Raw genomic sequence first — 57,671 nt, forward strand, 5'->3', positions numbered from 1 at the left:
ATTTTAAATAAACTAATATATTGGCGTAATTATTGCTTTGCAATCATTAATAATTGCGTGTACTTTAAGATAACAATTATCGAATTAACTTTATTAAATTAGTAAACGGCTACCTTCCCTTCCGTACTCTTATTCTCTACATAAGGATTCTCGCATGACCATGACATCAGGATCAGCTGGCGCTCGCTTTCGCAGTGCGATTAAACAAAAAAATGATGATAAACAACCGCTACAAATCGTCGGTACGATTAATGCCTATACGGCGATGATGGCAACGCAAGCTGGTCATCAAGCGATATATCTCTCTGGCGCTGGCGTGGCCAATGCCTCATTCGGTCTACCGGATTTAGGTATGACCAGCCTTGATAATGTCTTAGAAGACGCCCGCCGAATTACGGATGCCGTTGATACCCCATTGTTAGTAGACATTGATACCGGCTTTGGCGGCGCGTTTAATATTGCCCAAACCATTAGAAAAATGGAAAAAGCCGGCGTCGCTGCGGTACATATCGAAGACCAAGTGGCACAAAAACGTTGTGGTCATCGTCCTAATAAGGAAATCGTTAGTATTTCTGAGATGGTAGATCGCCTAAAAGCGGCGCTTGATGCCAAAGTTGATAAGGACTTTGTAGTAATGGCGCGTACGGATGCGCTATCTGTCGAAGGTCTTGATGCTGCCGTTGAGCGTGCTGTTGCCTTTCAAGAAGCGGGTGCGGATATGATTTTCGCTGAAGCGTTAACGGATATCGAGATGTATCGCAAATTTACCGATGTACTTGACATTCCGGTACTGGCTAACATGACTGAGTTTGGTCAGACTGACCTTTATAGCACTGAGCAGCTGCATGGCGTTGGCGTCGATATGGTGCTTTATCCATTATCAGCTTTCCGTGCCATGAATCAAGCGGCGCTCAATGTTTATCAGCATATCTTAGCTGATGGTACTCAACAGAAAGTTGTCGATACCATGCAAACCCGTATGGAGCTCTATGACTTCTTAAACTATCATGAGTTTGAGCAGACTTTAGATAAGCTGTTTGCTGATAACAAGTAAAGTATAAATAGTTATTAGTCATAACTTATCATTTAGTTTTAACCGTTAATACTACTAATTAACATCAAGCCACCAAAAAGGAATTTACCATGGCAGCACAAAAGGAACTTTCAGGCGCAGGTCTTCGTGGTCAAGTCGCTGGCAAGACCGCTTTATCTACCGTTGGTAAGTCAGGCTCAGGTCTGACCTATCGCGGCTATGACGTGTCAGAGTTGGCAGATAAGTGCATTTTTGAAGAAGTCGCTTATCTATTACTTTATGGCAATTTGCCTACGCAAAGCGAGCTTGATGCTTATCAAACCAAACTTAAAGGCTTACGCGGGCTACCGCAAGCACTAAAAGAGGTACTTGAGCGTATCCCTGCTGAGGCGCATCCGATGGATGTCCTACGTACCGGTTGTTCAATGTTAGGTAACCTTGAGACCGAAATGGATTTCGCTGAAGAAAACGACCAAGCGGATCGTATGCTAGCGGTATTCCCATCCATCATTAACTACTGGTATCGCTTCACTCATGATAACGTGCGTGTCGAAACAGAGACGGATGATGAGACCATTGGTGGTCATTTCTTGCATCTGCTTAAAGGTGAGAAGCCAAATGAGCTGCATGAAAAGGTCATGAACGTATCACTTATCCTCTATGCTGAGCATGAGTTTAACGCCTCGACCTTCACTGCACGTGTTTGCGCCTCTACTCTATCTGATATCCATTCTTGTATCACTGGCGCAATCGGTTCATTACGTGGTTACCTGCATGGCGGCGCGAATGAGGCGGCAATGGATATGATCGAAGGCTTTAGCTCACCTGATGAAGCTGAAAGAGAAATGATGGCGATGCTGGCACGTAAAGACAAGATCATGGGCTTCGGTCATGCGATCTATAGCGACTCAGATCCACGTAACGTCGTTATTAAAGGTTGGGCTGAAAAACTCGCTGCAGACGTTGGCGACGAGGTGCTATATCCCGTATCAGTACGCGTTGAAGAAGTTATGTGGCGCGAGAAGAAATTATTCTGTAATGCAGATTTCTTTCATGCATCAGCCTATCACTTTATGGGTATTCCAACTAAACTGTTCACGCCTATCTTTGTTTGCTCGCGTCTAACTGGCTGGGCATCTCATGTGTTTGAGCAGCGTGCCAATAACCGCATCATTCGCCCAAGTGCGGAATATATTGGCGAAGAGTTGCGCTCTGTACCGGATATGAGCGCGCGTTAATTTTATATTCATCATAAAGTTTTATGGTAAATATAATTCGTTTAACTGCTAAGTCATATCGATATGACTTAGCAGTTAAATCACCTCCTATCATTTTTCAATAATTCTCACTTTATTTGGTTTCAGTTTTTTTAGCAAAGCCCGCCAGAACTATTAGTGACAATCGCATTAAGGCATAATAATGATTTTGCTAAAAAAATTTCTCCTTCTTACTTATTTAACCCCCATTTAACCAGCCAACCGCTAAAGGTACTCTATGAACAACCTAATTCAGCCAATGAATGAGCAATTCAAAAAGTCACTTCCTGATACCGAACTGTATTACTTTGATACCCGCGAAGCCGTCGAGAATATCGAAGCTGGCGCGTATGACCAACTACCCTTCTCATCAAAAGTACTGTGTGAAAACTTAGTTCGCCGTTGTCCTCCTGAAGACTTAACCGCTGCACTAACTCAGCATATCAAAGGCAAGCAAGACCTTGATTTTCCTTGGTATCCTGCGCGTGTGGTTTGCCATGATATTTTAGGACAAACTGCTTTTGTTGACTTAGCTGGCCTGCGTGATGCGATTGCTGAGCAAGGTGGTGACCCTTCAAAAGTTAACCCTATTGTCCCAACGCAATTGATTGTTGACCACTCGCTTGCTGTTGAACATGCCGGCTTTGAAGAAAACGCCTTTGAGAAAAATCGTGCCATTGAAGAGCGCCGTAATGATGACCGTTTTCACTTTATTAACTGGTGTGAGCATGCCTTTGATAACGTCAACGTCGTACCACCCGGTAACGGCATCATGCATCAAATTAACCTAGAAAAAATGTCTCCGGTTGTGCAAGTAGTAAAAGGTAAAGACGGTCGTGAAGTTGCCTTTGCTGATACTTTAGTCGGTACGGACAGCCATACGCCTATGGTTGATGCGCTTGGCGTCATCTCCATCGGTGTTGGTGGTTTGGAAGCTGAAAGCGTCATGCTAGGTAATCCATCTTATATGCGCTTGCCAGACTTTGTTGGTGTCAAACTAACTGGTAAATTGCAAAAAGGCATTACTGGTACCGATTTAGTATTAGCAATGACCGAGTTCTTACGTGATGCTGGCGTGGTCTCTACCTATATCGAATTCTTCGGTGATGGCGCCCGCCAGCTGACTGTTGGTGATCGTGCGTCTATCTCTAATATGACGCCTGAGTATGGTGCGACTGCGGCGATGTTCTATATCGATGAGCAAACTATCGACTATCTACGCCTAACCGGTCGTAGTGAAGCGCAAATTAAGCTGGTCGAGCAGTATGCCAAACAAACGGGTCTATGGGCTGATGGTATGGAAAACGCCGTCTACGAGCGTGTGCTTGAGTTTGACTTATCGGCAGTGGTACGTAATCTTGCCGGCCCTTCTCGCCCGCATGCTCGTGTTTCAACTACTGATTTGGTTGCCAAAGGCATTGCCCACGGTGCTGATGAAAAACTGCCAGAACCAAAAGACGGTATGATGCCAGATGGCGCGGTTATTATTGCAGCGATTACCAGCTGTACCAATACTTCTAACCCACGCAATATGGTTGCTGCTGGCTTGGTCGCTCGTAACGCCAATGAGAAAGGCTTATTACGTAAGCCTTGGGTGAAAACATCATTAGCCCCTGGTTCTAAAACCGTAAAAATGTACCTAGAAGAAGCAGGGCTGATGTCTGAGATGCAGCAAATAGGCTTTGACGTGGTCGGCTTTGCTTGTACGACCTGTAATGGTATGAGTGGCGCGCTGGATCCTGATATCGAAAAAGAAATCATTGATAATGATTTATTCACCACCGCAGTGCTATCCGGTAACCGTAACTTTGATGGTCGTATCCATCCCTATGCTAAGCAAGCGTTCTTAGCATCACCACCATTGGTTATTGCTTATGCTATCGCTGGTAATATTCGCTTTGATATCGAAAAAGATTCATTAGGCCAAGACCAAGATGGCAATGAGATTTACCTAAAAGACATCTGGTTCGACGATGACGAAGTCGATGCTATTGTGGCAGAAGCCGTGAAGCCTGAACAGTTCAATGCCGTCTATATCCCGATGTTTGATGAAGCTAAAAAAGACACTGGTAAAGCCTTAAGCCCATTATATAACTGGCGTGATCAGACTACTTATATCCGCCGTCCGCCCTATTGGGAAGGTAAAATGGCGAAGAAAAATGCGCTAACTGGTATGCGCCCGTTAGCCGTACTTGGTGATAATATCACTACTGACCATATGTCACCGTCGAATGCTATCTTAGGTGATTCAGCTGCTGGTGAATATCTTGATACCATGGGTTTACCTGCCGAGGACTACAACTCGTATGCCACCCATCGCGGTGATCACTTAACCGCTCAGCGTGCAACTTTTGCCAATCCTAAATTGCTGAATGAAATGGTACGCGATGAAGACGGTGAGATTATCCAAGGCTCACTTGCCAAGGTTGAGCCGGAAGGCCAAGTCATGCGCATGTGGGAAGCGATTGAAACCTACATGAACCGCGAACAGCCGCTTATCATCATCGCTGGTGACGGCTATGGTCAAGGTTCAAGCCGCGACTGGGCTGCCAAAGGCGTACGCTTAGCCGGTGTTGAATGTGTGGTCGCTGAAGACTTTGAGCGCATTCACCGTCAAAACTTAGTCGGCATGGGCGCCCTACCGCTACAGTTTGAAGAAGGCGTCACGCGTCAGACCCTCAATATCGATGGCTCAGAAGTATTTGATGTCACCGGTGAAGTGTCTGCTGGCGGGTTGATGAATCTAGTTATTCATCGTGCCGATGCCAGCATTACCGAAGTTCCTATCATTTGTCGTTTAGATACTGCCGATGAAGTAAAAATGTATCATGCTGGCGGGATGCTACAGCGTTTTGCCAAAGAGTTTATCGATGGTACGTTAGACATTGCTTAGTGTTAATAGTATCGCTAATTAATTTTATAAGAGAGCCGACCTTGTATAATATATTTATATAGCGTTGGCTCTTTTTCTATTACAACTATAAAAAAGGACTTATCACAATGAACCAATCAAACTCTACGCCAAAACAATCTTTCGCCCCGCAAATTTCTGTCCCTGCCATTTATATGCGCGGTGGTACGTCAAAAGGCACTTTCTTTAAATTGGCTGATTTACCGGAACGCTGTCAAGTAGCTGGGAAGGCTCGTGACCATTTCTTATTGCGTGTTGTCGGTAGCCCCGATCCTTACGATAAGCAAATAGATGGCTTAGGAAATGGTAGCTCTAGTACATCGAAGGCTGTCATTTTATCTCCAACAGATAAAGCTGACCATGATGTGAACTATCTATTTGGTCAAGTTAATATTGCCAAGCCGATGATTGATTGGAGTGGTAATTGTGGCAACTTAACGGCAGCCGTTGGCGCTTGTGCCATTAATATGGGACTGGTAGCAGCCGACCGTATCCCAGCTAATGGCATCTGTGCGGTACGTATCTGGCAAGAGAATATCGGTAAGACGATTATCGCTCATGTTCCTGTGTATACAGATGACAATCAAAAAGTACAGGTACAAGAAACCGGAGACTTTGTCCTCGACGGCGTGACCTTCCCTGCTGCTGAAGTAAAAGTTGAGTTTATCGATCCAGTAGATGGCGACAGCGCTATGTTCCCTACCGGCAATTTAGTCGATAAATTTGATGTACCTAATATTGGCAGCTTTGATGCGACCTTTATTAGTGCCGGTATTCCGACTATTTTCCTCAAGGCTGATGATTTAGGCTTGACGGGTACCGAGCTACAAAGTGATGTTAATAGCGATACTAATTTACTGGCTAAGCTTGAAGCTATTCGCGCTCATGGCGGCGAAGCGATGGGCTTGTTTAAAGATATTAGCGAGGCACAAACCCGTCAACATACCCCAAAATTGGCATGGGTTGCACCAGCTGCTAGTTATACCGCATCCAGTGGCAGCAACGTCTCTGCGGACGACATTGATTTGGTTGTACGAGCGATGAGTATGGGACAATTGCATCATGCCATGATGGGCACAGCGGCAGTAGCAATTGCAGCAGCAGCAACCACTCAAGGCACACTGGTCAATCAAGCGGCTGGTGCTGGCAAGTTATCGGAAGTGCGCTTTGGTCATCCATCTGGTACGCTATTAGTCGGTGGCAAAACAGAACAGGTCGATGAACGCTGGCAAGCTAAGAAAGTATCGATGAGTCGTTCAGCACGTCGGATTATGGTTGGTGAAGTGTTTGTTCCAGCAGATGCTTTTTAAAGCTTCTAAAAACGCGACGTTAGCATTAAATTAGCCGTGCTTTGCTGAATACTATAATTATTAAATGACTATAAATGGACTGTTGATATACAGTCCATTTTTACGTTAACCATATTCGTAAGATTAGCTTATTTACTTAGGTTTCACCTATTACCTATATTTTCAGAGAATATTGCAGGATAATACTGCTTATAATATAAGCTAATTACTAAGTAATTGAATCTTTTAACCATCAAAAAACTGCTTCTATCAATTGTTTAAATACTAAGGTCGATAAGTTTAAGATATGACAACAACTCCCCAACTTAGCAAGTCACCCTTAGACAAAAAGCCTCCGCTTAAAAAAAATGAGCGCAGGGCTTTGCTGTGGGATATTCTCAAAAAGCTGGCAGTCTTTGCTGCACCTTATAAAACCTTGATTATCGCCACACTAATTTTGACAGTACTTGGCTCATTTACCGCACAGGTTAATGCTTTTGTACTGCGCTATACCGTAGACACTTTAACCGAGATTACGACTTTATCAGAGCCTTGGGAAGCAGGTTTGCGGATGTTGGGTATTATCAGCGCCGTCTTATTGACCAAAGAGGTGCTGTCTATATTTATCTCTTTTGGACAGCGCTACTTCGGTGAAAAAATCCGTATTAATCTATCTCGTGATTTATCACAGCGGATAATTGAGCGTATCCTCACCTATCGCATGGCCTTTTATACCAGTAGCGAAAACGATAGTGGTAAGTTGCAAACTCGTATTGATTATGGCGTCAGCAGCCTCACTAGTTTAGTACAAAACTTTTTTATCGATATGTTGCCACTGTTTGCCAGCGCCATCGTATCGCTCGTTATTATGTTTTCGACCAACTTTTGGATTGGACTAGTTGGTCTTATCATCATACCGATTTACTTTTTCATCAGTCAAAGACAAGCGCGGCGCTTGCAAGGCTTTCGCCGAGAGATGCGCGGGTTTAGGGAAGCCAAAAGTGGCCTTGTTATTTCTCTGATTAATTCCATTAGTGTGGTTAAATCTTTTGTCCGCGAGTCTATTGAGGCGGATAAGCACTTAAAAATTCAGAAAGAGATGACCGAAAACCAGCTTAGAATCCGCAGTATTGGTTTTATTTATGATGCAGTAAAGACCTTTATAGAGCAAATTGGCGTGGTGGTTATTATTTTGTTGACTGCCTATTTTGTGTTAAAGGGTCAAATGACTATCGGTATGATTTTATTTCATGTGTTACTGTTTCAAAATGTGGCTGCCCCTATTCGTCAATTACATCGTATCTATGACCAAATTAATAATGCCTTAACCTATGCAGAAGGTTTTTTTGAGATTTTAGAAGATAATGAACAAGTGGAAAATATAGACGGAATAAGGGGTAAAGACTTACAAGGACATATCGAACTCAAACACGTTGATTTTACTTATCCCAACGGTACGCAAGCGCTAAAAGATGTCAGCTTTACCATTAAACCCAATCGTATTACCGCGTTAGTTGGTTTAAGCGGCGCGGGTAAAAGCACGATTATAAGTCTACTGGTCAAGTTCTATGAGCCAGACGCTGGCACGATATGCTTAGATGGACATAATTTGGCAGATTGTGATACCCATGAGTTACGCCAGCGCATAGGTTTGGTATTACAAAGTAATCATATTTTCTCAGGGACTATCAGTGAAAACATCCGTTATGGTGATATAGGTGCCAGTGATGATGATATTATTGCCGCTGCCAAAAAAGCTTCGATTAATGAGCAAATAATGAGCCTACCCAATGGGTATGAGAGCACAGCAAAATCTTTATCGGGCGGTCAACAGCAGCGTATTGCCTTGGCAAGGATGTTTTTAAAAAATCCACCAATTGTATTTTTGGATGAACCGACGGCGAGTCTTGATGCGATTGCCAGTCAGCAGATTAAAAAAAGCCTCGATTTGATAAAAAAAGACCGCACAGTAATTATCGTCTCGCATAATATTGCCCAAATTATTGATGCTGACGACTTAGTGGTGATAGAAAACGGCCGCGTGGTCGAGATTGGAACTCACGAAGAGCTATACGCGAGGCATGGTAAGTATTTTGAGATATTCAATGCCATGTCTGATAATTTAAACTTGGATAAAATCAATCAAACCCTTAATAGTTAATAGGCGCTTAAAAGATGTTGAGATACGCAAATATAGTTATAATACCTACTAAGTCGCTAGAAGCTATCTAACTATGAGCTGTAAATTTTCTCTAAAAAATTTTGATGAGCTGACCTCAGTTGATCTCTATTATATTTTAAAAGCGCGCTCACAAGTGTTTGTGGTCGAGCAAAACTGCGCTTATCAAGATATTGATGAGGTAGATTTTGATTGTCTGCATCTGGTCGCTCATAAAAATGAGAAACTTATTGGTTATTGCAGAATCATTGCGCCCGATTTTGACAAGGCTAAGCTTAATATAGCTAAATCTCATAACTCAGCAGCAGATGCTACAGGTACAACGCCTAGCATAGGCAGAGTGTTGGTATTGCCAGAATATCGAGGTGACGGTTTAGCACGCCAGATTATGACGCAGGCCATCAAATACTGCCGTAAAAAATATGGTAAAAAGCCCATTGCAATCTCGGCACAGACCTATTTAATCCGCTTTTACGAATCACTAGGGTTTACGCCTTATAGTGAGTTTTATCTTGAAGATGGCATTGAACATGTCGATATGGTTTTATCTCTTCGCAAGAAAGTTAAAGCAAAAAACCAGCGTTCAAGTTCGACGAAAATTCTAAACTTTCTGCTTTTGGTGCTTGCTCTTTTATTTATCGCAGGTTTGATTTATCTAATGGTTTAAACCGCTTTATGGATGGGATAGAATCAAAGTTGTCAATTGAACTTCTTGACTTCTCATATACAGTAAAATAAATAACCCAATAAAACAGCTAGGGATAATTTAAAGCCATGTCAAGTACTACCACGCAGAACGCAAAAAAACCCTCCTCACCATCAGTCGCATGGCAACTGAGCACCTTTGCTGAACTAAGCGCTTATCAGATCTATAACATCATTCAAGCACGCGAACAGGTTTTTGTGAAAGATCAGCATTGCGTTTATATCGATGCTGACGGTCTTGATTTTGATGCTATACATTTATCAGCTTATAACCATGATATTAATGCCAATGCTCATGACTACAATAAACCGCAGTTACTGGCCTATTGCCGGATACTTGCGCCTATTACCGCGCAAAGCCATTCACATACAAACTATCCACGAATCGGAAGAGTACTGGTATCAGCTGACTATCGCGGTCATGGGCTGGCACGTGAGCTTATGCTACGGGCAATTGATTATTGTCATATCCATTTCCCTAAGCAGCCCATTCATATCTCTGCACAAACCTATCTGATTGAATTCTATCAATCGTTAGGCTTTATATGTGAGGGTGGAGCCTTTGACGAAGAGGGTATTGAGCACATTCATATGATTTTGGCTAATTTCTCCATTTAAACGATTCATTACCTCAGATTGACTCATCCTTGTTTTACACTATCTCACTGTTGTTTTATATTGAGTGTGCTACTTTTAAATAATAATATTTATCAATAGTAATAGAATACCTAACTTAAGGAAGAGGAAATGACTACTGTAGAAAGCAATGTTCGCCCAGAATATGACACCGAGATTCAAAAAATTGCTGATTATGTTCTAAATTACTCTATAGATGACGACTCGCCAAACCGTGAAGTCGCATGGAATACCGCGCGCTACTGTCTGATGGATACTATTGGCTGTGGATTGCTCGCGCTACGCTTCCCTGAATGTACCAAGCATTTGGGGCCAGAGTGTGTCGGTCAAATCACCCCTCACGGTGCGCGCGTCCCTGGCACCTCTCATCGACTTGATCCTATCAAAGCCGCTTTTGATATTGGCTGTATGGTGCGCTGGCTTGATTATAATGATACTTGGCTGGCTGCTGAATGGGGACATCCATCAGACAATTTGGGCGGTATCTTAGCGGTAGCAGATTATATTAGCCAGCAGAACATTAGCCAAGGACGCGCTGGGCTCACCATGAAAGCTGTGCTTGAGGCCATGATTATGGCGCACGAAATCCAAGGGGTAATCGCGCTCGAGAACTCGTTTAACCGCGTTGGACTCGATCATGTGTTCTTAGTCAAGCTGGCCTCAACGGCTGTCGTCTCCAAGCTATATAAGCTACCACGCGAACGCATAATGGCAGCCCTCTCGCAAGCCATTGTCGATGGCCAAGCACTGCGTACCTATCGTCATACCCCCAATGCGGGCAGTCGCAAGTCATGGGCGGCAGGCGACGCAACCAGTCGAGCCGTGCGCTTGGTAGACATCACCAGACGCGGTGAGATGGGAATACCTAGTGCGCTAACCGCGCCGCAGTGGGGGTTTTACGATGTGCTATTTAGCCACACCAATAAAGACTTAGCGATTAAGCCTGAAAGCGAACGACGTTTTACCTTTCAGCGTGACTTTGGCAGCTATGTGATGGAAAATATCTTATTTAAGATAAGCTTTCCGGCCGAGTTCCATGCGCAGACCGCGTGTGAGGCGGCAGTCATTTTACATCCGCGAATCGAAGATAGAATTGACGATATTGAAAAGATTGTACTGACCACTCATGATTCGGCAATTCGAATCATCTCAAAGGAGGGTGCGCTGGCCAATCCTGCTGATCGGGATCATTGTTTGCAATATATGGTTGCCGTGCCCCTCTTAACCGGTGATCTTACGGCAGAAAATTACGAAGATGACTATCACGAGCAGCATCTATCGATTGATAAGCTGCGTCGTAAAATGGTCGTAGAAGAAGATCCGCGTTACTCTAAAGATTATCATGATCCAAGCAAACGCTCAATTGCCAATGCTATTCAAATATTCTTTAAAGATGGTACCAACACTGATAAAGTTGCGGTCGAATATCCTATCGGCCATAAGCGTCGCCGCGATGAGGGAATTCCAGTATTAGAGGCTAAATTCCAAGCCAGTCTTGCCACACGGTTTATCGATAGTCGCTGTGAGGCAATCATCGAGCTATGCAATGATCAAGTTGCCTTAGAACAAACGCCAGTCAACGAATTTATGGACATATTTGTCGTTAATTAGGGCGCTCATTTAAGCACCAAAATAATTTTTAGCTTACCTTAAGTCAATGCCGTGGATTTACCACGGTATTGACTCACCTGCCCAATCAACGAAACTTCCGGATTGAGCGGTAGTCATACTTGCTAGCACCCCTAACAAGCACTCAGCACTATAAGCTGGCGAGAATAGATGCCCATCAGCGACATTGCTCTGAAAGGGTGCAGACAACTGAGTATTAACGGTACCCGGCTGCATGACCACCACGCACACGTCTTTGAGAGCCCGCCCCCATTCGATACTTAAATTTTTCATACCCATATTAAGTGCCGCTTTACTCATCCGGTAGCTGTACCAGCCGCCCAGTTTATTATCACTGATACTACCCACACGCGCTGATATCGTCGCAAAAATCGCGGGCTTGTCAGTACTGCGCATCGACTTAGCCAATAAAGGTCTTAGATGCTTGGCAATAAGCAGACCAGCTAAAGCGTTAATTTGCATGCTTCGTAAAAAGAATTCCGTTTCAACTTGTCCAAGTGCTTTTTCCGGTTGCGATTGTTCAGTATGTAGGAGCCCCACGCAGTTAATGATCCAATCAAGGTGATTTCTGTGTTGTTTAATAGCATCAGCGCCTTGCTTTATACTGTCTTCATCGCTGACATCCATTTGCAGCCAATGCAAGTTATCCGCCTCAAAATCGGGCACGCTTCTATGGTAAGTGGCAAAGACGCAAATATTACCTTGCTCATTAGCAGTGCTCTCTACCAACTGTTCGACCATGGCTTGACCGATACCTCCGGTACCACCAATGATAAGGTAGGTTTTGTTATTCATACTGATTCCTTGTCTCGGAGCGTGTCATCATTTTTTCTATACTCTGGTTATTTAGTTTTGTTAGCTTGCCAATAAAAAAAGCCGCCTCATCGGGCGGCTTTCTTGTGCTAAAAGGCAGTCACATTTTAATATGACAATTTGGCACTGTTAACAAGCAGAGGTTAATGATTAGCCGGAGCACTTGGCGGCATCTCTTCCTCTACTTCCACTACAGCAATCTCATTGCCATCAACATCATACAGCTTACCTTCAGTGAAGTAATCGCCTTCAGTCAAGTCTAAAATGACAGCGGGACGTATTGAACGGTCTTCGGTACCAGCAGCAAATACTGACTGGTTCTCTGAGTTACCCATTCTAAAGTGGTTAAATAACAAGTTCAGTGCAATGGCCATAACCGCAGCAGAGCTGATACCTGAATGGAAAATGGTAGCAAACCAATCGGGAAACTGGTCATAAAAAGTTGGCGCTGCAATCGGTAACATACCAAAGCCGATAGAGGCGGCCACAATGATGAGGTTCATGTTGTTGGTGTAGCTGACTTGCGCCAAAGTACGGATACCACTGGCTGCAACAGTACCAAACAACACGATACCCGCCCCGCCTAACACTGCCGTAGGAACGGTGGCAATGACGCGCCCCATAAGAGGCATTAAGCCTAGAATAATTAGAATAATACCAGCAAAAGCGACTACAAAACGGCTTTTAACACCCGTCACAGCAACCAAACCAACGTTTTGCGCAAAAGCACTTTGAGTAAAAGAGCCAAACATCGGCGCGATGATACTCGCTGCCATATCAGCGCGTAGACCATTCCCTAAGCGTTTTGAGTCAATGTCGGTACCAATAATATCACCAACGGCCAAAATATCTGCTGAGGTTTCTACCAAAATAACCAATACCACGATAAACATAGAAATAATGGCGGCAATCTCAAAGGTAGGCGCGCCAAAATGGAATGGGGTAGGAAAGGCGAAGATATCGCCGGTCATAATGCCTGCGAAATCGACCAAACCGAGAGCCCAAGCGACAAAGGTACCGATGACAATAGCAAGCAAAATAGATAAACGACTAATAGCCGCATTACCCAGCTTGCTTAACAACAATACTATTGCCAATGTAAAGGCGGCCAGACCAATATTGGTCATGCTACCAAAGTCAGGCGCGCTTCTATTGCCACCCATTGCCCAGCCTGCGGCTACTGGCATCAAGGTTAAACCAATGGTAGTAATGACCGTGCCGGTTACCAAGGGCGGAAAGAACCTGATAATCTGGGAGAAAAAAGGAGTGATTAAAAGACCGAGAATAGAGGCCGCAATGACGGCACCAAAGACAGAAGGTAGGCCGCCCCCCGTGGTCACAATCGCAACGACGGTCGCGACACTCGCAAAAGACACCCCTTGTACTAATGGCAGCTGAGAACCAAAGTATGGCAAACCGAGGGTCTGTAATAACGTCGCCAGACCACCAATAAATAAAGAAGCTGCGATTAGCAAGCCGATTTCAGACGGTCCTAGACCTGCCGCTTGCCCAACAATCAATGGAACGGCAATAATACCGCCATACATCGTAAGGACGTGTTGAAAGCCATAAGCAATGTTCGCGCCAATGCCCAAGTTTTCATCTTCTGGTCGAGCCATCGTTGGGTTGGAGGTGGATTTAGTATCCATAAATAGGTGTGCTCCCTGCATGTTATATTATATTTTAATGTATCCTGACTGACACATTATGAATGACATAGTAATAAAGCTAAGTAATTCTTACAATGGTTAAGCCTATATTTAACAATAACAATAAAATGACAAGTCTTTTTTAGTTGCCCGCGCTAAGTGTCAACGAATAATCCCCTTTGTTTCATTGTTGATGAAACAGGTGTGATTCCGGTTAGCCGATGCAGGAGCATCAAAACCGTGTACTACTATCATAGTTAAGGTGTAATTATCAAGTTTTGACTTAACGGATGGCTTATTATCTATAATGCTTGTTTTAGTTATGCTCTACAGCTGATAACTCATTTTAGGATAGCGTGTATTTATAAGAACTGCTAGTGATTTTTTGACCATTTGGTCAGTTTTTGAGTTATTTGTTTGTTTTCCCCATTTTAACGGTCAAAATAAACACACTTTAAATGCGCTACAATAGCTATTTACTAAATATTAGCGCTTAACATTATTAATAATTTCTATGAATATTTTTTTAGGTAGCGTATTTTCTTTGACTTATTATGCCATTTTATATTTTTAATTAATATTTGTTTATTCGGATGTCATACCCCATGCTATCACCACAAGACCAATTGACTGAGCTGGTTCGTACGCTTGAGACTCGGCATCACGTCTTTGCCACTGATCCGCTGCTGGTTACAGAAAAGCTGCAAGCTGAAGCCGGTACGCCACCCCAAAAGCTACATTGGCGTGCCGAGCGTATTGATAGTAACGGGGCGCTTGCGCGAGTTCTCGGTAAAATAGATGCTCGCATCAAAGGCATTATGATGATTATGAGTATTGTCTGGTGTGTCTCTGGATTTTTGGGGTTATTTACCTTGTTACAGGCCAATGTGGTCAATTTCTTTTATGTTTTGGTCTGCCTTTTGGGGTTTCATAGCCTAATGTTAATTGGCTGGCTAGTATTAACGGTAATCAATCAAGGCAAATCGTCTGCAAATTGGTTTGCAACCTTTGTCAGTCCCAGTCGTTTAATCCGTGGCAAAGATGATGTCACGCTAGCGGCCGTTGACTTGTACGAGCGCCAATTGCAACATAGTGGGATGCGTTGGTATCTGGGCAGATTTAGTCATCAGTTGTGGCTGGCGACTTTAACCGGCATGTTATTCGCTATTATATTTTTACTGATTGTTCGTCAGTACAGTTTTAGCTGGGAGTCGACGCTGTTATCCAATCAAGCCCTGATTACCCTCACTCATGTGCTGGGCTGGCTACCCAGTATGGTAGGCTTTGATGTTCCTGATAATGCTGCCATCGTCCAAAGTCGTCTGGTGACGGATACACTGCCCTTAACGGTGGCAAGACAATGGGCGAGCTTATTAATCGGTAGTTTACTCATGTATGGCATTGTACCGCGTGCGCTTGCATGGTTATTTTGTGCGCTCATGTTCCGCCGTAAAAAAATGCGCTTAGATATTAAGTTGCCGTATTATCAAAAAATACTTAACTTTTGGCAGCGCCAGGTAGTCGATGCTGATGATTTTACAGAAGTAGCCGCGCCAGTAGCGCCAAAAGCGACAGTTAGCGCTGGTAAAAAGCTAGTCGCCTTACTTGAATACCCAGCCAATACGGATAAATGGTGGCAGGCAGGTCTTGAGCCGTTTGATGGTAGTGGCAGTGAGAATGAAGTGGAGAATTTTGGGATTATTGATGATCGTGATGATATGGCGCGCTTAATGGCCTATTTAAATGAGCATCCGCTACAAGTGTTACTGGGCATTCACAGCCAAGCGTTGCCTGATCGCGGCACATTACGTAAGCTTGATCAGATTGCCACTCATGCTAAAGATGGTGTCATTGTGCAGCTGTTAAATCAAGAAAATATTGACGTCACTCTTTCTAATATAACGCAAAAGACACCGCAACAAATGGTCCGTTATCAGCAATGGCAAACGGCACTATCGGCGCGAAAAATTGGCTTGGTCAATAATAAGTGATGAGATGATATGGCGACAACAAATAATATTGGTTTAATTAACTTAGGTCAGTATGGACAGACCTTAGATGGTTACAAAGACACCATGAACCAGACTATTCTGGCAGTTGCTCCTGAATCATGGCAGGCGCTACTGACCAGTATCCTACCCACACATTGGCAAGAATGGTTATTGCCACTGATGGGCGCACCGTTCTTTTTATTATTTTTGGCAGAGTGGTTTTATCAGTTTAAGCGCGGGCGCGGCGGTACTTTTAGCTGGAAACGTGCCGCGACTAACTTTAGCTTAGGCGGCTCTTATTTAAGTTTTGAGTTAGTTATCCAAGCCTTAGTGGTACTGCCGATTTGTTTATGGCTCTATCAGTATCGGCTATTTACCATTGAGGTGACGTGGCTGACCGCCCTACCAATATTTATCGCTGTTGAGTTTTGCTACTATTGGTTTCATCGTAGCTCGCACCGGGTCAATTGGTTTTGGTCAGCGCATGTGGTGCACCACTCTGACGATCAGATGAACTTATCGACTGCCATGCGCCAAAGTGTGCTGTATTCCGTTACGGGCTGGTGGTTATTTTTTGTTCCACTTATGGTGCTGGGTGTACATCCTGTTTGGGTATTTTTCTTTTACGCGCTAGATTTAATTTATCAATTTTTTATCCATACCGAAACGGTAGGCAAATTTCCAAAATGGATAGAATATATTTTTGATACCCCATCCAATCACCGTGCCCATCATGGTACCGATGGCGCTTATATCGACCAAAATTACGGCGGGGTTATTATTATTTTTGACCGCTGGTTTGGGACTTATGCGGAAGAAGATGCTGTCAACAATCCAGTGAGCTATGGTGCAGTTGGCGTTCCCAGTAATGATAATGTGTTTAGTTTAATATTCTCAGTATTTTATCGGATGTGGCGGCAGTTTTTTCGGGCAAAAGGACTGAAAAACAAACTAAAAGTCCTGTTTCGTCCACCCAGTGTCGCTTAGTGTTGTTAGTTTTATGCCACAATCTATTTTTTAAAACTTAATATAAGATCATTACTATGAATCATGATAATAATAAGAATACTGATAAGGTTTATGATGCGCCTGAGCAGCCTACAAGTAATGAATATTCGAACATAGAGGCATTAAACACACAGCCACCTCGGACTATTAATATTGATAAGAATAATACGAACATCTCCGCTATGCCGTGGGCCAATAAATCGACCACCGCCAGCGATGAGCCATTAAAATTGGCAGTCGTTGGTCATACGAATACCGGTAAAACCTCAATTCTTCGCACTTTGTTGCGCGATGTCTATTTCGGTGAAGTAAAAAATGAAGCGGCGACTACTCGTCATGTTGAGCGCGTCCAAATTAGCGACAGCCAGACTAATGAAGCATTAGTCACTTTATATGACACGCCTGGTCTGGAAGATGCTTCCGGTTTGATGGATTGGTTGGAAGACAATACTGCCAGTCGCCGTGATGGCATCGAGCGCTTGCAGCAGTTTTTGGCAGCGGATATCTCGTATGGAGCCACCGGTGCTGATAGCCTAGAGAGCAATGATGCCTATGGCTACAATGATTATAGCCAAGAAGCCAAGGTTATCCGCCAATTGCTGGCAAGTGATATGGCCATTTATGTGGTTGATGCTCGTGAGCCGGTACTCGGTAAGTATAAAGACGAACTGGCTATTTTGTCATGGGCGGCGATTCCTGTGATGGCAGTATTCAACTTTACGGATAGCCAAGATGCCAATATTGACGCGTGGCAAACCATGCTGGCACGCCGTAACTTACACATCTCAACGCGTTTTGACTCAGTAGCGTTTGAGTTCTCAGATGAGATGGTTTTATGGCAGAATTTAGCCACTATGCTGACTCATTCGGAGACGATTGAGCAGCTTATGCAGCGCCGGACTGAGGATTGGGCGCAGTTATATGATGAGGCCAATATTATAATTGCAGACTTTCTATTGAATGTCGCCGCTTTTGTGCATGAGATTAGCTATGGTGATGACCCGATGCCGGTGTTACAACAGATGCAAGAAGCGGTGCGCCAAAGTGAACGTGCCATGCAGCATAAGCTATTAAATTCGTATAAGTTCTATGATAATGCAGTAGCAGCGACTCCGCTTGAATTACAAGCTTATCAGCAAGATCCTTTTGATCCTGAACTACTCAAAAGCTATGGTATCCGTACCACTTCAGGCGCAGCAGCTGGTGCGTTATTGGGATTAGGTTTTGATGCGGCGGCTCTTGGTACAACCTTAGGATTAGGCGCGGCTCTGGGCGGTATCGCTGGCGGGTTATTGTCTAATACTGGTAGTATTGCGGATAAACTGACAGGGGTAAAACGTTTATATATTGATCCTGCTACATTGACTTTACTGGCGACTCGTGCGATGGACTTACTTGCTGCCCTACGCCATCGTGGTCATGCTGCTACTGACGCTACGCAGATGTTATATAGCGATGGCAATATTAATAATGAGGTTAAACAAGAAAGTATGACCCTTTGGCCAACCCACAAACTACCCAGTGAGCTTAAAAAAGCGCGTAGTAAGCCGCAGTGGTCATCACTTAGTAGTGGTAAGTCTGAACAAGCGCAAAGCCTGCGTGCTGATGCATCGTGGTCCCTATCACATAAACTTGAACGTTTATAAATGAGTATAAGAATTGGGTTAACCTTATACCTCAGAACATTAATATAAGCACCTTAATATCTTAGCTTAATAATGCGTTTAACGCTTCAGTACCACGAACATCCGTTTGTTGTAGATAAATAGGATATATCGGATATTTACTAAAGCTCTTTTCAATATTACCCATGATCGTTTGCTGCCTATCGGCACGCTGTTGCCAAAATGCATCCGTTTGGGTTGGGGTAATAAGCTGATTGACCACGATTGCGGCTGGGGTGAGTTTACTTTCCTCTAACTGCTCAATCGCACGTTTGGTTTCAGCCAAGGGTAATACATCGGCAGTCATTACCAGTACAATGGCGGTTTGCGTACGGTCATGTAGCAGCATTCCTGCCTGACGAAACAACTCTTTACGCTTTTCTAACACCGATACGGCTTGCTCCCAACGATCTGGTTTGTGCTTGGCAAACGGGTTAGGGACGTCGTTTTTATCATTTCTAGATTTAGATTTACTAGTATTGCTATCTAAATGAGTAGCAACCGAGCGCAACTTTGCTTGCCGTCGTTGCTGGGCCAATAACCCATCCGTCCACGCACCCATCATTTCCGGTAATACTAATAAGCGTAACGTATGTCCTGTTGGGGCGGTATCAAAGATAATATGCTCATAACTGGCATCAGCTGCCGCGACCAAATGCTGACACATCGATTCTAGCATCGCTGCTTCTTGTGCTCCCGGCGCTGACTTTGACAGCCGTAAATGTTCACGAATTTTTGGCATCATATCAGGGTTGGCATAACCTGTAATGGTACGTTCGACTTGGGCAAAGTGCGCATCGACGATTACATCAGGATTCAGCTCGATAGCATCGAGGTAAGGATTAATAGCGGTCTTGTCATTAGTTAAACGTACATTTAACACATCGCCCAAGCTATGAGCTGGATCGGTTGAGATAATCAGCGTCTTTTTCTGTTCGCTAGCGAATCGGCTGGCAAGTGCTGCAGCCATAGTGGTTTTGCCGACACCGCCCTTCCCGCCAACAAATATAATAGGCTGTGCGATTAGTTGGGTCTCCAATGAACTTAAAAGTTGTAATGCCATATTCTTATTCTCATTAATCGCTGTTTTTGTTGTCTCTGTTATAGCTACGGTAGTTATTGTTCAAACTCAAAAAAACTAGCAACAGCCAATATGGTCAAAGGGGCATCTGTCCATACCCATGCGCGTGTGCCACTCATGGAAGTTCTCTAAAAATAGCGGCTGTAGTTCTAGCGTATAAAAGCTGGCTGGGTTATCAATCCCTAAACTCTCAGCGAACATCAGGAGCATAAAAAAATCCTCTTCATCACGTGCTGCCCGTGCCATCGTTTGCCGATAAGGAGCATGATAGAACTCGTTAAGACCTGCTAAGAATCGTTGCCACAAGGGTGTAGTCTCTTGAGCATAATCAGCTGTAGCTGGTGCGTTCAATGATTGATTTGAGTCCTCCAAATCATCTGGCAGCATACTTGCTGGCTTGTTATTGTCTTCATTATTCATAATGTTACCTGATTTTCTGTCAAGACTTATAAAGAGTTGACCCTAAAATATACCATAAAAAAACGCCAGCAGTTGCCAGCGTTTTACTTTACTTAGTTTTGATTATTATCAATAAACAGTCAATTATTCAACTTTATTTTTACCTTTATACTCTGACCATTCTCGGCGTAATACTGAGAAACTCTCAAAGGTTACTAAGATAGTGGCGATCAAAATAATGATATCCATAGTAATGAGTAGCCAGTTGCCATCAACATAGAATGTTTTAAGCTGTAGTAATAAAGCCAATACCGTCATCACTAATAAGAAGGATAAGGGCGCTAAAGTATACCAAACTGGCTTGCCTTTACGTAGCAAAATCACCGTCACTATCATTAGTGTTAACGCCGCCATCAACTGGTTAGTAGTACCAAATAACGGCCAGATAATCATACCACCTGAGCCATCGATACCGCCTGCCCCAAATGCCAATAGCAAACACGTTCCTACTGCTAGAAGGGTTGCAACCACGCCTTTGGTTAATACGGGAATGTTATAAAATTCGCCAAATTCTTGGAAGATGTAACGTTGCAAGCGTACACCTGTATCCATGGTCGTCCCCGCAAATAGAGCTGCCATGACGGTAAGCATCGTTTGTGCTAACACAGTATCAATGCCAACGCCGGCATTTAATATCGTAGCACCGCCATCAATAAATGCTCCGATAGAACCATCGCCGAACTTTTGATAGACTGCTTGCCAATCGCCAAGGCTTGCAAAACCTGCCGTTGCGGCAAGGATGGCACCTAATGCCAACATACCTTCGCCAAGCGCACCAAAGTAACCGACAAAACGCGCATCTTCTTCTTTATCGATTTGTTTCGATGTCGTCCCTGTTGCAACCAAACCATGGAAGCCGGATATGGCCCCACAAGCAATGGTCACAAACAACAATGGCATAATTGACGGTGTGCCTATCGGTAAATCCATATTAACGGCTGGTGCGACGATATCAGGAGAGGAGATAAAGATAGCCGCATATAATAAAATCAAGCCCACAAATAACTGCAAGCCATTAATATAATCACGAGGCTGTAATAACATCCATACCGGCAATAACGATGCAATCGCGGCATAGATAAATAAAATGATAATCCAAACCGCATTATCTGGTAGTCCTAAGATTGTTTCAGGCAATACAATAGGAAACATAGGGCCAAGGTAAATAAGTCCATATAACGCAGATACTCCAATTATCGATACCCAAAGCAAACTCATATTGTAGCGATAAATACACTGACCAATAATAAAGGCAACTACTAATGCGCCCCATACCGGTAATACTGCTGAGGGGGTTTTAATCAGCATATTTGCAATAGCGACCCCAAATACAGCGTTGACCATAAGTAGTAGCAAAAAGATAACAATCATCATCAAGCTACGAACTCGGGAACCCATGACCGTACCCGCAATAGAGCCGATAGACTGACCTCTATTGCGCATACTCGCCCATATGGCTGACATATCATGGATGCCTGCCATAAAAATCGTCCCAAAGACGACCCAAAGCACCGCTGGCAACCAGCCCCAAATCACAGCAATGGCCGGACCGATGATAGGTGCCGCACCAGCAACTGAGGTAAAGTGATGTCCCCATAGCACGTATTTATTGGTAGGGACATAGTCCACCCCATCTTTCATAGTATGGGCTGGCGTGGGGCGACTGTTATCTAATGCCAAGATTTTAGTAGCGATAAACTTTGAATAAAAAATATAACCACAGAGCATCGCAGCGACGCCAAATAATAATACAATGGCACTGTTCATCTTATCTCCTCAAATAAGTCATGGTTGGCAAGCCTTTGCCTTCTTTTATAGTTTTTCCATAATAAGTACAGGTAAGGTTTTAGTATTGTCTGTTTTGTCTGTTTTGTCTGTTTTGTCTGTTTTGTCTGTTTTGTCTGTTTTGTCTGTTTTGTCTGTTTTGTCTGTTTTACCTGTTTTACCTGTTTTACCTGTTTTATATAAATGTTCTATGTGGTTATTAAGTGCAAGCTTTTACGGTTAAAGCTTTACGATTATGCTAGATTAGAATACCGTTTAGATATCCCTACGCAATAGTATGAATAAAAGGCATTTCTGAATACCTAGAGTAAGTTGTTATGGGATTAACTAGATAAATAAGGGCATTATGCGGACGTTTTAAACGCTATTAAGTCGATACCCTGATTTTATTTTAGCCTATTCGACATAAAATGTAACGTTTAATATCCATTGTGTAACATTATAGTCACGCTATTATTAGAAATTTGAAGATACTGATATAACTAATATAGTATTAAGCTGTAATAGCTGATATTACGGCACAAAGATACATTAAATATTAATAATAAAGGTAAAGTATGACACACTATTTTGGATTTTTACCCTCGGACAAATTAAACGGTATGATTGATGAGGCGGAACGTATCATTGACTCGAATGAGAAGGTGGAATACTACCCTTATCGTAACGAGTTGACACAGCAAATTGCTAGTGAGCTGATAGATAATTTATTGATCAGTCTCATAGATGTTATTCCTAATCCCGAACGGCAAGCTTCTATGCGCAAGATTGTCGGTACTATTGAGCGGGCAACAGAAACGCTGCTAAATGTGCTTCTCGGTAAAGATAAAAATGAAGACATCATGCCAAGCTTTAACTTTTTAAAGAACCAGAGCATGTTTATTGATAATAACGGTATGCGCCGCGTTGGCTTTGCATTATCCAAACAGTCAGCACAGACAATTATTGGAGGTTTTGCAGCGGTAACGCCTGAGACCGTGGATAAAGCTAAATTTAAAATAGCGCTTGAAACCATGACCGAAGAATCACTCACTCACTTTATCAGCAAATTTACTGAAACACTCAAGCTTGGCATGATTAAGCGTCAATCTATTCCAGTTGCTAAAGCTGGTATCGATAAAGGCATGAGTATGGCACTCAATAAACTGTTGCCACAGCTACCCGATGATGGATTAAATCGCTTAGCACGATTTTACCGTCCATTTCTGATAGATATCGCTGATTAATAGATATCTGATGACAATAGACAGTTATTTTTGTGTTAAACGGCATGTTGCATTGGGCAAATTCAGTAAAACTTGCTAGAATAAGCAGCACTTTTTACCGAAGGCGCAACCTATGACTCAAATCAGCAATCAAGAAATTGAACAGACCCTGCGTAACTCAGAGTGCCTCATCAGTAGTATCGAAGTGGCCGCTGCTTATGAGCGTCTTGCTGCACAGCTTAATCTACATTATGTTGGACTCAATCCAATTGTTATGGTCGTTATGAACGGCGGACTCATTCCAGCCGGTCAACTGCTTACTCACCTTACGTTTTACCATCGCATGCATTACATCCATGCTTCACGCTATCGTGATAATCAGGGTACTAATGAGCTTGATTGGAAATTTAAGCCTGAAGTTAGTCTTGCAGGCGAGTATGTATTATTGATTGATGATATTTTTGATGAAGGTATTACCCTAAAAGCTATCGTAGAAGAGCTTGGTAAAGAAAACCCTCTCTCTATTGAGACTTGCGTCCTACTTAATAAGCAACATGATCGTAAAATAAAAGACTTTAATGTCGATTTTGTTGGTCTTGATGTCGCTGATCGCTATGTCTATGGTTGTGGTATGGATTTTCATGGTTACTTGCGTCATCTGCCAGGTATCTATGCTATTAAAGAAGATAAAATATAAGCCCTATCTTTTTTTAGTAAGTTGTAGCAATAAAAAAAGCACCCGTTTAGGTGCTTTTTTTGGTTAAAAGTAATTCTATTAAGCATATAACGCTAGTGTCTTATTTATAGGTATTGTATTTATATCACTGATGTCAAAAAAACAGTCCAATCGCCGTTTTACTGATTGGTATTACTAACACCTTTTCCCAAAAAGTAACAAACTGCCCTACTTTAGTGGGCGTTATTTTTGCAGCTCTAAAACGAATAGTCCTTGTCATCCATATATTAGCCACTTGTGTATTAGTCAGCTCAAAGCTTAGTATAAATCTACCCGATACATAATCAGTGTTCTACTTTTCTTCTATGACAGAATTTACCGTGAGCTGATTAGGCTTATAGATAAAATTATGAACCTTATTCAAAGCTGTTTTAAAAGTCAGTACTAATATTTCTTCTATCTTTTGAATGCTTGATATTTATTAAATACTCATCTCATATGACTTTTTTAGTCAGTAACTCTAATCAAAATTTAAGATAATAACTTTTAATTAAGAAATTTAATCGAATCTTGAAAATTGTAAACTTAACCCTGTTTGGCGCTTAGTGGGTGTTGTTAAAGCCTGCGTAAAGGCAGAAGCGGTACTAAATATCGTTACCCGCTGTTTAGCACGAGTGACGGCAGTATATATCAGCTCTTGACTAAGTAGACGTCCATTTTGATCGTCAAAACTAATGACAACATGCTCAAATTCTGAGCCTTGAGACTTATGAATAGTCATTGCATAAGCAGTGGCTATCATTTCATCGCTGAGCATATTAATAGAAATACCTTGGGTCTTATTTTCGAAAAACACTTGTAGCCTACCTTTTTCAGTTTGCAGACAAATACCAATATCGCCATTGAATAATCCTAGTTCATAGTTATTTTGTAGAACCATAATAGGACGTCCGTGATACCAAGGTGATTTAGACAAGGATAGCTTTAGCTCATTCCGGTGTTGTTCGCTTAAAAAACGGTTAATATAATGATCTCCGCAGCGTCCGTGATGACCGGCAGTTAGTACTCTAAATTTATTTAATGTTTTTATTAGCTCGTTGAAATAATCGATGTATTCAGTAGTTGGCATAGATTTTGCTTTTGTCATCTTTGTTAGGATGTTTTTGTTTTGTGTTATATATTGTTGGTAGTTTCTTAGTATTTTTTTTAGGAATTTATAATTACTTAGGCTATTTACTATCTGATTGTTGCTTATATACTCACTATTTGTTGGCTTAGATAGTGTTTCATTGAATGCTTCAGTTAGGTGATAAAAGCTTAATGACTCATCTTCACTGATTAACTGCCATACTGCAGCCATATTAATTTTCATTCCCTGGGTATCAGAGTCAAAATGATCGTCTCGATTAATCAAGCGTGCAAGCTTACCGATGCCAGACTCTGCAGTGAAGCGCCTGCTAATCTCAAGACGCTTATGTACATCTTGTAGCGCAGGAATGCGACATAGATCGGCTAACACTGCTCCGGCATCTACTGCTGCTAACTGATCGGCATCCCCTAACAAGATAAGCCGCGCCTTAGGCTTAATGGCACTGACTAAGTAATTAGCCAGCTCTACTCCAAGCATTGAGGCTTCATCGACAATAATAATATCTTCACTCAATGGATTATCAGCGTTATAACGTGGTCGCCCGCCGCGACCAATGCCAAGCAAGCGGTGGATAGTCTTAGCTTCGGGCAATTGCATAGTAGCGCCTACCTGTTTCAATGCATCTTGTAGCGACTCTTGCATACGCTGAGCAGCTTTACCAGTAGGTGCTGCGAGTGCGAGATTCGCCTTACTGGAGCTGTCCCCTACTACGTCTTCAGCTTGCGCTTGCTGCAAGGCAATGACTAGTTGTGCAACGGTAAAGGTTTTCCCCGTGCCTGGTCCTCCGGTAATGATACTAAAGGCTGAGTCGTTGGCCATATGGATGGTATCTTGCTGCTCAGTGTTTAATAGTGGATTGAGAATGATAGGAATTTTATTAACAGTCTGGCTTTTAATGCGCATGATGTGGCGCGCAAGAGCATATTCTGCTTGCCACGTGCGATGCAGCCATAAAGTTACTATTGAGTTGTTATCTACTGATAGCTTACTTTGTAAGATTTTCCCTTTTTGAAAAATTATTGGGCTGTTAATATCTTTTTTATTACTAAATAGCTGTTTCTTTTCTAATAACTTTATAAACCTGCTTAGGCTATTTTTTTGTAAGTTGGATGTTTCACTTTGGGACTGATTATCTGCTTTTAAGAAGTTATAAAGCTGTACACAAGTGGCATAGCGCTGCCCTAATATCTGTTTTTCATAAAGTGGTAATGAAGACTGTAATATTGCCGCTTGCCATAACTCTCTATTCTCTAGTAGTTTGATACCGGTCGTCATCGTCGCTTCCAAAATGTCCTCAGCTTGAATAAGTAACGGTTGTAACAACGGCTGTAATAACTGTAGTTGCCATGTTGATAATTCCGCATCCTTATCTTGCAACTCAGTATCAACATCGATATTAATATCCGCACTAGCTTCCAAAACCAGTACGGTATGCCCTTCTTCTAAACGCTGTACTAGCACTTCGAAAATAGCTTCAAACAACCAATCCTTTGTATCACTACGTTCATTATCAACTGCACCCGGTTGTAACTGTGCTTGATATACTGTCTGCGTCTGCTTACGGCGCTCTAGTAGATAACGGCTGATGGTCGTAGCCCAGCTATTATTAATAGTGCTAGCAGTTCTGTTTTTTTGATTGCTGCTCTTTCCCCCGCTTTTCGCCAGCAGCTGCACGGGTTTGGCCTTTGTAGAGGGAATAGCAGCGGCGCTCACGTTTTCACCAGTAACTGGATCTAGCGTTGGCTTTATATTTGTATTTATAGAATCACTCATCAGGTATCCATTAATTAGTATTTTAGAGTCAGCGTTTTAAAGATAGAAAGTTAAAATTAGTAACTAGTTAGCTGGTTTGCCAAATAAATCGTCTAAGGCTTTCACTAATCCAAAAGGGATTTCCCATTGAATACGTCCGTAATTATGCAGGCCTTGTGAGTCAATACCGCGTAAAAATACATACTCCACTGCTCCCAGATACTGAGTTTCATTACCTTCATAGTTTTGCAAACGTAGACGTAAGAAACGGTGTAAGGCCACTTGGTAGATGGCAGCTTGTAACCAGTAACCCGCTTTGTTCATGGCTGAATTTAGATTTTTAGTATCGTAATCACTTAGGCTATTTCCTAAATAGTTACTCTTATAATCCACCACGTAGTACTTGCCAGCATATTCATAAACCAAGTCGATCTCACCGCGCAAATAGCGATAGACATAATCGGAATACTGAGTGGTAAGCTGAATATGTTTTTCGGGCTCATTAGGTAGATGTTCTATGAAGGCATCATTGATACGCTCAGGTATAAAACCATCAGAAAGCCCCATATTAAAGCCCAGCTCAGCAATGCGCTGCTTGAGTGCTAACGCTTGTAATGGCTGACCTGACGCTAATAATGGTGCAGCTAGCACATCTGCTACCCAAGCTATCAATTCATCATGAGCAACGGCTAACGGCGTGCTATCTGCTATTAACTCGATTGAGTCATCAGTGGCCGTTAAAATTGTATTAGTTGCTGACTCTGTTGTTAAGTCTGACACACTCTGTGGTTGCAGACGCTGTTGATACGCGGCACTGGTATAGCTGAGTGGCAGCTGATACTGGCGAATACCTTGGTCTATGATGGCTGACCATTTATCTTTATTATTAAAATCTATCTTCTCAAAAACTTGATGCAAAAAAGTACCGGCATTAGCCCCTTTAACAAAGCGAAAACGAATGTCATCTTCATTGATTAAGCTACTATTGTCTTCGCTCGCCTCTTCTACGGCTAAAATCCCACTCATAGATTTTGTAGCATAAGAAGACGGTGATAAAGTAATACTGTCCGTTAAATCCAGTTCGTCTTCAATACCATCATCAAAAACAGCTAACGCCTGGCTTTGTTCGCTAAGCTGCCGAGATAAAGCGGTAAAGCTGGTTTTTGCCCATCCCTTAAATTGATGAGCTCGTACCTGTTCATAAGCCGGTTGATAGTCAATACGAATCATCGCATCAGGATCAGGTTTAGATTCGTCATTGGTGTGATTATGCTTATGGTTTTTATGGTTATTTAAAAGCGCCTCAGCTTGCGTTTCAACGATACTATAAGGCAGCCAGCCGATATGCCCTTGTAGGCGTTCTGGTAGCGTAAACTTTTGATCTTGACAGCTGAGCCATTGCAAACTTGGCTTGCGCTCAAAATCTGTATTTTTACCCGAATCATTTAACACGATATATAACTGCTCACTAGCACGAGTAAAAGCCACATAGCCCAGCCGTCTAAGTTCTTCGTAGTTTTCAATAGTCTCAAACTGGGCATAATAGTCGGTCTCAGGCTCACCTTGCGCTGACTTGCTATGCACCTTACCCTTACTGGCTGATAAGCGCCGCTCGCCGTTACCCTCTGTTAGCTGCAGTTCATTATTGTTTTTATGCTCATGGTCATATAAGTATAGATTGTGCTTATCACGACCGCCCGCTTTAGGACTAGCGCCATCCATACCCACCACATACACTATAGGAAACTCTAGCCCTTTTGACTTATGAATAGTCATCAGTTGCACACCAGACTCAGTCGGCAGCGGTTGCTGTTGCGCCCACTCAGGGGTACGCTGGCTGTTCATATGCTTTTTGTACCAAGCTAGTAGCTCATGCTCACCAATATGCATGCCATGCTGCGCTAAGATATCCATCAAATGACGCAAATCCATCAAGTAACGCGCCCCCTCTTCTAAGTCAGCGAGACCGACCCAAATGCTTTGCTTAGTAATAGGATTGTGACCGATTAAGTAATGTAGCGCCGATAAAATACCGTTATGTTGCCACTGGCTAGCCGCTGTTTTTAGATAAGTTTGGAAGTCTTGATAGCGCTGTTTGAGCTCAATTTGTTCGTAGTGCTCATTATTTATATCAGTATAAGCATTCGTATCTTGTTGTGACGCATCATCTTGCTCCATACTGAGCATCAAAGCTTGTACCTCATCAAGGCTCATCTGGTAAAAAAGACCGGTCAATACGCGGTTAATAATATCGCGGCGATGTGGACGCAGCATGGCTTCTAGGAGTGCTGCCAAATCAGTACCCATAGCGGTATCAAAGACATTGTTTTCTGCGGTCTCAAGCGTTGGTACACCAAGCTTAGTCAGCATATCTTCGATTTTCTTGAGTGCACGCTTAGTACGTCCTAACACCCCAATGTCACTGGGCTGTAAGGGCCGACCTTCTATGGTTTGCTGACTGGCGAGCAAAGCTGCGATATGCAGTGCGGTAAGCTCAGAGGCATCATATTTTGCTTCTTTATCATAAGGCAGATGAATAATACTGACCGGACTGTCTGACAAGATAGCTGCTGCTTCAGATGGGAGACTAGATTGCTGATTTGAGGTTTGCTGCCATGACAGCCGAGTTCCCGTATTAGCGGCGGTAATATGCTGATAATAAATATTCTTACCTAGTTGCGCTAATTGGTCAGCACCTTGCGAGTCTGAGGTGTTTTCAGCACTAATGGCTGGTGTTGAGCGTCCAAACCAATGATTAAGCGCGGTAATCAAACGCTCGTTAGAACGTCTATTCACATCTAAACTCATCATATGCTTGGCATCAAAATGCGTTTTCATGGCGTTATAGTTGGCAACGTCACCACCGCGAAAACCATAGATGGCTTGCTTAGGATCGCCTACTAATAATAAAAACCCACGATTGCTGCTGTTATTATTCTGATTGTCTTGGTTATTTTTGGTCAAATAAATACGCTCAATCATACGTGCCTGCTCACCATTGATATCTTGCGATTCATCAATGAGGGCAACCGGATAATGGTGGCGAATATAACGTGCCAGCCGCGCCCCTTGTTTACCAGATAGCGCTTGGTTTAGGCGCACCATTTGTAACGCAAAAGTGGTCTCACGGCGAGTTTCTAGTATTGACGGCAGCTTTTGCCGTACTTGCAGGGCAATATACCGATTGAGCTGCTCGATGCGCGCATCAAGGTAGTTATTAATTTGTTCAGCATAGTCATACACTATTTTTAACGCTCGTATACTTTCAAGGTTAATAAAGGCGAGACGCTCAGCCTCCTTACCTTTATTAAAACCTTTACCGCCCTCATCTTTACTCAAAAAGGCAAAAGGCAACGCATCATAAAACTTCTGAGCATCGTCATCTAAGTGGGTAAAAAAAGCCCCATCGTATTGCTGAATACTAGACTGGATATCAATAATAGACTCAGCTCGAGTACCAATACTGGCACTAGCATTGAATCCTTGTGCTTTACGATAGTCCTTATCAAAATACGGAGCAATATCATTTAATTCACAGCTTTTAAAATCGGCTAATGCTTGGCTGTAAGCAACAAAGTCAATATCATCGCCCATCTCTACTGCATCAATTGGGGTTGAGATAAACTGAATAGATTTTTGGGCAATGCCTAAATGATCAACCGGTGAGGTTAAGCGCTTGCTATGCAGTAATAACTGATAAATATCAGGTTCTTGATAATATAACTTACTTTGAAAAGCACGCACTTCATCGTGAATGATACTCTCTATCACCACTTGTTCTTGGTCGCTGATTTGCATACCTTGCTGATGCCCAGTCTCAGCACTATATTCAGACAGCCATTTTTGCGACAAGCTGTCTAGCGTCCCAACAAATAACTTATCCAAAGTAGTCAGTACTAAGGCACAGCGCCTAATCGCCTCAGCCAGCGGATAATCGACGGTATTATCTAATAGATACGCTAGCAAATGCTGATTAATAGGATCGGCAACCAAATCTGCATTACCTGCCAGCTTAGCTTGCGTTTCTAACCACTGCTGCCGAGTGTGGCGCTGCGCTGGGCTGACTTTATTAGACGATGGCTTGTCCTTTTCAACAACTTCGGCTTTTTTACGGTCTTTCTTATCCGTATTACTACCTACCAGTTGCGGATAGAGAATTTCATGGGTAGCGGTGTTGTTTTGTAAGATACTAAGCCACTGTAGCAATTGATAAAAATCAACCAAACGCGCATGAATACGTTCCCGCATCTCAGCTGCCGCCGCACGGGTAAAAGTAGTGGCAATAATATGCTCAGGTGGACGTTTGGCTTCAATCAATAAGCGCAGTACAATCCCAGTTAACGTCCATGTTTTACCAGTACCTGCTGAGGCTTCAATCAAATACTGACCCATTAACGGCACTCGTACCGCTGGTGGTAGTAGTTGTACATTAGTAGCAGCTGTATCTGCTAAAGTGTCGTCTGCTGCTTCCTTAGTTGAAGAATCATTCCTTGAAAATTCAGGATTGTCGGAATTATCAGACCTCATGTTCTCGTTATTAACAGGCTCGTTACTAATGGTCTCGCTGCTATATGAATCCATAAAAAATCACTTGTTCAAGGCGCTCGTTAAAGTTGTTGCTTATTAGATGTTTATACGCAATTTATAAAGGGATTAACGCCTTATTCATTGGTGCAAATAAAGGTTCTGTCAATGTTGACAAAGCATCCGTTAGCGCCTTAAAAGCATCTTGCTTATAGAGGATATATTGCCATAGCTCATGCTGTGAGCAAGTATCGTAGATATCATTGCTGTTATAAGCCGGGCGTAACCAGCTGTCAAAATCATTACGCTTAAACTGATAGACGATGTCTTTATCTTGTGCCTCTTTGACTTTATTAAGATAAGTCAACGCATAAACAGGCAGTATAGTTAGCGGTCGGGTACCTGCAATATGAGCAAACCGAATCCATTTAAGCAGCTCAGCCAATGCAGTCTCATAGACAATAGGGGCCAATGAAAAAGTAGTTTTTCCTTTATAGTCCTTATGCTCAGGACTGGCTTTATTAAAATGCCAAATACTTTTGCCATCCTCATTAGCAACTTGCAACTCTGTGGTACGCCGCGCTACCTGCCAATAGACATGCGCCAACCAAAAGCGTAGCAAATGCTGACTGCGGGCGCTATTGGGCAACATGTTGAGCCAAAGCTTAGGCGCTTGTGCTGACTTATCCTCACTATCATGGTCATCGTTGCCATTAACGTCGCTGCCTACTGGCACGCTACCTTTAACTTTCAATCTACCTTGAGAGTTCATATCTGCGGCGGACACCGTACTAATTACTTCAGTGCAAGGCGTTAATAAGCTCAGACAAGCAATGCTATAGCTATTAGTATCGCTTGAATGCTGACTAGAAAACTGATTAGCAAGTTCGGTAGCCGTTACGTCAATATTCAAAGTTACCAACTGTGCAGCGAAGTCGCGACACTGCTGAGTAATTTTAAGCTGCTGATACTCTAAGGTTGATTGCCGCGCTACCCCTGCTGGCATAACCGGGTCGTATAGCAGATTGTTTAATGGGTTCTTTAGTGAATCAGAGGCATAGCTATCATTTACACTATCAACATTACCATTAGCAGTATTAAGAGCATCGTTCTGAGGTTGTAGCCCACTGAGCAACTGATTGGTCAGCTTATAACTATCCAAGGTAGATAGCGTTAAAGGCTCTTGGTGCACTGTATCCTCCCCAGCCACAACCACATGTACTTGCTGCTCTTTCAAAAAGTGTTTGGCAGGATGAGCTACTTGATAAGCTAAATACTGCATATCGACCTGAACGATATCTAGCTTATAAGTATTAATATCAGCACCATCAATATCATTATGAACATTAGAGTCACTGGCTGAGTCGATACACTGAGCAATGGTGGCATAATCGGCTTTGCTAGGCAGCTTGACCTTAATAGAATGGCACGCATCAGTGTTTGAGCTAGCATTATCTTGAGCATGCAGACGCTCAAACACTTGTTCCCACACTTTGGCAGGCGCATTAGTGCTTTGTTGATATGTTTTTTCGCCTAGCATCGCGCGCTCTAATAACTGCAGCAGCGCTTGGTCAGGCTCTGAGCTATTAGCCGACTTTACATTTAAAGCGTCGGGCTCTACAAAGACTTCCTTAGCAAAAGGTAATGCAGAATGGCGGGTGACCAGCCACTGTTCAATAAGCTTGGGCAAATAACGCTGAACTTGTGCAGTTAATGCCGTACTGCTGTCTTCATTATTATTGGTGTTACTGTCAGAATGATTGTCTGTATCTGTATTTGCACCTACGTCTATACTGACGTCGGCATCTATTTTATTCTGTGCGTCTTGCTGAGCATTCTTAAGCGGATCCCATTGCCATTGCACTTCTCCTTGTAAGAACTGCAACAGCTCACTGACTGGATTAGCAGGTAAATGCTCATGGGTATCAGTCAAACGCTGACCATTATAAAAAATCCAACAGGCATTTCGTGCACATAGCAGCGCATCTAGAAACGCGCCATTGTCATCATCTTCACTGAATCTATCACCGCGACGTGCCAGCCCAGATTTCATCAAATCATAGCGGTTGTCCCGATCACGATTGGGAAATTCGGACAAATCCATATTGAGCATAACCACTAGGCCAAAGGGCACGTTACGTAACGCCCCAAAACGCCCAAAGGTAATCACTCCTGTAGGCTCGGCACTGACTTGCTGACTTTCCAGCTCATCTTCGATACTATCCAGCATAAAACTCAGTTTAAGCGGTAAAGTACTCACTTGTGACAACCGGGCTTCCACTTGAGCGGCAGATAAAGTATTCGTTTGTGTAGAGTCGCTATCAGTGCTATTAGCACTATCGATAACATCGGCATGGTAACGTTGATAATGGCGGTTGGCACGTAAGCTACTCTTAAAGCCATTCATCGCATTAAAAATAGCCCGCATCGAGCGCGTTTGATCTAACGCCCCGAAATAAGGATGGATAATGCTACTCTCAATCTTATTTAGCCAGTCCTCAGCCTTATAGCGCGCTTGGTATTCATTGCGGCAAGTATTAAGTCCTGCATGTATACGGCACAGCGCCTCAATAATATGCGCATCAGCCAAGCTAATCGCTGCAAGTGGTATCGTTTTTTCCGCTAAGGCATTATCTTGCCAATTATCTGGATATAGACAAGCGCTGATAACGGCTTCAGGCATGATTAACCCTAAAGCAATTTGATCTAGCGCATAGGTAAAGCTAAAACGATAATCATAATCTTGCGCATCTAAACTTTGCTGCAAATGAGCTTCATCAAAGCCACGTACAAAGCCTGCTTGCTCCAACAAATCGCAACCGCGACTCATCTGCTCATGGGTCAGCCCAAGGCTTTCGTATAACGGCGGCAGCATTAACCAATCTAGCACTTCTGCCGCTTCAAAACGGGCACTATCGCTACCGAGCAAACCGTAAAATCCACGTATCGCTTCCCATAACTGCCGTATCGACTTATCAACCACCCCTGTGACTTTGGCTGGTAAGGTCAGACCATCCTGCCCCCTACCATTAACAAATACTGAGTTAATAAGTTCATGATGACGATCAACGTCTGGCAATAGAACCACAATATCGGATAGATGACGTTTACTACTATCGTCGTTAGCCTCATTTAACCAACGTCCAATCATACCGCGCAGCACTTCAAGTTGGCGCTGTAGATTATGGCATGAATGTATACTTAGGCTATTATCATATTGTGACAGCTGCCATTGTCGTGGCTGCTGGTTGCGCTTACTGGCTAAACTATCATCGCTATACCAGTCGTTATTATTCTGATTTTTGTTATCGCTTTCATTATTGATTAGGCTGTTTTTATTAGTACCTTCTTTATCTTCTTCGTTCTCTAAATTAAGCTGCATCTGGGTGCTAAGCGCCGCGCTCAGTCGTCCAGCAGTCGTCTGCTGAGTGGCACTTTCATCGAGCATGAGCACATCTTGCTGCAGGTGCGCGAGCAAACTTAATGGCTGCTCTGCGTCATCATCTGTCCCAAACTCATCATCGGCAGCATCGAACTTGTCTTGCCAATCAAGCTTAAAATCCTCTGTATCATCATTGCCCGATAAACTTGCCAGCATTGCAAAGGTCTCACGCGACTGCTTACCTAGCCTCGATAACAAAGTATGACCATAGTCACGTAAAAAAACTCTTTCAGGATTAATCACCTGTTGACGTTGGAGCCACTGTTTATCGACAATATCCGCCCAAAATAGCTGTGAAGGATTGTAATGCAGTAAGGTAATATCGATATATTTCGACAAGCGTTGCAGAAAACTTAACTCGTTTTGTGGCAACTGCTGAATAGTAAAAATATGCAGCTGCTTAGGCAGTATCTGCTGTAAATCAACACTCCTCTCTTTATTATCAGCTATTGAATTCGCTGACGGGCTATTGACTACCATAACTTGCCAAAAACGCGTTTCGATAGCCGCACGGTGCTCATAAACCGAAGCAAATAACAGACGCCATAGATGACGCTGTGCAGCCTCAAGCTCAGTATAATGAGCGACCAGCCATTCAGGAGTCTCGCCAGCATACTTATCAAATTTCATAGTCAGCTTATCTTTGTCAGCTACCAAAGCTTCTACATCGACAGGCTTATTCTGCGACCATAAGGTCAACCAATCCTCACGGTGAGTTAAATAGCGGCTAAATACCCGTGAAAAATCTGTAGCAAGCGACCACAGCCGCACGTCCTGCTGGCTACGATCCGCATCGACATCTAATAACGCGGATAGTAATGGATACAGGGGATGTTTTTCATCTGCCATAATCTCTGTTTGATAATAAGTAAAGTACCCAAACAGCCGCCACTGCATTACCGCACCGGTCAATACAGCGACCTCTGGGACGGTTACTATCTCTTGCTCCCGCTGTTGACTTTCAAGCCATATATTATGTTCAGCCAACACCTTTTGCATCAATGTCCATTGATACTGGCCCCAAAATTTAGTGGTCACCAAAGTGCTAATACCAGCTTGGCTAGCAATCGACTTATCCAACCAATCGCCAAGGACCATAGAGGGTACAATGACAATAAACTCATCAAAAATTGGCAGGTTTTTAGATTTATAAGCAGTAAGCAGTTGCTCAACTAAACGTTCGGTGCGGTGGGACTGAATAATCGTAAACATAGACAACAATCTAATTATAATAATGGGATATGAGATGAAATAAATATGGTATTCAATGCTAGTGACCGTAATATGGATGGCAGTTATTATCTTTCAAGCATAATAAAACGGCCATCCATATTCATCAATTTATGTCTGGAGGTCGTGCCCGTTTTGTATTTCTGCTAAAATGCCTTTTTTAAGTCAAAACGTCTTTTTATAAATGGCATCGGTATTGCTGGTTTAATGATATTAAATCAAGTGCGGGTCATTAAGTGCTGAGACTGATATTTATAATGGTACTAACACTTAGTACCGTTGTAGTTTGCCACTGATATAGTTTATTTGCTAGTACACAAGGCACGTATCTACTAACTTACGACACTCAGTGTCGCGTACTTCAACCTTAAACACCCTACCCTTGAAGAATTATGAATAGAGAGCTATATACATAATATTCGATAGCCACGCCCATTTCCCCATTTTTTAGCAAAGAGATAATCAACTATTATGCCACTGCGTCCCATTGATGCTATTTTTGTTCATCCCAAACGCCGATTATATGTCGTATATTATAGAGGCATACTGTGGCAACTGCCACGGATGAAGATTGATAATAGTGCCTGGCAACGGCGGCATCTTTATAATGATGACATCAATGCGCTGTACCTCAGTCGCCGGCAAGCCATTCACGACCCTTTGTTAGCCCAAAAGCTGCGTACCTTAAACCTACCTGCTGCGGTACGTGGAAGTACGCTACCTCTGTTTGAAGCGTGGTGGGAAGCCCATGGTTTTGACTGGCTTGAAGACAAACTCATTAGCGGTCAATCGCCATTAGCCGCGCACAAATTAATCACGCGTCCGTCAGCTCTGAATACGATAATAGATAGTAGCAGCACGACTCAGTCTAATGATTCAAAAAATAACGCCTTAGCAAATGCAGCGGTTAATATAACACCCGCTAAACAATCGAGCTCATCTACTATGGCGACCGCAACAAACGATATCTTCGTTGATATGTTGGCAGACTTAGCTGATGAGGTTATGCATCATCGCCTTTAACCTAATTAACTTAACTTAATGACAATAATAAAATAATTCAAATTATTAATAAAATATTGATTAAAAGGCGTGCTGTTACTATGAAAAACTACAAGCTACTATTGGCTGGACTCATTTTATTGCTGCTGATTATACTCATTGGTATCTTCACATGGCTATGGAGCAGCAATCGTAAAAATATGAATCCATTACCCATTACGGTAAGCGAACACGAGCAATCGACGACTGACACTGAAGGCGACGCGAAGACAACTGCTATCAATATCTTGTACGTACAAGCAGAAGATAAAATACAAATGCCATTAGATGATTTAATCATAAAATTTGAATCACGCTTTCCTAATGTGCAAGTTTTGGCTCATTACGTCCCTACCAAGGCGTTGTTTGTCTTACCGGATACCAGTATTTCTGATGGTACTTTTAGTAATGAGCCGTCGTCTCTTATCGATAACTTTGTTGTCGATGTCATTATTGCTAATGATAAGATTACTCAAACTCGCCTAGCCCCATTGCAAAACTTAATTGACAATACTCAAACGGAGCGCAATCAAAGTCAAGTTAACGCTAATGGTATGCCACAAGAGAGCGTAGTCGCAGATTCTGCAACCAGCACTGAGACGGCCAATAATGAAGCACGTAATTTAACTTCTTTTAGCTATGCGACAAAAGATACTCACTCGGTTGATGGAGTAATATTAACCAACAATCCTGTTGCCGTTAGTTTCCGGAATTTTTTACTCTCAAGCGCTGGGCAAGATGTTTTAAAAAATTACGATTATGACAATATCGATGGCTATAAGAACAGTATGGATGACTTATTTAATCCATCCTCCGGTGCTAAAGAATCTAGCGGTTAATCATCAGTGAAGGTCGCTAATGGCCTCAGTAATGGCACATAACGCTTAATTACTTTTGATTGATTGCTTTTATGAACGCTTTTTTTTACAATAGCACTTGATAATGCGCCTATAGCTCAACAGGATAGAGCAGTTGCCTCCTAAGTGATCGATCCAAGTTCGAGTCTTGGTGGGCGCACCAATTATTGTATTTAGACATAACCTCGCATTACCTAAATTTCCCTAAGTCCCTATCATTGCTAGCATAATGTCTTTATTCATTACTTGCCATTACCTACTAGCACCACTACGATGTTGTTAAATTTGTTGTTAAAAATATCAACTCACCATGTAATGTTGTTAAAAAAATGCTACCTTGTTGTTAAAGACTCTAAATAGCTGTAGGTGGCTGAAATGATTAAGAATAAAGACTATCAATTAACTGATGCTAAAGTGAAATCAATCGCTAAGCAATCAGCACCAAAAAAAATAACCCGTCATGGTGATGGTAATAACCTATATCTTATACAACATACCAACGGCTCGCTGTTTTGGCAGATGACATACCGCTATCAATCAGATAAAGATATTAAGCCAAAACAAAAGACCTATCAAATAGGAATCTACAAGCCAGCTAAGCAAAATATTGATACTACTTTTAAGCCTGAATTGACTTTAAAACAGGCGCGGCTGGCACGTGATAAAGCTAAATCTTTACTATCTGACGGTATTGATCCTACCGAGTACAAAAGTTATGAGAAAAATAATCTTGATCCCAATGGCTTGAATAACTGACCATGTAGAGTAATAATAACCTGCCATCTCAATCAGCATGCGAACGGCTCTTTCTTTAATTTCGGGGTGGGGTGGTTTTGTCTTTTCATTGTGCTATGTTCTCAGACTGTTATGTCTACAACAGTCTAGGAACGGTTTAATTATCTTCATACCAATAACTGAAACAGTATAACCTGGGTTATCAAAAAGCAAGTTACTCTTACGTCTATAAGCGAACTTTAAAGCAATACTATCTCCAACCTTAAACGACTTAATCAAACCAAAGTATTGATCTTGAGACTCTAACTCCCATATCCATTCCTACAGAAAACGAGGGGTTTGATCTTATATAAGAACAACGTGCCGGCCTTCCTTTCCGATAAGTGACGATTTAATAAGCTAGCAAGTAACAATATAAAACCAGTTAAAAGGCTGCCTAAAGAGCTATTAGCTACGGAGTAGACGCGATATTAATTGAAGTTTTATGCATATCCAGCCTTTAGGTATTAGACCCTTTAGAGTTATGGTTACTTATATACCAGTAAACTAAATATTTTAAGTCTAATTATAGACCTTAATGTAAACAAAAACTCCTAGAATCCTTCTAAAAAGGAGGTTATAGCGGTTATCATTATCTGTACTTTCTCTCAGGTCAGCTTGAGTAACTTGGGGTATGATGATACATTTTAAGTTTTACAAGCAGCACTAGCTTCTTTAGCTTTTCTATAAACAGTCTGCGAGTCTAATCCTATTGCTTCAACGTCATTTAGATATTTTTGAATCTCTGGTTCGAGTATATTTTTCCATGCAGGGTCATTTAATGGATCAGGGATATTTATCATCGTGTCGCCGCGAGCTTTGGCTATAGCCATAATTTTGGCATCCTCGCTATCAAATAAATTACCCGCAGTCCTAGCCATTTGAGCACCTGAATTATCATCGATAACTTTTTTGAGATCATCAGGCAAGCTTTCATACTTCTCCTTATTCATAGTCACCAATAAGGCAGAACCGTATAAAGGCATAGTAGTATGCGTATTTACCAACTCAATCAGTCTAAACGAACCCGTAGCATCCCAAGGAAAGCTCATACCGTCTATAACACCGCGTTGAAGAGAAGTATAGAGTTCAGGCGCAGGTAAACCCACGGGCGTCCCGCCTGCCGCTTCAATAATATTACCCGCTATTTCCGACGGGCGACGAATGCGCATACCTCTTAAGTCTTCGGGTGTGCGAATAGGCTTATCAATAGTGTGAAAAGCACCGGAGCCTGAAGCCATCATAAATAGGGGATACGTATCTTCATATTCGCTTGATATTATTCCATCATCATATAAGGTTTGTAGCATGCAACTTAATTGAACTGCTGAGCTTGAGAGGCCTGGAAGTTGTGTAATTTCAGTCAGTGGAAATCTGCCACTTTCATAACCCTGAACCTGTACGCCTATATCAACAATACCTTTAACCGTTGAGTCGTATGTACTATCAGCTTTACTAAGCGTCGATGAAGGATAGATTTCAACTTTAAGCCTACCCTCTGAATCTTCTTCAATCTTCTTCGCCCAAGGTTCAAAAAGATCGGTATGTAATGCTCCAGTAGATGGCCAAAAATGTGAGAATCGTAGTATCGTAGTATCGTTGCTAATATTCTGATCAGACTGACTTGAACAGCCTGAAATACCTAACGCTATTGCTATGAATAAAGACATAGCTCCAATCTTTAATTTTTTAGACATTTTTATCTCTTCCCTGTGATTAAATTAAAAATTATATTTTATTTGGCTGCGTACAAGTTAAGACTTACAAGCAGCACTAGCTTCTTTAGCTTTTTGATAAAACGTTTTTACGCCTAAGCCAAGAGCTTCAATATCTTTTAAGTACTTTTGTGTACCTGCTTCTAAAGGACCTTTCCATGCAAGATCATTCAATGAATGATGGATGTCTACCGTTCAATGCCAATAGCGACTCGATTATATAGATAACGTAAAAGCTCTTAGCCTACATAGCACTAGTCAACCTTTCTCTGTTCAACATTTTTCTTAGATAACGTGGTTAAAACTGAGGTTTAAAAGTTCGACCTTCGCTAGCCCTTATTCATGAATGTTCAATAAGCTGTCTTATAAATAAAGCCTACCAGCGCATAGGCGAGATATAAGGCAGAGCAGATTTAAGCTGCTCATAAGTCCCTTTGACTAAGATATCATCGCGCACTTGATTGATATCGGTATGACCGCAAAACGCCATGCTAATATCACATTCGTTATAGATCAGCTCAAGCGCGCGGCGCACACCATCTTCACCGTAGGCGCCAAGACCGTATAAGAATGCGCGGCCAATCATCGTGCCATTTGCGCCCAATGCCATTGCTTTTAGCACATCTTGCCCAGAGCGAATACCACTATCAAGCCAAATCTCAATCTGATTGTCCTCAGCGCGTACAGCTTGCACAATGTCTGCTAGCGATGAAATTGAAGAGGGCGCGCCATCTAATTGACGACCACCATGATTTGAGACCACTAACGCATCAGCACCATTACGAGCTGCCAGTACGGCATCTTCTGGTTCCATAATACCTTTGATAATCAATTTACCACCCCACATATCTTTGATGCGGGCGACATCGTCCCAGCTCAGCGCGGAATCGAACTGTTCAGCTGTCCATGCCGATAGCGATGACATATCCTCGACGTTTTTAGCATGACCGACAATATTACCAAAGGTACGGCGCTTGGTACCGAGCATATTCATGCACCATTCTGGCTTGGTCATGAGGTTTAAGATATTGGCAAGTGTCGGTTTTGGTGGTGCGGATAGACCGTTTTTAATGTCTTTATGACGTTGCCCCAATACTTGTAAATCGGCGGTCAGAATTAACGCTGAGCAATTGGCCTCTTTGGCACGGCGTATTAGATTGGCTATAAAGTCCATATCGCGCATCATATATAGCTGAAACCAAAACGGTTGGCTGGTATGTTCGGCCACATCTTCAATAGAGCAAATACTCATGGTCGATAATGAAAATGGTACGCCAAAATTTTCTGCTGCCTGCGCCGCAAGGATTTCCCCGTCTGCCCACATCATGCCGGTAAAGCCAGTTGGTGCAATAGCAACTGGCATTTTTACTGGCATGCCCAGCATTTCGGTGGCAAGCGAGCGCCCTTCCATATTGACCAATACCCGTTGACGTAATTTAATACGATCAAAGTCAGTTTCGTTATTACGATACGTAGTTTCCGTCCATGAGCCTGAGTCGACATAATCATAAAACATGCGCGGTATCTTACGCTGTGCCACTTGGCGCAGGTCTTCAATTTCAGTAATTTTGCTTAAATCCTTCATTACTTATTTCCATATTGTTACGGTTATATAGTGACTAAGGTACTATAGCTATAATAGAGGTCTTTAATAAGTTTAAAGGATTAAAAAATATTAACCGTCAACTTCTTGCTTAACCGGATCGGCCTTACTAATAGTAATCCCAGTAAAACCAAACAATATCGTCAATAGAAAGGACAGATAACAGAAGAATGCGTAAGGTACATATTCAAGCACTGGCACACCTAATGCTTGGCTGATAAAGACACCACACACACTCCAAGGTACCAATGGGTTAATGACCGTACCGGCATCTTCAATGGTGCGTGATAAGTTTTTAGGGTGTAGATTTAAGCGCTCAAAGGTGGGACGAAAAGCGGTACCTGATAATAGGATACTTAAATACTGCTCACCGATTAGTACGTTGATACTTAAGGCTGTCATAGCGGCGGCAAAGATAGCGCGACCTGAACTGGTCAGCATATCTCTGATACCTAACAGCAACGCAGGCAAGATACCCAATGCGCGTAGCAGACCACCGAGGCTTAATGCCAAGATAACAATAGTCTGTGTAAAGAACATGCTCTGCATACCACCGCGTGAGATCATGCCACCTACTTCGCCTAGCTCTAAGTTTTCGGCAGGAGCATACCCGCCAAACATGTAGCCGCCTAACTGTCCGATACTGGGGGTACTGTGCAAATAGGTAATGATTAAAGCGGTAGCAATCGTGTAAATAATGGTATAGATAGCATTCACTCGGCATAACGCTAACACGACCAACACGATAAACGGTAGTACTGAATAACCATGCACTAAGCCGCTATCGACCAGCTGCGACTGCAACAGGGTAACTTGATCTAAATTGCCGGTACCAGCCTGCCCAGAGAAGAACCAAAACAGCCCCACAGTGATGAGCCAAGCTGGCACAGTGGTATACATCATATTACGAATATGCTCAAACAAATCAATGCCCACGACAGAAGAAGCAAGCGTACAAGTATCTGATAGTGGGGACATTTTGTCGGCAAAGAATGCGCCTGAGACTATGGCACCTGCAGCGATAGCGACGTTGGCATCGAAGGCATTACTCATCCCAATAAAGGCCACGCCTATAGTCGCTGCCGTGGTCAAACTACTGCCCAGCGCTACCCCGATAATTGAGGTCAAGACAAAGGCAGAGATATAATAATACTGCGGTGAGATGAGATCAAAACCATAATACATAATGGTGGGAATAGCGCCCGACATCATGAGAGCAGCGACTAGCAATCCAATAAAGAATAATAAATAGATAGCACCAATACCACTGGCGACGCCTGAGGACATTTGTTCCTGCATCTTCTCAAAGCTTAAGCCTCTAAACATACCTAGGGCTAGCAAAACAGCAATAGCAAGCATTAATGATAGGTGGGGAACCCAGCCAAAGCCAATCATGGTGACACCCATAATCGCAATGACAACGCTAGCAATAATAAAAGCTGCCTTAGGAGATAGCTCGGTAAGTACTTGTGGAGGCATAACACATCCTTATGTTGCCAATTTGATTTGTATTTTTGAAAGTTCTATTTAGTTGTTTTTATTATTTATCGAGCAATTTATCGGTTTTTGCTGCCATAATAAAGTCATTACTATGTAGGCCTTTGATACTGTGCGACCACCAAGTAACCGTAACTTTGCCCCACTCTACTAAAATGCCAGGGTGATGCCCTTCTGCTTCAGCAATGTCTGCCAGTTGATTGGCAAATGCCATAGCTTTAACGAAGTTTTTAAACTTATATTGGCGTTGCAATTGATTGATGCCATCAACATTAATCAATGACCAAACAGGAATCTGTTTTAACAGCTCGTTTGCCTCTGCATCGCTGACTGTTGGTGCACCGATACGGCAGACTTCACAGCTGGCTTGTGATAATTCGGTCATGCTACTCTCCTATTATTATTTTGTATTGTGCTAGGTTGTTTTGATTTGATCTGGTTTACTGAATGGTTTGATTTATCCAATAAATTATCTAGGCATTCTTTGTTGGGTAGGTGGGCTCAAACAGACCTAATGAAAGTGCTTTTTTGACCATACTCATGATGTCACTATCGACAATGTCAAATAGCGTGTCTAGATGATCAATGGCATAATAAATAGGCTGAATTTGATCGATACGGTAAGGGGTACGTAGAACATCAAGCAAGTCAAATTCTCGGCAATCCGGCTCATCGCTTAGCGCATATACGGTCTCAGAAAGTGAGCTTAATATGCCGCCGCCATAAATTCTCCGGCTATCACGGGTTTGCCCAACCAAGCCAAATTCGATGGTGAACCAATATAACCGCGCCAGACAGGCCCTTTCCTCTTTACTGGCAGCGAGACCAAGCTTGCCATAAGTCTCGTTAAAGGTAGCAAAAGCAGGATGTGTCAGCAGCGGACAGTGCCCGACGATTTCATGGAAAATGTCAGGCTCTTCGATATAGTCCATATCATCAGGACAACGGATAAAGGTGGCAACAGGGAAGCGTTTGTCTGCTAGAAGTCTGAAGAATTTGCTAAAGCTGATGAGTGCCGGCACAGCAGCAGTCTGCCAGCCAGTAGTGGCTTGTAGTACCGCATCGATATCATGCAACTGTGGAATATGTGCCGTAGGAAGGTTCAGCTTCTCTAACCCTTCTAGATACGCTGGACAGGCACGATTTGGTATTTGCTCAGATTGACGAGTAAGCAGTGCTTGCCACATGACATTCTCATCGTCACTGTAATTGATGTAACCATGACTATCTGCTTGATGTGATATGTAAGGTTGCTTTTGATTGGATGTATCAGTAAAAGCGGTGCGTTCCATGCCTGCTTTCCTTATATTTTGTATTTATTCTAATAAATTTTTGTTTTGACCATTTCTTATTATAACGACAGTTTATTCTAGCTATTTTTGACTGAATCTATGAGTCGCTATGAATGACGGCTATAACCTGTGACTATGATATGCAACTATCAAAAATAATGGTGGCAAGACAAATCCCTTTTGTCCTGCCCGTTTATCTTATTCAGCAAAGTACTTACTATGCTTCAGTTTCTTTTTCAACGTTACCAATAGCGCCGCGACTGACTTGGTCACGCTCGATTGATTCAAACAATGCTTTAAAGTTCCCTTCGCCAAAACCATCTTCGTAATCACCTTTACGTTGGATAAATTCGAAGAATACGGGACTACCCAGAATAGTTTCAGAGAAAATCTGTAGCAGTAGACGTGGTGTGCCGCCTTCAGTCGTGCCATCTAGCAAGATACCTCGCATCTGTAGCTCAGAGACATTCTCGCCGTGGTTTGGTAGGCGTTCGCTGAGCATGTCATAATAAGCAGCTGTTGGCGCGGTCATTAATGGAATACCCGCGGCTTTGAGCTTATCGATACTAGCAAATAAGTCATCACTTGCTAAAGCAATATGCTGAATACCTTCACCATTGAAGTGCATCAAATACTCTTCAATTTGTCCGCCACCTTGCTTGGACTCTTCATTCAATGGAATACGGATTTTGCCATCAGGAGCAGTCATCGCTTTACTGGTCAATCCAGTATATTCACCTTTGATATCGAAAAAGCGAATTTCACGGAAGTTGAATATGCGCTCGTAAAAGGTTGCCCAATAGGCCATACGACCGCGGTAAACGTTGTGCGTCAAATGGTCGATAACTTTAAAACCATGCCCAACCGGATGTTTATCAACCTCTGGCAGATACTCAAAGTCGATATCATAGATTGAGTTACCATCGGTAAAACGATCAATCAGATAGATAAGAGAGCCGCCGATACCTTTGATAGCAGGTAGTCTGAGCTCCATGACACCTGTCGATACATCTACTGGCTGGGCACCATTTTCAATAGCGAGCTCATAAGCTTTCTTGGCATCTTTGACGCGAAATCCCATGCTAGTAGCCCCTGCTCCATGCTCTTCAACAAAATAGCTGGCTGGGCTTTTAGGTTCGCTGTTTAGTATGAGGTTAATGTCACCTTGACGGTATAAAGCGACATCTTTAGATCTATGGTTGGCAACATGAGTAAAACCAAGCTGCTCAAAAAGTGCGGATACCGCTTCAGGTTCAGGTGAGGCGAATTCAACAAAATCAAACCCTTGAAGTTCCATTGGGTTTTCAAATAAATCGGCCATTGTAATCATCCTTAATTTCAATCGGTGGGTTAAAAAATTCTATTAATCAATAATTATTATTGACGATTCATTTATATTAGATTAGCTTGATTTATAACACTAATCGTTTTTTATGATTTATTTATCAGGTTTCCTTATGAATGTAAGTATTCGCCAGCTAAATGCTTTTATCAAAGTGGCTGACAACGGCAGCTTTACCCGTGCCAGTGAGCAAATGCATTTGACCCAGTCTGCCGTCAGCGGATTGATTAAAGAGTTAGAGACCAACCTTGAAATAGTGTTGTTTGATCGCACTACTCGGCAGCTATCGTTATCTACAGTGGGGCGAAATCTGCTGCCACAAGCTCGTAGAGTCCTCAATGAAATGCACTTGTTTGTCAATGAAGCGAGCAGCTTGACTAGCCTCGCGCAAGGACAAGTACGATTAGCCGTATCGCAATTTGCCGCCTCATCCATGCCTGCGGTGGTGGCGCAATTTACTAAAGAATATCCTGATATTAGCGTGTCTTTGTTAGATTGCTCAGCAGAAAACGTGCTTGAGCACATTCAAAACATTGAGGTAGATTTGGGTGTGGGAGTAGAGCTTAGCTTTATGGAGGTAGACGATGACGTCAGTGCCGATTTGTTATATCAGTTGCCGTTTTGCGTGGTGATGCCTAACGATCATGAGCTGGCGCAACAAAGCGAGATAAGTTGGCAACAGCTGCTAGGAACCCCGTTGATTACTTTGAACGGCCCTATCAACGAGCAAGTAACCGCTGAGCTGGATGAAGCCGTCGCCACCCATATACAGCAAGCGCGTTATCAAGTGAACTTTATGTCCACTGCGCTTGAGATTACCCGTCAAGGCTTTGGTATCACCTTATGTCTGCCCTATATGCCTGAAGTGATTGACTGGGTGAGCGCCAATGGATTACAAATGCGGACGCTATCACAACCTGTGAAAATGCGACGATTTTTTATCTATCAGCGCTCCTCTCGAGGATTGTCGCCTGCTAGTATTATTTTTAAACAGTTTTTACAAACCTATTTTGACAGCCATTTCAACGATTTACAGAGTTTTTGAGAGCCTTTTAAAATATATTTTAAGAGCTAAATGAACGAATTAACGGGTTGTAGGAAAATCTAACGTTGAGTTAATAATCAAACTGGTCTATGCTTTTTGGCGGCTCAATTTATATTTTGTTGTATAAGAAAATAAGGGAAATGACATGTTTGAACGTATCGACTATTACGCTGGGGACCCGATTTTAGGGCTTATGGAAAAATTTTTGGCGGATAGTAATCCTAAAAAAGTAAACTTAGGCATTGGTATTTATTACGATGAAGCCGGCGAATTACCGATACTCGACTGTGTAAAAACGGCCGAACAGCGCATTGCCGACCCTATTTCCCCTAGACCTTATCTGCCAATGGCCGGACTGCCTGGGCATCGCAAAGGCTGTCAGGAGCTATTATTTGGTAAAGATGCTCCCGTCTTGAAAGAAAATCGGGTCGCCACCATCGCGACTATTGGCGGCTCTGGTGCTTTAAAAGTAGGCGCTGAGTTTATCAACCAGTGGTTCCCGCAGTCCAAATGCTATGTCAGTGATCCTACTTGGGGTAATCACATTGCCATCTTTGAAGGCGCTGATGTCGAAGTAGGCACCTACCCTTATTATGACAAAGCCACGAGTAATATCAGATTCGATGACATGGTCATATTTCTTGAAAAGCTAAATAAAAATGATGTGGTGTTATTACATCCTTGCTGTCATAACCCAACCGGCATGGACTTAACCCAAGCGCAATGGAACACAGTGCTAGAGGTCATTCAACAGCGTGAACTGATCCCATTTATGGACATTGCTTATCAAGGTTTTGGCGAAGATATGGACAGCGATGCTTATGCCATTCGCAAAGCCGTAGATATGGGTCTGCCAGTATTTGTCAGTAACTCATTTTCTAAAAACTTATCGCTATATGGCGAGCGTGTTGGCGGTCTATCAGTCGTTTGTCCTACCGCAGATGAAGCCGAGCGAGTCTTTGGTCAACTCAACTATATAGTCCGTTGTATCTACTCAAGCCCTCCATCACATGGCGGCCGTGTGGTCGATATCGTTATGAATGACGAGCAATTACACCAGCAATGGGTTGGCGAAGTTTATGGTATGCGTGACCGTATCAAAGCCATGCGTATTAAACTCAAATCGGTATTAGAAGCCAATCTCCCTGAACACGACTTTGACTATATTACCCTTCAAAACGGCATGTTTAGCTTTACCGGACTGACACCTGAGCAAGTCGAACGCCTACAAAGCGAGTTTGGCATCTACATGGTATCCAACTCACGCATGTGTGTGGCCGGCCTCAATGTCAGTAATATTGACTATGTTGCCAATGCGATGGTAGAAGTCTTAAAAGACTAATACTCAATTGAATTAAATAAATAAGCTGATTTTAAAAGAGCTGGGCGATTGCCCAGCTCTTTTATTTTAAAGGCTTTTATTATTAAATAAGCCAACGAAAAAAGACTACTTTATACGAGCCAGATAGCAAACCAAATAGCAAGATAGTTACCAAAACTCCTTGCAATATGACTGGTTATAAATTACATTATTCGTAAGCAGTTAACTATAGCGTAATTTACTGCACTGACTCTTATTATATTAACTAAGAAACCATTACCTTAATTCAGCCACTTATACTCATTTAGCAAGGAGCATTTCATGTCAACGATTGACAAAAACCTCACTTCATTTATCGATATCGCTAGCGATTCTGATTTCTCAATTCATAACCTACCTTATGGCATCTTTAGTGAGACTGAAGACGCGACTGGCAATAATAAGCGCCGTGCCGGTGTAGCCATTGGCGAGCACGTCTTAGATCTATCGGTACTTGAAACCGAAGGTCTGCTAACACTAGAAGGTGGCAGTTATTTTGATCAGCCTACACTAAACCCTTTCATTGAATCCGGTCGCGACAACTGGACGAAAGCGCGCAAAACTATCCAAACTCTACTCTCTGCTGACAGCAAAGATTTAGGTGACAATCAAGACTTGCAGAAAAAAGCACTATTTAAGCAAGCAGACGTCACCATGCATTTGCCAGTACGCGTTCCCGGCTATACTGACTTTTATTCTTCTAAAGAACATGCCACTAACGTCGGCACCATGTTCCGCGATCCTGACAATGCCTTATTGCCCAACTGGAAAGAGATGCCTGTGGCTTATAACGGTCGCGCCAGCACCGTCATCGTCAGTGGTACCGATATTGTCCGTCCTTCAGGTCAGCTAAAACCCAGCCCTGATGAGCGTCCTATTTTCTCACCTTGTAAGCGTCTTGATTTTGAACTTGAGACCGCCTTTATCGTCGGTCAACCTAACAAAATTGGTCAACCTATCGCTATTGAAAACGCCTGGGATCATATCTTTGGCATGGTGTTATTTAACGATTGGTCAGCTCGTGACATTCAAAAATGGGAATATGTACCCTTAGGTCCTTTTAATGCCAAAACCTTTGCTTCTGAGATTTCACCTTGGATTGTCACTTTAGACGCTTTGCAACCTTTTAAAACATCCATCCCTACGCAAGATCCGAAGCCGCTTGCCTACTTACGTGACAAAGCGGACGATAATACCTTTGATATCAATTTATCAGTAGAGCTGATGCCTGCTAACTCTGCTAGCACTGACAGTGCAACCGTCCTTTGTGAGAGCAACTTTAAATATCTGTACTGGTCAATGACCCAGCAGCTTACCCACCACACTATCTCTGGCTGTAAAGTAGAAGTCGGTGACATGATGGGTTCAGGTACGATTTCAGGGCCGACGCCAGATACTTTCGGCTCCATGCTAGAGTTGGCTTGGAACGCAACCAAACCTATTACACTAAATAATAGCGAAAAGCGCAGCTTCATTGAAGATGGCGATACTGTGATTATGAAAGGCTATGCTGAAAAAGACGGCGTTCGTGTTGGCTTTGGTGAAGTACGCGGTACCGTATTGCCCGCTTTAGAGTTTAATTTTTCAGACTAATCATTGCACTGATATAAATTCAAAGCACTGCACTACTTTATAAATAAATTTTTATAAATTGCAGTTCAGCTCAATCAAGCAAAGCAGCAACTGTATTTTTATTACTATAAATCTACTGTTGCTGTAATTGCCCTCTTTTAATTATTTGTCAAAAGGATATTGATAATGACCTTTAAAATAGAACAAATCCATCACGTTGCTTATCGCTGTAAAGACGCGAAAGAGACCGTCGAATGGTATCAAAAACACCTTAATATGGACTTCATCTTGGCATTTGCTGAAGATCATGTGCCTTCGACCAAAGCCTTTGACCCATACATGCATGTGTTTTTAGATGCTGGTAATGGCAATGTGTTGGCGTTTTTTGAAGTACCTAATCAACCTGAGATGGGCTTTGACCCCAACACCCCAGACTGGGTGCAGCATCTGGCGATGAAAGTAAAAGACCGCGATACCTTAATAGCTGCTAAAAAGCATTTAGAGGAAGGCGGTATTGATGTTATCGGGGTTACCAATCATGGTATTTTCCATTCTATTTATTTCTTCGATCCTAATGGCCATCGTATGGAACTCACCTACGATGATATTACTTCAGAAGAAAAAGTCTCAATGATTACGGAAGAAATCAAGCAAGATATGCTTGATGAATGGACGCGTACCAAACGTGCCCCAAGCCATACGCACTTTTTGCATACCGAAGAGCTTGCCGAAGCAAAAGAGCATGTTCCTGTTGGAGAATGATTGAAAGCAAAAAGTAAAAGTTAACTTTTAAATCATTAACCTTTAAACAGAATATTCGCTAAGCAATTTGATAACGTTGAGCTATCACCCGTATTTTATCGGCAACTTCATGCTGTTTACTCATGGGTAGCTGCTCTGAAGTACCAATAATAGTAATGGCATAGTCCAATGGCAAATCTTTAACAAAAGCATCTGTAGCGCCATCTTTATCGTTAGCCAATTTCGGCAACAGTACCGGGATAGTAATGGCGTTGATACCTATTAACATATCACCGGTGACTGTTGCATAACCTTGTGTGCGAACATCAGCTTGTATCTGCTTAAAGTGCAACCATTTGGCCGATATTTCAGCGCTGCTTAATGTAGCAGATTTGCCTTGCCACTCTGCCACTACCAATGGTTTGATGACAGCATCTGGTTGATAGCTGGCAAACAACTGCCCTGTGGCAGAAGTGGTCAGTGGCATGCGTGAGCCGATACGCGTAATGATGCTAATCGGACTATCTGGCTCAACGGACTGAATAATAATGGGGCCTTCACTAAACCACTTGGCGATTTGTACCCCGCAGTTTAGAACATCTTCAATGTCATTGGCGGCCGTAGTCAGTCGCTGTAAGATGTTATTTTGATTGAGACCTGTATGGCCTAAAGCCCCTAAAGCGTTAATCCGTTCGCCCAGTCCATAGCGTCCATCATCGAGCTTACGAGCATAGCCTTTACGAATCAGGCTAACTAAGTAACGATGAGATTTGGCCGGATGCATCTGCATCGCTTGAGCAATGTCTTTTAGCATCATAGGCTCGTTATAAGCTATCAATACATCTAATATCGATAACCCAATCTCAAGTGACTGCACGCCACCTTGGTTCTTGTTCGATGGTAAAGAATTACTTAAGGTTGAAGCGTTATCTGATGATGACATTGTTTGCTCAGTTGCCTGTTTTTTGCTCAGTTAAATAAAGATACTACTTGATGCTTATATCTAACCGTTTGAAATAAGCTAGATTTCACTTTTAAGGTTACCAGTTTAAGCGCATTGATTTAAAAAAATCTACTTGCGACGACTCATAACACCTTGTTAAGTTTAGCAGATTTATGATTGTGACTGATTATATACATAATGATGAGCGTTTGATACCTGCCCAAAATGGAGAATAATGATGAAGCTTTATAATTACTTTCGCAGTAGTACCTCTTACCGTACTCGTATTGCCATGAACCTTAAAGGTTTAGATTATGACTATATCGCGGTTAATTTGGCCCAGGATAAACAGTTAGAAACAGCATTTAAATCTATCAATCCGCAAGGGTTAGTGCCGGTCCTACAGACCGATGACTTATTGCTATATCAAAGCCCCGCTATTTTAGAGTGGTTAGAAGAGACTTATACGCAAAACCCTCTATTGCCTAAAGATGCTGCAGGCCGTATGCAAGTACGCGCACTTAGCGCTATGATTGGTTGTGATATCCATCCTCTTAATAATCGTCGTATCTTGCAGTATCTACGCAATGAGTTAACGGTTGGCGAAGATAAGGTTATGGTCTGGTGCCAACATTGGATGGACGAAGGCTTTGCTGCTTTAGAGAAACTATTAGCAGCAGACAAATCACGTGGGAAATTTTGCTATGGCGACAGTCCGACGTTTGCAGACTGCTATTTAATACCGCAGGTCTCCTCCGCCCGCCGCTTTAAAGTAGATTTGACTCCTTATCCTAACATCGTCGCTATTGATGAGCATTGCCGCTCGTTTAAAGCTTTTGATGATGCTGGCCCTTCAAAACAACCTGATGCGCCAAATATTTAATATAAATTATCAAATAAAGCTTAGATTATTATAATTTAAAATTTATTTGACAATATCTTTTTTATCTTTTTATCGTAATCTGACAGCTTCACTTGATAGTTGCTTAATTTTATTCAATACGAAATAGACAATCTCCAGTCATTGGCTCTTGTTTATCGTTCATAAACTTAGTGCTTTTTGACGGCTATAATGCTGAAGAAAAAACAGGCTGACTTGTAACATATCAGACATGAATTACTTCATTATGCAGTGGTATGAATATAATTTTGATCAAGAAATATCATCAGCAACTCTATTACAAAATATATTTGTGAGCAAGAAAATATTGACGTGTTATGAATACTTCTAAGTTAATAGCATTAAATCATAAAGAGCATAAGTGGTTGTATATAATGTCAATATCTTTATTAGCTTAAAAACCAGTTTATAAATATTAATAATTTACTAGTGTCAATGTCAATCGAGTTATAACTGAATCATAATTAATAGAAGTGTAATCAACCTGGTGTTTTTTCGTAGAAAAATCAGTATCATCTCGCAATCCAAACAAATATAACGATAGCCTAAAGTTGTTAAATATGTTGTTAAAATTATTTAACTAAACAACGAGGTCTATTGTAATAAAGGCCTGTATGCAAATGGTCGATGCGTGGTGGGCGCACCAACAAACATAACGATAGTTAACGGTATCTGCTAGTTATACACGGTAAAAATAACGGTATTCACCGACACCGCTAATGATACCGTCAAAGTGGCTAGACGCAATATCAAGTAATCTTTACGCACTTCTATAATTTGAACTAGATGTCGAACCCTTTAATAATATGGGTAATGGAATATAATTACTATCTTAAATTTAAAATAGTTTGATTAACACAAATACAGAAAATACCTTTATAAGCTTTATATTTCAAAGCACATAGAAGCATTCTCTGTATAAAGGTTTTCCTAGTTGAGTGTGAGTAACTTGGGGTTTGAAGAAAGTACTTTATTAGCATCTATCAGCTTTTTGCCACCAGTAAGCATTGTAAATGCTACCCAAAGCAAAAATATTCCAACAATTAGCTGAAGATAAACCCCAGAGAGCCATCCTCCAAACCCTGCGCCTACAAAGCATCCACTCGCCATTCCTGATGCCAAATTTATAAATACAGGCCACATTTTATGGTGTGCCATTAAGGAACTTATAGACGTTACAACAATGGTCGCCAGTGAGGTACCTAAGGCCAAATGCATAATAGTGTCAGCACTGTAACCCATTTGGGTAAAGACGATATATAATAATGGCACGATGATCGTTCCACCGCCCACACCAAACAGCCCCGCAGCAAATCCTGCTAGAGCACCTATTATTAAGAGAATGATTAGGGCGTGTTGAACATTCTACCATAGCACTGACAGAGACTATTTTTTAGGCGATTCACAGTTAAAAATATCTAGTTTAGTCGTTCTAAGCGGATGTTTTTAACAAAGTAGCGGCAAAAAAGAGTCCTGTCCCTTTGGGCTGATATTAAAATTGCCCCATACTGCGTTGTAAATCTAGCTAAGGCATCTACATTATCGTCGATTTACGTCTTGTCTGGAACAATTTTAGCGATCAGCAGTGCTTATTTGTGAATGTTCAACACGCCCTAATTCCACGGGATACTTACTTCATAGTTTGATGCCAATTAACTTAAGCGATTTCTACTTGACCAACTTGATGATAAGCACGATTAAAATAAACCAAACTTTCATCTTGTTGACTTTGTTTGATTGCGACAACACGACACATAAAAATACTATGCGTTCCAACTTCCTGAATTTGCTCAATCTCACAATCAAAACTTACCAACGCATCTTCTAAAACAGGTGCACCTGTTTCTAATTCAGTCCAAGAACCCTGTTTAAATCGCTCTTCTGAACGCAATTTGGATGCAAATGCATTGGATATCTGTTCATGCTGTGCGCCTAACACATTGACACTTAAAATTTTATTTTCAATAAAATGTGCATGTGACCGAGATGTCTGATTCATACAGACCAACAACGTTGGCGGTGTATCTGTGACACTACATACCGCAGATGCCGTAAACCCATGACAACCAGATGTGCCTTCTGTGGTGATAACATTGACCGCAGTCGTTAACAAAGACATTGCATTTCTAAAGTCGGTTGTTTCAATCATCACTTAAATCCTAAATTTGACTATAGCTTGTCTGTAGGTTGCGCTAGAGCTACTTAATGGTCTAATCAGATTTGTTCAATCAAACCGAATGAACCAATTTGATGAGATCGGTTACACATCTTGAGATCGGTAAGTACATCGATAAGTACTAGGCAGTCAGTTCTTTACGAACAATTTCTGCGCCTGCACTTAAAGCATTCAACTTTCCTCGTGCAACTTGGCGAGACAGAGGTGCCATGCCACAGTTGGTCGAAGGATAGAGCTTGTCAGCATCGACAAATTGAAGTGCTGCTCTAAGCGTATTGGCAACTTCTTCAGGTGTCTCAATATTATTAGTTGCCACATCAATGGCACCGACCATCACTTTTTTACCGCGAATCAATTCAAGCAAATCCATTGGCACATGCGAGTTTTGACATTCAAGTGAGATAATATCAATCTTAGACTGTTGCAGTTTAGGAAACGCTTGCTCATATTGGCGCCACTCTGAACCAAGTGTCTTTTTCCAATCTGTATTGGCTTTGATGCCATAGCCGTAGCAAATATGAACAGCCGTTTCACATTTCAGACCTTCAAGTGCACGCTCTAACGTTGCAATACCCCAGTCGTTCACGTCATCAAAGAACACATTAAATGCAGGTTCATCGAATTGGATAATATCAACACCAGCAGCTTCTAATTCTCTCGCTTCTTGATTCAGAATTTTGGCAAATTCCCAAGCCAATTTTTCACGGCTTTTATAATGACCATCATACAGCGTATCAATCATAGTCATCGGGCCTGGCAGCGCCCATTTGATTGGCTGATTGGTTTGCTGACGTAAAAACTTAGCATCTTCAACAAAAACAGGCTTTTGACGGCTCACAGCACCAACGACTGACGGCACACTCGCATCATAGCGATTACGAATTTTCACGGTCTCACGCTGCTCAAAATCTACGCCATCAAGATGTTCAATGAACGTGGTCACAAAATGCTGACGGGTCTGCTCGCCATCACTGACGATATCAATCCCTGCATGCATTTGTTCCTGCAATGACACACGTAAAGCATCTTGTTTGCCTTCAATCAGTTGCTCACCTTCTAATGCCCAAGGTGACCAAATTGTCTCAGGTTCGGCAAGCCAAGAAGGTTTCGGTAAGCTGCCAGCGGTTGACGTCGGTAATAATGTCGGTTTCGGTAATAATGTTGTCATGTTAACTCATCTTCTATATTTTAATTTTTTATATTTCAGTTAGTTATGCAGCGTGTTCTTTAACATCGTAGCTTGCAGCCCATTGCTCAAGAATGGCTTGGTATGGCTTAATGAACTGTTCTTCAGTAAACTTACCCTGCGTCACCGCCATCTGGCTGCGCTCGGCGCGATCATACACAATTTGAGTCAGTGAATAATCTTGGTACTTCAAACTTGGCTGATACACTTGACCTGCTCTCGAGTTGGCATTATAAATTTCAGGGCGGTAGATCTTTTGGAAAGTCTCCATGGTACTGATTGCACTGATCAGCTCAAGATCGGTATAATCACTCAGCAAGTCACCCGCAAAATAAAACGCTAAAGGCGCAGTACTATTTGCAGCCATGAAGTAGCGAACGGTTAAGCCCATTTTATGAAAATAGTCATCGGTTAACGAATAGTCATCTTGTCTGTATTCAACCCCCAATACAGGATGCCGATTGGCAGTACGGTGATAAGTTTTACTGGTTGAAACACTGAGGCAAATCACAGGTTTTTTATTAAAGTTGGTTTTGTATGTCTCTGAGTTCAATAAGTATTGAAACAGTTTGCCATGTAAATCACCAAAACCCTCTGGCGTCGGTGATACTGGTTTTTTACTGTGATGTTCTGACAGTACGACGCTAAAGTCGTAATCGCGCACATAAGACGAGAAACTGTTACCGATCATACCGTCAATATGCTTGTTATGCTTATGGTCAACAATTGTTGTTTTCAATGTCTCGATGATAGGGAATGTATTACCATTGCCTTCAATATCCATGTCTACAGAAACAATGTCAACTTCAACAGAATAACGGTCTGCTGTCGGGTTGTCCCAATGCGCTAAAGCGTTAAAACGATTGTTTATCATTCTTAACGTTTTACGTAAGTTCTCTTGGCGATGCTCGCCACGAGCCAAATTCGCAAAGTTAGTCGTAAGACGCGTGCTGTCTGCAGGATGATAGTTTTCATCAAAACGAATGTTCTTAATTGAACAGGTAAATTCTTTACTCATGGTGATTCGCTACCCTAATTATCTGAGATAAAACCAAATTTCTGTATGAGATGAATCATACCTGAACCAATACATGAATAAAAATGACTTAACTTAAATTAAAGATGAGTAAAATTCATGTTTATGAGTTTATTGCATGAAAGAAGATTAGATAGCGGAAATTTTGACTACTTACTTAATGAAAAATTAAGCCTGTAAAAGATTTTAAATTTATAAATTATTAAGATGTGAATTGGCATATAGTCTATTTTGAATTATCTTTTTCAATTAGGGCATCACCAAACAAATCAAAGGGGCTCCAGCTAGCAAACACTAAATACTGCACAACTAACAGAATCGCACACCAAACTCCCACAATGTTTGCCACCTTTTGATAGATTTCCACCTTTTCATAGAAAATATTATTTTGATAGACTTCACTAATACGAAAAAGTGATACCAAAACAATAACAATACTTAAAACCCAAACTACTTGTAGCAATCTAACATACACAGTTCTCAAAATAATGCTCCTAAACTATACCTAATTCATGACTGTTAA

General features: G+C 42.2%; 43 protein-coding genes, 1 tRNA gene and 1 pseudogene. 23 read left to right on the plus strand and 22 right to left on the minus strand.

What is annotated here, in order from left to right:
* Nucleotides 1-160: 160 nt before the first annotated feature.
* The 8 genes from prpB (at nucleotide 161) to JMY06_RS08410 (ending at nucleotide 11,620) form a co-directional block, all read left to right on the plus strand.
* Nucleotides 161-1,054 (plus strand): methylisocitrate lyase, encoded by an 894-nt coding sequence (prpB, locus tag JMY06_RS08375; RefSeq protein ID WP_413786905.1) that lies wholly within the window; start codon nucleotides 161-163, stop codon nucleotides 1,052-1,054.
* Between the two features lie 89 nt (nucleotides 1,055-1,143).
* Entirely contained in the window at nucleotides 1,144-2,271 is a 1,128-nt protein-coding gene (prpC, locus tag JMY06_RS08380; RefSeq protein WP_201617876.1) for a 2-methylcitrate synthase, read from the plus strand.
* Between the two features lie 277 nt (nucleotides 2,272-2,548).
* Entirely contained in the window at nucleotides 2,549-5,182 is a 2,634-nt protein-coding gene (gene acnD / locus JMY06_RS08385; RefSeq protein WP_201617912.1) for a Fe/S-dependent 2-methylisocitrate dehydratase AcnD, read from the plus strand.
* Nucleotides 5,183-5,289: 107 nt separating this feature from the next.
* A complete protein-coding gene (gene prpF / locus JMY06_RS08390; RefSeq protein ID WP_201617877.1) occupies nucleotides 5,290-6,510 on the plus strand; it encodes a 2-methylaconitate cis-trans isomerase PrpF in 1,221 nt (406 codons plus the stop codon).
* A 286-nt stretch (nucleotides 6,511-6,796) separates the two neighbouring features.
* Nucleotides 6,797-8,650 carry an ABC transporter ATP-binding protein gene (locus JMY06_RS08395; RefSeq protein WP_227672252.1) on the plus strand — a complete coding sequence of 618 codons (1,854 nt, stop codon included), beginning with the start codon at nucleotides 6,797-6,799 and terminating at the stop codon, nucleotides 8,648-8,650.
* Between the two features lie 73 nt (nucleotides 8,651-8,723).
* The gene (locus JMY06_RS08400) at nucleotides 8,724-9,335 is read left to right on the plus strand and encodes a GNAT family N-acetyltransferase (RefSeq protein WP_201617878.1); all 612 of its coding nucleotides are present in this window, start codon (nucleotides 8,724-8,726) and stop codon (nucleotides 9,333-9,335) included.
* Between the two features lie 107 nt (nucleotides 9,336-9,442).
* Nucleotides 9,443-9,991, plus strand: a complete 549-nt coding sequence (locus JMY06_RS08405) for a GNAT family N-acetyltransferase (protein WP_201617879.1) — start codon at nucleotides 9,443-9,445, stop codon at nucleotides 9,989-9,991.
* Between the two features lie 129 nt (nucleotides 9,992-10,120).
* Complete coding sequence (locus JMY06_RS08410; RefSeq protein ID WP_201617880.1) at nucleotides 10,121-11,620, plus strand: bifunctional 2-methylcitrate dehydratase/aconitate hydratase; 1,500 nt, start codon at nucleotides 10,121-10,123, stop codon at nucleotides 11,618-11,620.
* Between the two features lie 57 nt (nucleotides 11,621-11,677).
* Here the strand turns inward: JMY06_RS08410 and JMY06_RS08415 are convergent, their stop codons facing one another.
* Nucleotides 11,678-12,433 carry an SDR family oxidoreductase gene (locus tag JMY06_RS08415; protein ID WP_201617881.1) on the minus strand — a complete coding sequence of 252 codons (756 nt, stop codon included), beginning with the start codon at nucleotides 12,431-12,433 and terminating at the stop codon, nucleotides 11,678-11,680.
* Between the two features lie 161 nt (nucleotides 12,434-12,594).
* Nucleotides 12,595-14,100, minus strand: a complete 1,506-nt coding sequence (locus JMY06_RS08420; protein WP_201617882.1) for a nucleobase:cation symporter-2 family protein — start codon at nucleotides 14,098-14,100, stop codon at nucleotides 12,595-12,597.
* A gap of 605 nt (nucleotides 14,101-14,705) precedes the next feature.
* On the opposite strand from JMY06_RS08420, the gene JMY06_RS08425 reads away from it, so the two are divergent.
* The 3 genes from JMY06_RS08425 (at nucleotide 14,706) to JMY06_RS08435 (ending at nucleotide 18,745) form a co-directional block, all read left to right on the plus strand.
* Nucleotides 14,706-16,091 carry a DUF2868 domain-containing protein gene (locus JMY06_RS08425; RefSeq protein WP_201617883.1) on the plus strand — a complete coding sequence of 462 codons (1,386 nt, stop codon included), beginning with the start codon at nucleotides 14,706-14,708 and terminating at the stop codon, nucleotides 16,089-16,091.
* Between the two features lie 9 nt (nucleotides 16,092-16,100).
* Entirely contained in the window at nucleotides 16,101-17,078 is a 978-nt protein-coding gene (locus JMY06_RS08430) for a sterol desaturase family protein (protein ID WP_201617884.1), read from the plus strand.
* A 203-nt stretch (nucleotides 17,079-17,281) separates the two neighbouring features.
* Nucleotides 17,282-18,745 (plus strand): DUF3482 domain-containing protein, encoded by a 1,464-nt coding sequence (locus JMY06_RS08435; protein WP_201617914.1) that lies wholly within the window; start codon nucleotides 17,282-17,284, stop codon nucleotides 18,743-18,745.
* 61 nt (nucleotides 18,746-18,806) lie between these two features.
* Here JMY06_RS08435 and JMY06_RS08440 read toward each other — a convergent pair whose 3' ends face one another.
* From JMY06_RS08440 to JMY06_RS08450, 3 genes are all read right to left on the minus strand, one after another.
* Nucleotides 18,807-19,826: an ArsA family ATPase gene (locus tag JMY06_RS08440; RefSeq protein ID WP_201617885.1), complete on the minus strand. Its 1,020-nt coding sequence runs from the start codon at nucleotides 19,824-19,826 to the stop codon at nucleotides 18,807-18,809.
* A gap of 75 nt (nucleotides 19,827-19,901) precedes the next feature.
* The gene (locus tag JMY06_RS08445) at nucleotides 19,902-20,195 is read right to left on the minus strand and encodes a cory-CC-star protein (RefSeq protein ID WP_320157856.1); all 294 of its coding nucleotides are present in this window, start codon (nucleotides 20,193-20,195) and stop codon (nucleotides 19,902-19,904) included.
* A 192-nt stretch (nucleotides 20,196-20,387) separates the two neighbouring features.
* Nucleotides 20,388-22,070, minus strand: a complete 1,683-nt coding sequence (locus tag JMY06_RS08450) for a carbon starvation protein A (RefSeq protein WP_201527078.1) — start codon at nucleotides 22,068-22,070, stop codon at nucleotides 20,388-20,390.
* Here JMY06_RS08450 and JMY06_RS08455 point away from each other — a divergent pair.
* The 3 genes from JMY06_RS08455 to JMY06_RS08465 all read left to right on the plus strand — a co-directional run bounded on the left by JMY06_RS08455 (nucleotide 22,057) and on the right by JMY06_RS08465 (nucleotide 23,990).
* Nucleotides 22,057-22,311, plus strand: coding sequence for a hypothetical protein (locus tag JMY06_RS08455; RefSeq protein ID WP_201617886.1), 255 nt, complete (start codon nucleotides 22,057-22,059; stop codon nucleotides 22,309-22,311). The two genes, JMY06_RS08450 and JMY06_RS08455, sit on opposite strands and share 14 nt — an antisense overlap.
* Before the next feature lie 334 nt (nucleotides 22,312-22,645).
* Nucleotides 22,646-23,314: a hypothetical protein gene (locus JMY06_RS08460; protein WP_201527075.1), complete on the plus strand. Its 669-nt coding sequence runs from the start codon at nucleotides 22,646-22,648 to the stop codon at nucleotides 23,312-23,314.
* Between the two features lie 112 nt (nucleotides 23,315-23,426).
* Complete coding sequence (locus tag JMY06_RS08465) at nucleotides 23,427-23,990, plus strand: hypoxanthine-guanine phosphoribosyltransferase (protein ID WP_201527072.1); 564 nt, start codon at nucleotides 23,427-23,429, stop codon at nucleotides 23,988-23,990.
* A 133-nt stretch (nucleotides 23,991-24,123) separates the two neighbouring features.
* Here JMY06_RS08465 and JMY06_RS12015 read toward each other — a convergent pair whose 3' ends face one another.
* The 4 genes from JMY06_RS12015 to JMY06_RS08485 all read right to left on the minus strand — a co-directional run bounded on the left by JMY06_RS12015 (nucleotide 24,124) and on the right by JMY06_RS08485 (nucleotide 36,049).
* The gene (locus tag JMY06_RS12015; RefSeq protein WP_201617887.1) at nucleotides 24,124-24,249 is read right to left on the minus strand and encodes a MepB family protein; all 126 of its coding nucleotides are present in this window, start codon (nucleotides 24,247-24,249) and stop codon (nucleotides 24,124-24,126) included.
* Nucleotides 24,250-24,528: 279 nt separating this feature from the next.
* Nucleotides 24,529-26,892 carry an exodeoxyribonuclease V subunit alpha gene (gene recD, locus JMY06_RS08475; protein ID WP_201617888.1) on the minus strand — a complete coding sequence of 788 codons (2,364 nt, stop codon included), beginning with the start codon at nucleotides 26,890-26,892 and terminating at the stop codon, nucleotides 24,529-24,531.
* Nucleotides 26,893-26,955: 63 nt separating this feature from the next.
* A complete protein-coding gene (locus tag JMY06_RS08480; protein ID WP_413786906.1) occupies nucleotides 26,956-31,263 on the minus strand; it encodes a UvrD-helicase domain-containing protein in 4,308 nt (1,435 codons plus the stop codon).
* A 250-nt stretch (nucleotides 31,264-31,513) separates the two neighbouring features.
* On the minus strand, nucleotides 31,514-36,049 hold the full coding sequence (locus tag JMY06_RS08485; RefSeq protein WP_201617890.1) for an exodeoxyribonuclease V subunit gamma: 4,536 nt from the start codon (nucleotides 36,047-36,049) through the stop codon (nucleotides 31,514-31,516).
* 489 nt (nucleotides 36,050-36,538) lie between these two features.
* On the opposite strand from JMY06_RS08485, the gene JMY06_RS08490 reads away from it, so the two are divergent.
* The 4 genes from JMY06_RS08490 (at nucleotide 36,539) to JMY06_RS08505 (ending at nucleotide 38,721) form a co-directional block, all read left to right on the plus strand.
* The gene (locus JMY06_RS08490; protein WP_201617891.1) at nucleotides 36,539-37,090 is read left to right on the plus strand and encodes a hypothetical protein; all 552 of its coding nucleotides are present in this window, start codon (nucleotides 36,539-36,541) and stop codon (nucleotides 37,088-37,090) included.
* Between the two features lie 80 nt (nucleotides 37,091-37,170).
* A complete protein-coding gene (locus tag JMY06_RS08495) occupies nucleotides 37,171-37,947 on the plus strand; it encodes a hypothetical protein (RefSeq protein ID WP_201617892.1) in 777 nt (258 codons plus the stop codon).
* Between the two features lie 105 nt (nucleotides 37,948-38,052).
* A tRNA-Arg gene (locus JMY06_RS08500) sits at nucleotides 38,053-38,128 on the plus strand.
* Nucleotides 38,129-38,340: 212 nt separating this feature from the next.
* Nucleotides 38,341-38,721, plus strand: coding sequence for an Arm DNA-binding domain-containing protein (locus JMY06_RS08505; RefSeq protein WP_201617893.1), 381 nt, complete (start codon nucleotides 38,341-38,343; stop codon nucleotides 38,719-38,721).
* Nucleotides 38,722-39,386: 665 nt separating this feature from the next.
* On the opposite strand, the gene JMY06_RS08510 is transcribed toward JMY06_RS08505, so the two are convergent.
* From JMY06_RS08510 to hppD, 7 genes are all read right to left on the minus strand, one after another.
* Nucleotides 39,387-40,442 carry a TRAP transporter substrate-binding protein gene (locus JMY06_RS08510; RefSeq protein WP_201617916.1) on the minus strand — a complete coding sequence of 352 codons (1,056 nt, stop codon included), beginning with the start codon at nucleotides 40,440-40,442 and terminating at the stop codon, nucleotides 39,387-39,389.
* A 51-nt stretch (nucleotides 40,443-40,493) separates the two neighbouring features.
* A complete protein-coding gene (locus JMY06_RS11905) occupies nucleotides 40,494-40,628 on the minus strand; it encodes a hypothetical protein (protein WP_265087885.1) in 135 nt (44 codons plus the stop codon).
* 202 nt (nucleotides 40,629-40,830) lie between these two features.
* The gene (locus JMY06_RS08515) at nucleotides 40,831-42,039 is read right to left on the minus strand and encodes an alpha-hydroxy acid oxidase (protein ID WP_201617894.1); all 1,209 of its coding nucleotides are present in this window, start codon (nucleotides 42,037-42,039) and stop codon (nucleotides 40,831-40,833) included.
* Nucleotides 42,040-42,129: 90 nt separating this feature from the next.
* Nucleotides 42,130-43,536: a Na+/H+ antiporter NhaC gene (gene nhaC, locus JMY06_RS08520; RefSeq protein WP_201617895.1), complete on the minus strand. Its 1,407-nt coding sequence runs from the start codon at nucleotides 43,534-43,536 to the stop codon at nucleotides 42,130-42,132.
* Nucleotides 43,537-43,597: 61 nt separating this feature from the next.
* Complete coding sequence (locus JMY06_RS08525) at nucleotides 43,598-43,939, minus strand: 4a-hydroxytetrahydrobiopterin dehydratase (RefSeq protein ID WP_201617896.1); 342 nt, start codon at nucleotides 43,937-43,939, stop codon at nucleotides 43,598-43,600.
* Nucleotides 43,940-44,027: 88 nt separating this feature from the next.
* Nucleotides 44,028-44,846: a phenylalanine 4-monooxygenase gene (phhA, locus tag JMY06_RS08530; protein WP_201617897.1), complete on the minus strand. Its 819-nt coding sequence runs from the start codon at nucleotides 44,844-44,846 to the stop codon at nucleotides 44,028-44,030.
* 217 nt (nucleotides 44,847-45,063) lie between these two features.
* Nucleotides 45,064-46,167, minus strand: coding sequence for a 4-hydroxyphenylpyruvate dioxygenase (gene hppD / locus JMY06_RS08535; RefSeq protein ID WP_201617898.1), 1,104 nt, complete (start codon nucleotides 46,165-46,167; stop codon nucleotides 45,064-45,066).
* 136 nt (nucleotides 46,168-46,303) lie between these two features.
* Here hppD and JMY06_RS08540 point away from each other — a divergent pair, with 136 nt between their 5' ends.
* The 4 genes from JMY06_RS08540 to JMY06_RS08555 all read left to right on the plus strand — a co-directional run bounded on the left by JMY06_RS08540 (nucleotide 46,304) and on the right by JMY06_RS08555 (nucleotide 50,927).
* Nucleotides 46,304-47,233 (plus strand): LysR family transcriptional regulator, encoded by a 930-nt coding sequence (locus tag JMY06_RS08540; protein ID WP_201617899.1) that lies wholly within the window; start codon nucleotides 46,304-46,306, stop codon nucleotides 47,231-47,233.
* A 145-nt stretch (nucleotides 47,234-47,378) separates the two neighbouring features.
* Nucleotides 47,379-48,575, plus strand: a complete 1,197-nt coding sequence (locus JMY06_RS08545) for an aromatic amino acid transaminase (RefSeq protein ID WP_201617900.1) — start codon at nucleotides 47,379-47,381, stop codon at nucleotides 48,573-48,575.
* Nucleotides 48,576-48,875: 300 nt separating this feature from the next.
* Nucleotides 48,876-50,186, plus strand: coding sequence for a fumarylacetoacetase (gene fahA / locus JMY06_RS08550; RefSeq protein WP_413786903.1), 1,311 nt, complete (start codon nucleotides 48,876-48,878; stop codon nucleotides 50,184-50,186).
* A 165-nt stretch (nucleotides 50,187-50,351) separates the two neighbouring features.
* On the plus strand, nucleotides 50,352-50,927 hold the full coding sequence (locus JMY06_RS08555; protein WP_201617901.1) for a VOC family protein: 576 nt from the start codon (nucleotides 50,352-50,354) through the stop codon (nucleotides 50,925-50,927).
* Nucleotides 50,928-50,985: 58 nt separating this feature from the next.
* On the opposite strand, the gene JMY06_RS08560 is transcribed toward JMY06_RS08555, so the two are convergent.
* Entirely contained in the window at nucleotides 50,986-51,849 is an 864-nt protein-coding gene (locus tag JMY06_RS08560) for an IclR family transcriptional regulator (protein ID WP_201617902.1), read from the minus strand.
* Between the two features lie 235 nt (nucleotides 51,850-52,084).
* Between JMY06_RS08560 and maiA the strand changes: the two genes are divergently transcribed.
* Nucleotides 52,085-52,732, plus strand: a complete 648-nt coding sequence (maiA, locus tag JMY06_RS08565) for a maleylacetoacetate isomerase (protein WP_227672253.1) — start codon at nucleotides 52,085-52,087, stop codon at nucleotides 52,730-52,732.
* Nucleotides 52,733-53,704: 972 nt separating this feature from the next.
* Here the strand turns inward: maiA and JMY06_RS08570 are convergent.
* From JMY06_RS08570 to JMY06_RS08590, 5 genes and pseudogenes are all read right to left on the minus strand, one after another.
* Nucleotides 53,705-54,097, minus strand: a pseudogene (locus tag JMY06_RS08570) (sulfite exporter TauE/SafE family protein); the annotation flags it as partial.
* Nucleotides 54,098-54,407: 310 nt separating this feature from the next.
* Nucleotides 54,408-54,899 (minus strand): flavin reductase, encoded by a 492-nt coding sequence (locus JMY06_RS08575; protein WP_201617903.1) that lies wholly within the window; start codon nucleotides 54,897-54,899, stop codon nucleotides 54,408-54,410.
* A gap of 148 nt (nucleotides 54,900-55,047) precedes the next feature.
* Entirely contained in the window at nucleotides 55,048-56,094 is a 1,047-nt protein-coding gene (locus tag JMY06_RS08580) for a methionine synthase (protein WP_201617904.1), read from the minus strand.
* Between the two features lie 43 nt (nucleotides 56,095-56,137).
* On the minus strand, nucleotides 56,138-57,130 hold the full coding sequence (locus JMY06_RS08585) for a DUF1852 domain-containing protein (protein WP_201617905.1): 993 nt from the start codon (nucleotides 57,128-57,130) through the stop codon (nucleotides 56,138-56,140).
* A gap of 244 nt (nucleotides 57,131-57,374) precedes the next feature.
* Complete coding sequence (locus tag JMY06_RS08590) at nucleotides 57,375-57,632, minus strand: hypothetical protein (RefSeq protein ID WP_201617906.1); 258 nt, start codon at nucleotides 57,630-57,632, stop codon at nucleotides 57,375-57,377.
* Between the last annotated feature and the right edge of the window lie 39 nt (nucleotides 57,633-57,671).

Source organism: Psychrobacter urativorans (assembly GCF_904846675.1).
In the GTDB taxonomy this organism is placed as follows: Bacteria; Pseudomonadota; Gammaproteobacteria; order Pseudomonadales; family Moraxellaceae; genus Psychrobacter; species Psychrobacter urativorans_B.

Excerpts from the sequence above, each read along its gene's own strand:
- prpB (WP_413786905.1), top strand. The coding sequence starts at position 161 with ATGACATCAGGATCAGCTGGCGCTCGCTTTCGCAGTGCGATTAAACAA.
- prpC (WP_201617876.1), top strand. The coding sequence starts at position 1,144 with ATGGCAGCACAAAAGGAACTTTCAGGCGCAGGTCTTCGTGGTCAAGTC.
- acnD (WP_201617912.1), top strand. The coding sequence starts at position 2,549 with ATGAATGAGCAATTCAAAAAGTCACTTCCTGATACCGAACTGTATTAC.
- prpF (WP_201617877.1), top strand. The coding sequence starts at position 5,290 with ATGAACCAATCAAACTCTACGCCAAAACAATCTTTCGCCCCGCAAATT.
- JMY06_RS08395 (WP_227672252.1), top strand. The coding sequence starts at position 6,797 with ATGACAACAACTCCCCAACTTAGCAAGTCACCCTTAGACAAAAAGCCT.
- JMY06_RS08400 (WP_201617878.1), top strand. The coding sequence starts at position 8,724 with ATGAGCTGTAAATTTTCTCTAAAAAATTTTGATGAGCTGACCTCAGTT.
- JMY06_RS08405 (WP_201617879.1), top strand. The coding sequence starts at position 9,443 with ATGTCAAGTACTACCACGCAGAACGCAAAAAAACCCTCCTCACCATCA.
- JMY06_RS08410 (WP_201617880.1), top strand. The coding sequence starts at position 10,121 with ATGACTACTGTAGAAAGCAATGTTCGCCCAGAATATGACACCGAGATT.
- JMY06_RS08415 (WP_201617881.1), bottom strand. The coding sequence starts at position 12,433 with ATGAATAACAAAACCTACCTTATCATTGGTGGTACCGGAGGTATCGGT.
- JMY06_RS08420 (WP_201617882.1), bottom strand. The coding sequence starts at position 14,100 with ATGGATACTAAATCCACCTCCAACCCAACGATGGCTCGACCAGAAGAT.
- JMY06_RS08425 (WP_201617883.1), top strand. The coding sequence starts at position 14,706 with ATGCTATCACCACAAGACCAATTGACTGAGCTGGTTCGTACGCTTGAG.
- JMY06_RS08430 (WP_201617884.1), top strand. The coding sequence starts at position 16,101 with ATGGCGACAACAAATAATATTGGTTTAATTAACTTAGGTCAGTATGGA.
- JMY06_RS08435 (WP_201617914.1), top strand. The coding sequence starts at position 17,282 with ATGCCGTGGGCCAATAAATCGACCACCGCCAGCGATGAGCCATTAAAA.
- JMY06_RS08440 (WP_201617885.1), bottom strand. The coding sequence starts at position 19,826 with ATGGCATTACAACTTTTAAGTTCATTGGAGACCCAACTAATCGCACAG.
- JMY06_RS08455 (WP_201617886.1), top strand. The coding sequence starts at position 22,057 with ATGGCACTGTTCATCTTATCTCCTCAAATAAGTCATGGTTGGCAAGCC.
- JMY06_RS08450 (WP_201527078.1), bottom strand. The coding sequence starts at position 22,070 with ATGAACAGTGCCATTGTATTATTATTTGGCGTCGCTGCGATGCTCTGT.
- JMY06_RS08460 (WP_201527075.1), top strand. The coding sequence starts at position 22,646 with ATGACACACTATTTTGGATTTTTACCCTCGGACAAATTAAACGGTATG.
- JMY06_RS08465 (WP_201527072.1), top strand. The coding sequence starts at position 23,427 with ATGACTCAAATCAGCAATCAAGAAATTGAACAGACCCTGCGTAACTCA.
- JMY06_RS12015 (WP_201617887.1), bottom strand. The coding sequence starts at position 24,249 with ATGACAAGGACTATTCGTTTTAGAGCTGCAAAAATAACGCCCACTAAA.
- recD (WP_201617888.1), bottom strand. The coding sequence starts at position 26,892 with ATGAGTGATTCTATAAATACAAATATAAAGCCAACGCTAGATCCAGTT.
- JMY06_RS08480 (WP_413786906.1), bottom strand. The coding sequence starts at position 31,263 with ATGGGTCAGTATTTGATTGAAGCCTCAGCAGGTACTGGTAAAACATGG.
- JMY06_RS08485 (WP_201617890.1), bottom strand. The coding sequence starts at position 36,049 with ATGTTTACGATTATTCAGTCCCACCGCACCGAACGTTTAGTTGAGCAA.
- JMY06_RS08490 (WP_201617891.1), top strand. The coding sequence starts at position 36,539 with ATGCCACTGCGTCCCATTGATGCTATTTTTGTTCATCCCAAACGCCGA.
- JMY06_RS08495 (WP_201617892.1), top strand. The coding sequence starts at position 37,171 with ATGAAAAACTACAAGCTACTATTGGCTGGACTCATTTTATTGCTGCTG.
- JMY06_RS08505 (WP_201617893.1), top strand. The coding sequence starts at position 38,341 with ATGATTAAGAATAAAGACTATCAATTAACTGATGCTAAAGTGAAATCA.
- JMY06_RS08515 (WP_201617894.1), bottom strand. The coding sequence starts at position 42,039 with ATGAAGGATTTAAGCAAAATTACTGAAATTGAAGACCTGCGCCAAGTG.
- nhaC (WP_201617895.1), bottom strand. The coding sequence starts at position 43,536 with ATGCCTCCACAAGTACTTACCGAGCTATCTCCTAAGGCAGCTTTTATT.
- JMY06_RS08525 (WP_201617896.1), bottom strand. The coding sequence starts at position 43,939 with ATGACCGAATTATCACAAGCCAGCTGTGAAGTCTGCCGTATCGGTGCA.
- phhA (WP_201617897.1), bottom strand. The coding sequence starts at position 44,846 with ATGGAACGCACCGCTTTTACTGATACATCCAATCAAAAGCAACCTTAC.
- hppD (WP_201617898.1), bottom strand. The coding sequence starts at position 46,167 with ATGGCCGATTTATTTGAAAACCCAATGGAACTTCAAGGGTTTGATTTT.
- JMY06_RS08540 (WP_201617899.1), top strand. The coding sequence starts at position 46,304 with ATGAATGTAAGTATTCGCCAGCTAAATGCTTTTATCAAAGTGGCTGAC.
- JMY06_RS08545 (WP_201617900.1), top strand. The coding sequence starts at position 47,379 with ATGTTTGAACGTATCGACTATTACGCTGGGGACCCGATTTTAGGGCTT.
- fahA (WP_413786903.1), top strand. The coding sequence starts at position 48,876 with ATGTCAACGATTGACAAAAACCTCACTTCATTTATCGATATCGCTAGC.
- JMY06_RS08555 (WP_201617901.1), top strand. The coding sequence starts at position 50,352 with ATGACCTTTAAAATAGAACAAATCCATCACGTTGCTTATCGCTGTAAA.
- JMY06_RS08560 (WP_201617902.1), bottom strand. The coding sequence starts at position 51,849 with ATGTCATCATCAGATAACGCTTCAACCTTAAGTAATTCTTTACCATCG.
- maiA (WP_227672253.1), top strand. The coding sequence starts at position 52,085 with ATGATGAAGCTTTATAATTACTTTCGCAGTAGTACCTCTTACCGTACT.
- JMY06_RS08575 (WP_201617903.1), bottom strand. The coding sequence starts at position 54,899 with ATGATTGAAACAACCGACTTTAGAAATGCAATGTCTTTGTTAACGACT.
- JMY06_RS08580 (WP_201617904.1), bottom strand. The coding sequence starts at position 56,094 with ATGACAACATTATTACCGAAACCGACATTATTACCGACGTCAACCGCT.
- JMY06_RS08585 (WP_201617905.1), bottom strand. The coding sequence starts at position 57,130 with ATGAGTAAAGAATTTACCTGTTCAATTAAGAACATTCGTTTTGATGAA.